This window comes from Pseudomonas sp. MF6394, from assembly GCF_002018845.1.
In the GTDB taxonomy this organism is placed as follows: domain Bacteria; phylum Pseudomonadota; class Gammaproteobacteria; order Pseudomonadales; family Pseudomonadaceae; genus Aquipseudomonas; species Aquipseudomonas lactis.
Genome location: NZ_MVOJ01000045.1, coordinates 1 through 42,563, shown reverse-complemented (window position 1 = coordinate 42,563; position 42,563 = coordinate 1). Strand labels below are relative to the sequence as shown.

Here is a 42,563-nt window from a genome sequence, read left to right as displayed (position 1 = left end):
TTCTTGACGACCATAGAGCATTGGAACCACCTGATCCCATCCCGAACTCAGCAGTGAAACGATGCATCGCCGATGGTAGTGTGGGGTTTCCCCATGTGAGAGTAGGTCATCGTCAAGATTAAATTCCGAAACCCCAATTGCGAAAGCAGTTGGGGTTTTGTTTTGGGCGCTCGAAAAGAACGCCAACTTCCAAAGCCTGCATAGCGTTCCATTGAAGCCTTTTGTACAGATACCTGAATACCAGTCGAACCTTGCGTGTGATCAAGGTTCACAGGTGGTGCGCCGTGTATTTATCTCCACGGTTATGTACCTCACAGACACTCACGTAGCGTCTGAGCTGTGAAACAAAATAATCCCCGTAAACAGGCCCTGCCGCCTGTCCGGATTCAACTGCCCCGGACTATCATGCTGATAGCCCTACCCCTTACCGCAAGGAGCCGCTCGGAACGCCGATGCGCCAGATCTGGAAATCTTTTCGAGCCCTTTATTTCGCCTCCTTGATGATGCTGATCGGCTCCGGCCTGCTTAGTACTTATCTGGCTTTGCGCCTGGCAGCAGACAATGTCGACAGCCTGTGGGTGGGTGCACTGATGGCTGCCAACTATTTTGGCTTGGTGTTGGGCGGCAAGCTCGGGCACCGCCTGATTGCCCGGGTCGGGCATATTCGTGCCTACGCCACCTGCGCGGGGATCGTCGGCGCAGCAGTGCTGGGTCACGGTTTGGTTGATTGGCTGCCAGCCTGGATTGTGCTGCGGATGATCGTGGGCCTGGGGATGATGTGCCAGTACATGGTTATCGAGAGTTGGCTCAATGAGCAGGCAGATGCCAAGCAGCGTGGCGTAGTGTTCAGTGGCTATATGATTGCGTCCTACCTTGGGCTGGTACTGGGCCAACTGATCCTGGTCATGCATCCCCATCTGGGGCTTGAGCTGTTAATGCTCGTGGCGTTGTGCTTCGCGCTGTGCCTAGTCCCGGTGGCCATGACCCGGCGCATTCACCCGGCCCCACTGCACCCTGCCCCGATGGAGCCGCGCTTTTTTATCAAGCGCGTGCCGCAGTCGCTCAGCACCGTGTTGGGTGCTGGGTTGATCGTCGGTTCGTTCTACGGCTTGGCACCGCTCTACGCCTCTCAGCAGGGACTGACGACCGAGCAAGTCGGCCTGTTCATGGGTAGCTGCATTTTTGCCGGATTGGTCGTGCAGTGGCCGCTGGGCTGGTTGTCGGACCGCTATGACCGCGCACTGCTGATTCGTTGCTTTGCCTTGTGCCTGGCGGTGACGGCCTTGCCGTTGGCAATCATGACGCAGGTTCCGCTGGAAGTGTTGTTCGTGGCCGGCTTCTTCTGTTCGCTGGTGCAGTTCTGCCTTTACCCTTTGGCAGTGGCCTTTTCCAATGACCACGTGGAAGGCGATCGCCGGGTGTCACTGACGGCCATGTTGCTGGTGACCTACGGGATCGGCGCCAGCGTGGGGCCGCTGTTGGCCGGCGTGGTGATGAAGCTATTCGGCAGCCAGATGCTCTACGCGTTTTTCAGCCTGTGTGCGTTGATCCTGGTGTGGCGCATTCGACCCAAGGCTGTGACCAACCTGCATCAGGTCGACGACGCACCGCTGCATCACGTGGCAATGCCCGACAGCATGTCCAGTTCGCCCTTGGTGGCTGCCCTTGACCCGCGGGTGGATGAGCAGGTGGTACAGGAGCAGATGCAAGTGACCGTGCCTGATCCAGAGGCTGCCCCTGAAACCGAGGAGCCGACGAGCGAAGAACCGCACGAGGCACCCGACCCGGACGAACATCCCCATGACTTGAGCAGGGCGCGCCCCTGAACGAAAAACGGGCAGATCCCATCAGGATCTGCCCGTTTTTTTATCTCAGCGTCTAACGCTTAAAGATCGTCGTCTTTATCGAAGCGCCGAGCTTCACGCTGTAATTGGTAGACAAAGCGCTCCACTTGACGCTGCACCAAACCACTCATGTTGTGAAAGCGCACGCCGGCAAAGGTGGTATTGATCTTGTCTTCAAAGTGCAGGTAGCGCAGTTCCACGGAGGTGGCCATGCTGCCGAAGGGCAGGGCAGCGATAAAGCGGTCATAGACCTGGCCCAACTGCAGACGCTCGGAGATATCGCCTTCAAAGCGCAATTTGCAGCCGGTTGCCGAGATATCCAGCAGCTTACCGCTGATAGGCGCCTTGAGCTTCTCGCCACCCAACTGAATGTCCACCAATTGCGCGAGCTTGAGAGCGGCGCGGAAGGCATTGCGTCGTTGATGGTAAACCACTTCGCCGGGCAGGCTGCCGCTGTAGATACGGTGGCCGCCTTTTTCGCTGATGGTCAAGGTGCCGTTGCTTTCCCAGGCAACCCGCACACCCTCATGGAAACCTTCGATACGGAAAGCTTCGCCATTCTCAAGATAGCGTTCACCGTCACGGGGAATCATTTCGTCCAGCACCAGCGTCTTGCTGTCCCGGTCGATGTCCACCAGGTAGCTCTGGAAGCGCTGGCTGCGTTCGTGGAAAGTAATGATCAGCGGGTCATGGCTTTCTTGCAGCATCCGCAACGTGCTGGCGATTTCCAGAGGCGTGGTGAGCACCTTGGGTGGCTGCGGTGCATCTTCCGCATTAAGGGCGTTGAACACGGTTCTTCCATCTCCAGGCAAAATACGACTACACGCAAGAACCGGCATTTTGCCAGTATGTAGCGCGCCTTGGATAGGTCACGCTGTAAACCGGCGTCAGGCTTGGCTGCGGGTGCTTGGCTTGACCAGGCGTGAGGTGGAGCCTTGGGCGTTATACAGGGCCGGAGGCTCTCCGCCGTGCAATATGCGCAGCTGATTGGCAGTGGTGGCTTGCTGGAGCTGGATCGACTGACCGTTGAGCAGGTTGGCTTCCTGGCACTGGGCAAGCAAATGATTGAGCTCTTTGCTTTGTGCCAGCAGTTGATCGCCAACTGAAGAGTGGCTGGCCAGTTGTGCCAGGCCGTCATGATCGGCAGGCAGGCCCAGGCTGATCAGAATCTCACTGCGCTTCTTGCCATGCTGTTCGAGCAAGACAATCAGCGACTGTTTGCGCGCCAGGATTTCTTCCAGCAAGGGCATATCCCGGCCGTACAAGGCCAGGGATTCTTCCTTGAGCAACTCGAGCAATTGTTGCGTCGGTGCCAGATCATCAATGATCAGTTGGAGCAAATGTTCGTCGTGGTGCATGGCTGGCCTTGGGTTTTAAGCGTCCAAAAGCCCTGCGCAGGCCTTTGCCTAGCGCTCGGCTTCGAAGTTGAGCAGCTTGCTGGCTACACGGTTGCTGTCGACTTTATAGCTGCCATCGGCGATCGCCTGTTTCAACTCGGCCACGCGGGCTTTGTTGACGACGGGTTGATCGCGCAGCGAGTCAGTGACCTTCTGCAACTGTTGAGCCTCATTGCTCAGGTGTACCGATTCCCCACTCTGGCTGGCGGCGGCCTGCTCTGCTTTGGCAGGCAAGGGCTGCGGCTTGGCTTCTACGCTGTCCTTGGCACCACCGGTGCGCGTATTGCCGGGCAAGGCCGGGGCGTTATTCAAACGACTGAAATCAATGACCATGTTGAAAAACCTCTGGGTATTTGGACGCTTGCCATGTTTTCGGCCATACCCGGGCAAACTTTAGGCTCGATTGACAATAAACCTGTTCGGCTCAATATCCAGCACACAGTGTAGGAAAAGCTGGCATTTGATTCCAGTCATCTATAGCGCCACCTCGACCTGGCCTGGCGCGGTGACTCTCGCCTTGATCACGCGATTGGAGTTGAGGTTCTTGACGCGGATCTGTTCGCTCATGCCGCCGTTGGACAACGCCTCGCCCGGCATTCTGACGTTCAGGCCGCCACTGCTGGCGGAAATCACCACCTGGTCACCTTTGCGAATCACCTCGGCCTGTTCCAGATGAACCAGCGTGAGGACTTGGTCGGTGACCACCGGTCGCGTGAGTTTCTGCCCGACGGCCTGGTCCAGCGACGTCAGGTAGCCCTGGTTGATCAGGCTGATGTCCCGCTCGCGCAACGCCACATCTTCGTAGCCGATGATGCCGGTGCGCTTCAACGGTCGCGCCACGACCACCACGTCGCGAAACAGCTTGACCTGAGCCGGTACAAAAACCGTCCAGGGCGAGGCGCCCTCACAGCGCACCTTTACGGTCACACGGCCGATGGGCTGGGCGGGGCTTTCCAGGGTGGCTGTCAATTCCTTGTCGCACAGTGGCATGCGCAAGCGTGGGTCCAACTGGTTGACCTGAATCTCATAACGCCCCGGCGTCTGGGTGGTCGCCAGATAATCTTCTACAGTGAACTCAAGAAAGCCTTGGGTGACGCCGATAAGTAGATCAGGCAGGGTAACGTTGTCGGCGCGGGCCGTGACGCCCAGGCCCGAGACAAGCAGCGCCAGCGCGGCGCAGAGCAGTCTGCGGTAGCGTGAGCGGCCAGGGTGTCGGGAAACTGTCGTTTTAATATCCATACTCAGTAAATAGCAAAGCTCGTGCCGTTTAGTGTTGGGTACGCGTCGTACCCCTAGGATTTAGGAGTCTGGGCATGGCAGGTGTAATGGATTCAGTAAACCAGCGCACACAGCTGGTAGGGCAGAATCGCCTGGAGTTGTTGCTTTTCCGCCTGGATGGCAATCAGTTGTATGGCATCAACGTGTTTAAAGTGCGTGAAGTGCTGCAATGTCCCAAGTTGACGATCATGCCCAAGTCCAGTCCGGTGGTGTGTGGCGTGGCCAACATTCGTGGCGCGACCATTCCGATTCTTGACCTGGCAATGGCCACAGGGGCCGCGGGTTTGCAAGACCGCCAGAACCCTTTCGTGATCATCACCGAATACAACACCAAGACCCAGGGTTTCCTGGTGCGCTCGGTGGAGCGCATCGTCAATATGAACTGGGAAGAGATCCATCCGCCGCCCAAGGGCACGGGGCGCGATCACTACCTGACGGCGGTGACGCGGGTCGATAACCAGTTGGTGGAAATTATCGACGTGGAGAAGATCCTCGCCGAAGTGGCCCCTACCTCGGAAACCATCTCCGTTGGCGTGGTGGATGCCGAAACGGCACACAAGGCGGTTTCGCTGCGCGTGTTGACCGTGGACGACTCTTCCGTGGCGCGCAAGCAGGTCACACGTTGCCTGCAAACCGTCGGGGTGGAGGTGGTAGCCCTCAATGACGGCCGACAAGCCCTGGATTACCTGCGCAAGCTGGCGGACGAAGGCAAGAAGCCCGAAGAAGAATTCTTGATGATGATCTCTGACATCGAGATGCCGGAAATGGATGGCTACACGCTCACGGCCGAGATACGTAATGATCCACGCATGCAAAAATTGCATATCATCCTGCATACTTCGTTGTCGGGGGTATTCAATCAGGCAATGGTCAAGAAGGTCGGTGCGGATGACTTTCTGGCCAAATTCCGTCCTGATGACCTCGCATCCCGGGTAGTCGACCGGATCAAGGCAGCAGATCACGGCTAGGGGATGTCCCCTGGCGGTCACACGATTTAAGAGGCGGCATCATTGTCTACGGGTAATTTGGATTTCGAACAGTTCCGGGTCTTCCTGGAAAAAGCCTGTGGCATATTGCTCGGTGAAAACAAGCAGTACCTGGTATCCAGCCGCCTCAACAAGCTGATGGAACAGCAGGGCATCAAATCCCTGGGTGAGTTGGTCCAGCGGATCCAGGGTCAGCCGCGCAGTGGGCTTAAAGAAATGGTGGTTGATGCCATGACCACCAACGAAACCTTATGGTTTCGCGATACCTATCCCTTTGAAGTGCTCAAGAACAAAGTGTTGCCGGAAGCCATCAAGGCCAGCCCGGGCCAGCGCCTGCGTATCTGGTCGGCGGCCTGTTCTTCGGGGCAGGAGCCGTACTCGATCTCAATGTCCATCGACGAGTTCGAGCGGACCAACATGGGCCAGTTGAAAGCCGGCGCGCAAATTGTGGCCACGGATTTGTCCGGCACCATGCTCACCAACTGCAAGACCGGTGAGTACGACAGCCTGGCGCTGGGCCGAGGCTTGTCCCAGGAACGCCTGCAACGCTACTTCGATCCCAAAGGGGCAGGGCGTTGGGCGATCAAGGCGCCGATCAAGAACCGCGTCGAATTTCGCTCGTTCAACCTGCTCGACAGCTACGCGAGCCTGGGCAAGTTCGACATGGTGTTCTGCCGCAACGTGCTGATCTATTTCTCGGCTGAAGTGAAGAAAGACATCCTGTTGCGCATCCACGGCACCCTCAAGCGCGGAGGTTATCTGTTCCTCGGTGCTTCCGAGGCGCTCAATGGGCTGCCGGATCACTTCCAGATGGTGCAATGCAGCCCGGGGATCATCTACCAGGCCAAGTAAGCCGCACCCGATCAAAAATGTGGGAGCGGGCTTGCTCGCGAATGCGTTCTGTCAGCCAGAGATAAATTGGCTGACCCACCGCATTCGCGAGCAAGCCCGCTCCCACATTTGTTATGCGCCAGCCCTACTGAAAGCGGCAACTGCCGATTGCCGCTTTACTGGCACTACGCGGAAATCGCTTGCCGCTTTTCTGGCAGAGTCGCCGGCAACTCCCCTGGAAACCCTTGATATACGGGCCACCGCAAGATTGGCATGCACCTTGCTATAACCCTGCTAACGAACAGCAGGTCAGCCTAAAGGTTTCCGCCATGAGCATCAGCTTCGATAAAGCGCTCGGTATCCACGAACAAGCCCTGGGCTTCCGCGCCCAGCGTGCCGAAGTCCTGGCCAACAACATTGCCAACGCCGACACCCCGAACTACAAGGCTCGGGACTTGGACTTCTCCGCTGTGCTCGCCGCACAACAGGACAAGACCAAGAACGGCACCTTCGCCTTGAATATGACCAACAGCCGTCACATTGAAGCGCAAGGCCTGAGCAAGGGTGACGAGTCGCTGCTGTATCGCACACCGATGCAGCCGTCGATCGACCAGAACACCGTCGACGCCCAGCTGGAGCAATCGAACTACGCCGAAAACTCGGTGAACTTCCAGGCCAGCTTCACCCTGCTCAACAGCAAATTCAAAGGGCTGATGTCAGCCCTGCGTGGAGAGTAAGCCATGTCCCTGTCCAGTGTTTTCAATATTGCCGGCAGTGGCATGAGCGCGCAGACCACGCGTTTGAACACCGTCGCCAGTAACATCGCCAACGCCGAAACCGTCTCCTCGAGCATTGACCAGACCTATCGCGCCCGCCACCCGGTGTTCGCCACCATGTTCCAGGGGGGGCAGGCAAGCGGCAGCGATTCGTTGTTCCAGAACCAGGACGCCGCCGGCTCCGGTGTGCAGGTGTTGGGCGTGGTCGAAGACCAGAGCAATCTGGAGGCCCGTTACGAGCCCAACCACCCGGCCGCGAACGAAAAGGGCTACGTCTACTACCCCAACGTCAACGTGGTTGAGGAAATGGCTGACATGATCTCCGCCAGTCGCTCGTTCCAGACCAACGCGGAAATGATGAACACCGCCAAAACCATGATGCAGAAGGTTCTGACCCTGGGTCAGTGATAAGGGGCGCCAAATAATGGCCATCGTTGATACGTCTAACAACACGGCGGTTCAGGACCTTTTCAATTCCAAGGTCAAGACCGCGACGAACAACAGCAGCGTCAGCGACGCTTCCAAGACGGCGACGGGCAATCAGTCGCTGGGCAAGGATGCGTTCCTGCAACTGCTCGTCACCCAACTGAAAAACCAGAACCCGCTGTCGCCCCAGGACAACGGCGCGTTCGTGGCGCAGCTTGCACAGTTCAGCAGCCTGGAAGGCATCAACACCCTGAACGACTCGGTGAACAACATCTCCAGCAACTTCAGCTCGTCGCAGGCGCTGCAGGCTTCGTCGCTGGTGGGGCGCTCGATCATCATCCAGACCGACAAGGCCATGGTGGATACCAGCAAGAGCATGACCGGTTCGGTGGCAGTAACCTCGGCGGTGGGCAATGTCTCCGTCAAGATCACCGACAAAGACGGCAATGTGGTGCGCACCGTTGACATGGGCGCCCAGAGTGCCGGTACCCAGAGCTTTATCTGGGATGGCAAGAACGACAAGGGCGAGGTTGCCCCAGCTGGCACCTACACCTTCAATGCCACCACCAAGAACGACAAAGGCGACGCAGTGGCCTTGACCACTTCGCTGCCCGCCACGGTCACCAGCGTGACCCTGAGCAAGACAGGCGGCGAAATGCTGCTCAACCTTGCAGGCGGCATGGGCAGCGTCAAGCTGTCGCAAATTCAGACTATCGGTACATAGAGCCGGCTAAATACGGCAGAGGGAGAGAAACATGTCTTTTAATATCGGCCTTAGCGGCCTCTATGCGGCCAACAAACAACTGGACGTGACCGGCAACAACATCGCCAACGTCGCGACCACTGGCTTCAAGTCATCCCGTGCGGAATTCGCCGATATCTACGCGGCTTCCAAGCTGGGCACCGGCCAGAACAGCATCGGCAACGGCGTGAACCTGGCGGCGGTGTCGCAGCAGTTCACCCAGGGCGACGTCAACGGCAGCGGCGGCATCCTCGACATGGCGATCCAGGGTGGTGGTTTCTTCGTACAGAAGGGCAGCGACGGTTCGCTGGAGTACACCCGTAGCGGTGCTTTCCGCGCGGACAAGGATGGCTACATCACCAACAACACCGGCACTTCCCGCCTGCAAGGGTATGCCGCAGACGATAATGGCAAGATCAGCAAGGGTGGCTTGGTCGACCTGCAACTGAATCTGGCGAACCTGCCGCCCAAGGCGTCCACCAAGGTCGACTCCACCAGCAACCTGAACTCCTCGGAGCCGGTGATCGACCAGACGGCCAAGCCGTTTGATCCAACCAAGACCGACACCTTCACTACCCAGTACAGCACCACCTTGTACGACTCCCAAGGTAACGCGCACCCGATGGTGCAGTACCTGGTGAAAACCGACGGCAACAAGTGGAATGCCTATACCCTGATTGACGGCCGCAACCCCGATGGTTCGGCTCCGACCGGCACCCCTTCGACGCCACCTGTGCCGTCGACATTGACCTTTGACGGCGCTGGCAATCTGACTACCGTCGTCACCAATGGTGTGTCCGACAAGACCCTGACCGTTGCCGGTTGGGTTCCCGGCAAGGTAACTGACGGCGTATGGAAGGCTAACGGTGCGGATGCCAACCCGGGTGGTATCGCCATCAACATGGCCAACATTACCCAGTACAACTCGGCCACCTACCGTAACCCTCCGGTCACCGATGGCTATGCCACCGGCCAGATCACCGGCCTGAAGATCGACGGCAGTGGCGTCCTGTTCGCCACCTTCAGCAACCAGCAGAGCAAGGCCATCGGCCAGATCTCCTTGGCCAGCTTCAACAACGAGCAGGGCCTGCAGCCAGCCGGTGCAACCACCTGGAAAGAGACCTTCGCCTCGGGCCAGCCGGGTTATGACAACCCGCAGGCCGGTACCCTGGGTTCGATCGTGGCCAACTCCCTGGAGAACTCCAACGTCAACCTGACCAGCGAGCTGGTTGACCTGATCAAGGCCCAGAGCAACTACCAGGCGAACGCCAAGACCATCTCCACCCAAAGCACCATCATGCAGACCATCATTCAGATGACCTGATGCCACCGCGCTAATACCCGCACACCAAAAGGCCCCTCGATCGAGGGGCCTTTTTGTGTGCGCGCGTTAATAGTTTACCGCCTGTTTCATCTCGCCTTGCTGCTGGAACGTCCAGCGTCCATTGCGCCACGTACGGGGCACGGGCGCCTGTCGCCCATCGACCAGCGGGAGAGAGGCATGGCGATGTACAAGCAGTGGGAAGGGGCACCAGCAGGCAGCCATTGGTTTGTCCCGAGTGATTTCAGCGCCGGTGTATACGGACGCAAAAGTCAGTCGGATGAACCCGGGGGAGGCAAGTCCTCTGATGCTGAGTCGGTCAGGCAACTGCTCGATCAACTGAGGGATGCCGAGAAAACATCCAAGAGCCAGACCGTCCAATACCTTCGTGACCAGTTGAACGCGAAGCGCGAAGAACTGGGTGACGAAAAATTCAAAGAGATCATGCAGGAGTTGATCGCGAAGGCGGACGTCTCGTGGCTGGAGATGCTGCGGCGTCTGATGAGGGAATGGTTTCCGGAAACCGACGATACATCACCCAAACCTTCGCCACCTTCTCCTGGCCCGTCGCCAGGTGGGGGAGGTGGCGGAGGCGGTGGTGGCAGGCCAAGCCCCGGCAATTTCGGGCCCAGTGAGCCCATGAGTAATCTGCCGATTACCGAAGGCTCCAAGCATTTCAACTACAAGCCTGATCAAAGTAACCCAGGAAAAAAGCCGGACAACATCTGGAGCGGATTCAGCCAGGGCCCCGATGGCAATTGCGTCACGGTTTCAGCAATAAAGGGCGCAATGATGAAGTTTGGCCAGAAACCCACCGACGTTTTCAAGGAGGTAAAAGAGACGGCAGACGGTTACCACGTGAAGATGCGCGACGGCTTCGAACTTGATCTATCCAAGGATGAATTAAAGCAGGCGGCCAGGTATGCGCAGTTCAAGGGGGACAATCCGAGCATGCTGACCGATGCCAACTTCATGTTCACAGCGAGCGCCAAGCGGGCACAGATGGAAGGGAATGGCCTGGACGACAACCCGAGTCAATCCAAAAGAAGCTTCGCCCATGCGATGCAAAGTTTGAACAACGGCGAAATGCCCCACGAAGCATTGGATCGCCTGGGTTTGAAAGGGCTTTACCGGCAGTCTTCAAGCGGTGAGCTGGCGAGCGGCAAGCTCGGTGTCGTGGCCTACGATCGCCATTCGATGGCGGTCATCGACGGGCGCGTGGAGTTGTGGGGGCGCCGAGGTGGCGCGCCCAAGCAGGGCATTGCGTACGCGTTTCTCTAGGAGTAAGCAAAAAGCCCGATAAACCCTATGCAGTCGGGGTCTATCGGGCTTTTTCAATCCAGGGGGACAATACCCCTGAACTGGCTCAGCTTATTGGCAAGCTTCGCAATCCGGCTCGTCAATCGCGCAGGCCTTTGGCACCGGTGCCGGGCCGGCTGGCGCTGCGAGTACAGAGTCATCACCGTGGTTGCCGCTGGACACTGCGTTCAGCTTGCCGGTGTTGATGGTCGACTTCTCGGTGCTGGTGGCGGCCAGGGCACGGAGGTAGTAAGTGGTTTTCAGGCCACGGTACCACGCCATGCGGTAGGTCACGTCCAGCTTCTTGCCCGAAGCGCCGGCGATGTACAGGTTCAGGGACTGGGCCTGGTCGATCCACTTCTGACGACGGCTGGCGGCGTCAACGATCCACTTGGTGTCCACTTCGAACGCGGTCGCGTAGAGCTCTTTGAGTTCTTGCGGGATGCGCTCGATCTGCTGCACGGAACCGTCGTAGTACTTCAGGTCGTTGATCATGACCGAGTCCCACAGGCCGCGGGCCTTGAGGTCGCGAACCAGGTACGGGTTGATCACGGTGAATTCGCCCGACAGGTTCGATTTCACATACAGGTTCTGGTAGGTCGGTTCGATCGACTGCGACACGCCAGTGATGTTGGCGATGGTGGCGGTCGGTGCGATGGCCATGATGTTGGAGTTACGAATACCTTTCTGCACACGGGCACGTACCGGCGCCCAGTCCAGGGTTTCGTTCAGGTCAACGTCGATGTACTTCTGGCCACGTGCTTCGATCAGGATCTGTTGCGAATCCAGCGGCAGGATGCCCTTGGACCACAGCGAACCCTGGAACGTCTCGTAGGCGCCACGCTCGTCGGCCAGGTCGCAGGAAGCCTGGATCGCGTAGTAGCTGACCGCTTCCATGGACTTGTCGGCGAACTCGACGGCTGCGTCCGAACCGTAAGGAATGTGCTGCAGGTACAAAGCGTCCTGGAAGCCCATGATGCCCAAGCCAACCGGACGGTGCTTGAAGTTGGAGTTCTGCGCCTGTGGCACCGAGTAGTAGTTGATGTCGATCACGTTATCGAGCATGCGTACAGCGGTGTTGACGGTGCGTTCCAGCTTGGCGGTGTCCAGCTTGCCGTTGACGATGTGGTTCGGCAGGTTGATCGAGCCCAGGTTGCAAACGGCGATCTCGTCCTTGTTGGTGTTCAAGGTGATCTCGGTGCACAGGTTCGAGCTGTGGACCACGCCCACGTGCTGCTGCGGGCTGCGCAGGTTGCATGGGTCCTTGAAGGTCAACCATGGGTGGCCGGTTTCGAACAGCATGGACAGCATTTTGCGCCACAGGTCTTTGGCCTGGATGGTCTTGAACAGCTTGACCTTGCCTGGGTACTCGGTGAGGGCTTCGTAGTACTCGTAGCGCTCTTCGAAGGCCTTGCCGGTCAGGTCGTGCAGGTCCGGCACTTCGGATGGCGAGAACAGAGTCCACTTGCCGTCATCGAAGACGCGCTTCATGAACAGGTCAGGGATCCAGTTGGCGGTGTTCATGTCGTGGGTACGACGACGGTCATCACCGGTGTTCTTGCGCAGCTCGATGAACTCTTCAATGTCCATGTGCCAGGTTTCCAGGTAGGCACACACAGCGCCTTTGCGCTTGCCACCCTGGTTCACGGCAACGGCGGTGTCGTTCACCACTTTCAGGAACGGTACGACGCCCTGGGACTTGCCGTTGGTGCCCTTGATGTACGAACCCAGTGCGCGCACCGGTGTCCAGTCGTTACCCAGGCCGCCGGCGAATTTGGACAGCATGGCGTTGTCGTGGATCGCGTGGTAGATGCCCGACAGGTCATCCGGCACGGTGGTCAGGTAGCAGCTCGACAGCTGTGGACGCAGGGTACCGGCGTTGAACAGGGTCGGGGTCGACGACATGTAGTCGAAGGACGACAGCAGGTTGTAGAACTCGATAGCGCGGTCTTCTTTGTTCTTCTCTTCGATCGCCAGGCCCATGGCCACGCGCATGAAGAACACTTGCGGCAGTTCGAAGCGGATACCGTCCTTGTGAATGAAGTAACGGTCGTACAGGGTTTGCAGGCCCAGGTAGGTGAACTGCTGGTCGCGCTCGTGGTTGATCGCCTTGCCGAGTTTTTCCAGGTCGAAGGTGGCCAGGACCGGGTTCAGCAATTCGAATTCGATACCTTTGGCGATGTAGGCCGGCAGGGCCTTGGCGTACAGGTCGGCCATCTCGTGGTGAGTGGCACTGTCGGCGACTTTCAGGAAGCCCAGGCCTTCGGCGCGCAGGGTGTCCATCAGCAGGCGCGCGGTCACGAACGAGTAGTTCGGCTCACGCTCGACCAGGGTACGGGCGGTCATCACCAGGGCGGTGTTGACGTCGGTCAGGGCCACGCCGTCGTACAGGTTCTTCAGGGTTTCGCGCTGGATCAGGTCACCGTCGACTTCTTCCAGGCCTTCGCAGGCCTCGGTGATGATGGTGTTCAGGCGGCCCAGGTCCAGCGGTGCGAAGCTGCCGTCGGCCAGGGTGATGCGGATCGACGGGTGCGCTTGAACGGCGGCTTCTTCGGCCGGGGAACGTACGGCACGTTCCTTGGCGCGCGAGTCACGGTAGATCACGTAGTCGCGGGCCACTTTCTGCTCGCCGGCACGCATCAGGGCCAGTTCAACCTGGTCCTGGATTTCTTCGATGTGGATGGTGCCGCCCGATGGCATGCGACGCTTGAAGGTCGCGGTGACCTGTTCGGTCAGGCGGGCAACGGTATCGTGGATGCGCGACGAAGCGGCAGCGGTGCCGCCTTCAACTGCAAGAAACGCTTTGGTGATGGCGACGGTGATTTTGTCATCGGTATAAGGAACGACAGTGCCGTTACGCTTGATCACGCGCAGTTGGCCAGGTGCGGTGGCGGACAGATCCAGGTTCGAATCAGCGGCCTGCGGCACGGAGCCTTGCGGGTTCTCGCGAGTTGTGTCGGTTTGCATGAGGGGGTGTCTCCACATTCTATATTTATTTGGGCACCATCACGGTGCCCACCGTTCCGTCCTGAAGCACTTACAGCAGGCCTGGGCCTGGCATAACAACTTCGGGACAGGAGGAAGGGAGCTCATCGCGCCGCTTCCATGCCGAAGTCTTTGGTTCGGGGCCGGGGAGCCCTTCGCCGTATTCCTGGTGGGTGACAGTGGCCCCATTCAAGCCCTGCAACACCCGTACCGTTTTCTGCCAATCGGGCTGGAAAACGGTTGCCATCCGCGTGCGCGGTTTGGGCTTTCAAAAAATGCTTTGGTTCAACCAGACGCGAGCAAGAAAGCGCTTGAGTTTCTTGCCGGATATGTGTTTGGTCTTTTCGCTGAAAACCCTACATGTAGGGTTTTTTTAGCGCCGAGGTACAAGATAATGCGTTTTGGGGGGCTTAGCAACGCACTACCTGTGGATAACGCTGTGGGTAAAATGTGTATGAATCATGGAACACCCGTGTAGGCCGCATTACTACTGGATTACACCGTTTGTCACCGAATATTCCCGGGTAGAAACTGCCGGCGGGAATTTTGAGGGCGCGAACCCTACCACAAAAAATCGCCATGACCGAATGGATTTCCCGGCTTGTGTTCAAGGGCCTGTGCATGGCTACAATCGGCCTTTGTTATGCCCTCAAAACATGACAACCAGGCTATGCCTGCGGAAGATCAATAGGTGGGAGCTGGCTTGCCTGCGATGGCGGGGTATCGGCCACCAACAGGCGCGCTGACCCACCGTCATCGCAGGCAAGCCAGCTCCCACACCGACCGTATTTCACATTCGATTGTGTCGGCCAGAAGAACTTCTTATAAAAACGAGGACAATGCATGGAGCAAGAAGCCTGGCAGATACTGATCGTCGAGGACGACGAGCGACTCGCCGAGTTGACCCGTGAGTACCTGGAAAGCAACGGCCTGCGCGTGTCGGTAGAAGGCGATGGTGCCAAGGCCGTGGCGCGCATCATCGCCGAGCAGCCGGACCTGGTGATCCTCGACCTGATGCTGCCCGGCGAAGACGGCCTGAGCATCTGCCGCAAGGTGCGCGAGCGCTATGACGGCGTGATCCTGATGCTCACCGCGCGCACCGACGACATGGATCAGGTGCTGGGCCTGGACATGGGCGCCGACGACTATGTGTGCAAACCCGTGCGCCCGCGCTTGTTGCTGGCGCGTATCCAGGCGCTGCTGCGCCGCAGCGAACCGGTGTTGCCCGTTGCAGTGGAAACCCAGCGCCGCCTGCAGTTTGGCCCGCTGGTGGTGGACAATGCCTTGCGCGAAGCCTGGCTGCAGGAAGGCAGCATCGAACTGACTAGCGCTGAATTCGACCTGCTGTGGCTGCTGGTTGCGAACGCCGGGCGCATCCTGTCCCGCGAAGAAATTTTCATCGCCCTGCGCGGCATTGGTTATGACGGCCAGGATCGCTCGATTGACGTGCGTATCTCGCGCATTCGACCGAAGATCGGCGACGATCCGATCCACCCACGCCTGATCAAGACCATCCGCAGCAAAGGCTACCTGTTCGTCCCCGAAGCCGCTGCCGATATGCCGCTGTGAACTCGATCTTCCTGCGCATCTACGGCGGCATGTGCGCCGCGCTGATCCTGGTGGCGCTGCTCGGCGCCCTGGCGCTGCACCTGCTCAACGACGTGCGCAGCGGCCAGTACCGTGAGCGCCTGGCCCACGGCACCTTTGCGTTGATGGGCGATAACCTGCAACCCATGAGCGCCATTGAACGCCAGCGCGCCTTGGCGGTGTGGGAGCGTTTGCTCGGTATTCCGCTGGAGCTGCGCACGTTCACCGACGCGCAATTGGACCTGGGCCAGCGCAACCGCCTGCAACGCGGCCAGGTCCTGGTGGAACAGACCGGCCCCCACGCGGCGCGGGTGCTGCGGTTGGTCAGCGAGCAAGAGCAACTGGTGCTTACCGGCGAGGTGCAGCAGATCAGCGAGCAATTGGCCCGTGCGACTATTTACCTGCTGGCCGACGAACTGGTGCGTTTTCCGGTGGCCGAACAACCTCAGCGCCTGGCCGACATCAAGCACGCCAAGGGCTTTGGTTTTGAAATGCACTTGACGGCCCTTGACCAGGCCGACATGGACGACGACCAGCGCCGTCGTGTGGCGGAGGGCGATACGGTGATGGCGCTGGGCAAGGGCGGCGATTCGATTCGCGTGTTTGCCGGCATGGTCGGTACCCCGTGGGTTCTAGAGATCGGCCCGCTGTACCAGATGAACCCGTACCCGGCGCAATGGCTGATCCTGATCACCTTGATTGGCCTGACCCTGATCGGCTTGATCGTCTATCTGCTGGTGCGACAACTTGAGCGCCGGCTCAAAGGCCTGGAGGCGGCGGCCACGCGTATCGCCAAGGGCAACCTGGAAGTGCGCGTGCCGGCTCGCGGTGCCGACTCGGTCGGGCGCCTGGCGTCAGCTTTCAATGGCATGGCTGAGCACTTGCAGCAATTGCTGGCGATTCAGCGTGAGTTGGTGCGCGCGGTGTCTCACGAGCTGCGCACACCGGTCGCGCGCCTGCGCTTTGGCCTGGAGATGATCGGTGACGCTGCCACGCCCGAAGCCCGGCGCAAATACCTGGAAGGCATGGATGGCGATATCCAGGACCTCGATGGCCTGGTGGACGAGATGCTCACTTATGCCCGCTTGGAGCAGGGCGCGCCGGAGCTGAATTTCCAGCGCGTGGACCTTAATGCATTGCTCGACCAGGTGATTGGCGAATTATCGCCATTGCGCCCGCAGGTCACCGTCACCCGGGGTATTTGCCTGTCCTCGGCGCATTGGGATGACGCCTGGGTCGACGCTGAACCGCGCTACTTGCACCGCGCCCTGCAAAACCTGGTGAGTAACGCCATGCGCCATGCCAAGGGCCAGGTGCTGATCAGTTATCAGGTAGGGCAGGTGCGTTGTCGCATCGATGTGGAAGACGACGGCCCCGGCGTGCCGGAAAGCGCCTGGGAGCGGATCTTCACGCCGTTCCTGCGCTTGGATGACAGCCGTACCCGCGCTTCTGGCGGGCATGGCCTGGGCTTGTCGATCGTGCGGCGGATTATCTATTGGCACGGCGGGCGGGCGTTGATCAGCAAGAGCAACAACCTGGGCGGGGCGTGCTTTAGCCTGAGCTGGCCCAGGGATCAGGATAAACCCTGAAACCCAACTGTAGGAGCGAGCTTGCTCGCGAAAAACTCACAGGCGCCGCGTTTATTCAGGCAGCACGCGTTATCGTTGAGGTTTTTCGCGAGCAAGCTCGCTCCTACATTGCGACAGCCACCAGGCTCAACAACTGCTCCCCTTGCACCACAAACTGCCCTTCCAGCTCTTTGCCATGCTTCCATTCTTGCGAAAGATCGGTCAGCAACCGCAACCGCACCCTCCCAGCCGCTGACCACTCCAACACCTCGGCATGCTCGAAATAAAAGCGCTTGTGCACGATCGGATAGAGCGCCTTGAACAGGCTTTCCTTCACCGAAAACGTCAGCGTCACCAGCAAGGCGTGTTGCTCGCGGGGCAGGGCAGCCATGCGCTGCAGCTCATCGGCCGTCAAAATTTCCCCGGCCAGGCGTTCGGCCCGTTCCAGTGACAGCAGGTGCTCCAAGTCCATGCCCAGCCCGCGCCATTGCGCCTTGTGCCCGACAATCGCCGCGGCGTGCCCGGTGCTGTGGGTGATGGAACCACTGATATGCCCTGGCCAGACCGGGGCGCGGTCTTCGCCGATGGCCGGGATGCAGTGCAGATGATCGAGTCGTTGCAGCGCTTCGCGTGCGCACAGGCGGCCGGCGAGAAATTCCGCCTGGCGCTTGGCGACCGAGCGCTGGATGCTCGCGGGCGGCGGCACATCGCAGCGCTGGAAATCGCCCGGGCTCAATAAAGCCGGGTCGAATCGCGTGCTCAAAAACACCGTGCCCGGCAAGGGAACCGGCAACGGCCAATGATCATCGAGTGGGGTGCAGCAAGCGGGTAGGGGCGTCATGCGCGGTATTTTGCCGAGTTGGCACGCCAGTGGATAGCCCGGTGCGGTTCAGCTGCGGTTCAGAGCCTGTTCAGGGGGAGTTCAGGGGCGCCTGCGTAGTCTGGACCCCACAGCCTAAACGCGTATGAGGTAACCACCATGACTGCGATCAAAAAGCTGATGTTGGCCTTGACCATGCTTGGCGCCACTGCCGGCGTGCAGGCGTCCGATGGCGCCTTTGCGGCCTTTGGCAGCGAGAAAACCAAGAAATCCAGCAACCTGATCCATCGTGTCAGCTTCGAAGACGCCGGCACCCAGGCCGCGCCTTGGGGCCAGGCCCTGGGCGCTACCCCTGCGCAACCCGACTATCGCAGCGGCTATGCGCACCTGACCGGCCACTACAATGGCATAAAACTGCGCCCCCAAGAGCTGCAGGGCCGCTATGATATCCCCCTGTCGGCTAGTTGAATTGCAGTGGAGAACCTTATGAAATTGCTGGTGGTGGAAGATGAGGCGCTGTTGCGTCATCACCTGTTTACCCGCCTGACCGACAGCGGGCATGTGGTCGAAGCCGTGGCCAACGCCGAAGAAGCCCTGTACCAGACCGGCCAATTCAACCATGACCTGGCGATCATCGACCTTGGCCTGCCCGGTATGGGCGGCCTGGACCTGATTCGCCAGTTGCGCACCCAGACCAAGACCTTCCCGATCCTGATCCTCACCGCCCGCGGCAACTGGCAGGACAAGGTGGAAGGCCTGGCGGCCGGGGCCGACGACTACGTGGTCAAACCGTTCCAGTTCGAAGAGCTGGAGGCGCGCATGAACGCTTTGCTGCGCCGCTCCAGCGGTTTTACCCAATCGACTATTGTTGCCGGGCCGCTGCTGCTAGACCTCAACCGCAAGCAAGCCTCCCTGGACGAGCAACCCCTGGCGCTGACCGCCTACGAGTATCGGATCCTCGAATACTTGATGCGTCATCATCAGCAAGTGGTCGCCAAGGACCGCTTGATGGAGCAACTGTACCCGGATGACGACGAGCGCGATCCAAACGTGATCGAAGTGTTGGTCGGCCGTCTGCGCCGCAAGCTGGAAGGTCCGGCCGGGTTCAAGCCGATCGATACCGTGCGTGGCCTGGGCTACCTGTTCAATGAGCGCTGCCGTTGATTCGTTCGCTACGTGTGCGCCTGATGCTGGCGGCCGCCACCCTGGCCGTGCTGTTTATGCTCGGCTTGTTGCCGGCCATGCAAGGCGCATTCAGCCTGGCGCTGCAGGATTCCATCGAACAGCGCCTGGCGTCGGATGTGACCACCCTGATTTCCGCGGCGCGGGTCGACAATAACCGTCTGCTGATGCCGGCGCAGTTGCCCGATGAGCGTTTCAACCTCACCGACAGTCGGCTGTTGGGCTATATCTACGACCGTGAAGGCCATCTGGTATGGCGCTCGCGGGCGACCCAGGAAGAAAACATCAACTACAAACCGCGCTACGACGGGCGCGGCAACGAGTTTGCGCGCATTCGCGAGGCCAATGGCCAGGAATTCTTCGTGTATGACGTCGAGGTCCGGCTGCTGGGAGGCAAGAGCGCGGCGTTCAGCATTGTCGCCTTGCAGCCGGTACGCGAATACCAACTGACCCTGGAAGGCCTGCGCGAGAACCTCTACCTCGGGTTCGGCGCGGCCTTGCTGGTGCTGTTGACGCTGTTGTGGCTGGGCCTGACCTGGGGCCTGCAGGCCCTGCGACGCCTGAGCCATGAACTCGACCAGATCGAAGGCGGCACCCGCGAAAGCCTCAGCGAAGAACACCCCCGCGAACTGCTGCGCCTGACCGGTTCCCTCAACCGCTTGCTGCACAGCGAGCGCGAACAGCGTGCGCGCTACCGCGACTCCCTGGATGACTTGGCCCACAGCCTGAAAACGCCGTTGGCGGTGTTGCAGGGCGTGAGCGAAGACATGGCCCAGCGCCCCGAAGAACGTAGCCAGGCGTGGGTGCTGCAATCGCAGATCGAACGTATGAGCCAGCAGATCGGTTACCAGTTGCAGCGTGCCAGCCTGCGAAAAAGTGGCCTGGTGCGTCACCAGGTACGCCTGGAACCGGTGGTGCAAAGCCTGTGCGATACGCTGGAAAAGGTTTATCGCGACAAGCGGGTCACCGTGACGTTTGATCTGCCGCAGGCCTGCGAGGTGCCTATCGAAAAGGGCGCGTTGCTTGAAATGCTCGGCAACCTGCTGGAAAACGCCTACCGCCTGTGCCTCAAGCAAGTGCGTATCAGCCTGGTGGAAAACTTCGACGGCATCGAGCTGTGTATCGAAGACGACGGCCCTGGTGTGCCACCGGACCAGCGTGCACGGATTCTGCAGCGCGGCGAACGGCTCGACCGCCAGCACCCGGGGCAGGGGATAGGGCTGGCGGTGGTCAAGGACATCATTGAAAGCTATCACGCGCGGTTGACGTTGGGGGATTCAGCGTTGGGTGGGGCGGCGTTCAGGATTCACTTTCCTGCCTTGTGATCTGCACTGCCCTCATCGCAGCATGGGTATCTACACAACTTCGGTACGACGCTAAACCTGTGGCGAGGGAGCTTGCTCCCGTGACGACCGGACAGCCGATGCTTATCTACCTGACGCCCCGCGATCCAAATGTGGGAGCTGGCTTGCCTGCGAAGGCGGCCTAACAGTCAACACAGTTGGACCGGGTACATATCCGTTATTTAGGCAACGGCCACTTAGGGTTCCGCCCTGACGGCGGCTCACTTTCGAAAAGCGCGAAAGTAAGCAAAACGCTCTTGCCCCACCACTCGGCACCTCGCCCAGGCTCGGTGTGCCCGAACGCAGGCAAGCCACACGTTGGATGTATGCTTGCCGCCAGTGTGCTTTAGGCCTCGATGCCGAGCATATCCCGCGCCAGCGCCTCGGCGATCCGGATCCCGTCGACACCCGCCGACAGAATCCCACCGGCATACCCTGCGCCTTCACCGGCCGGGAACAAGCCTTTGACGTTCAGGCTCTGCATCGACTCATTGCGGGTAATGCGCAACGGGGACGAGGTGCGGGTCTCGATGCCGGTCAGCACCGCATCGTGCAGCGAGTAGCCTTTGATCTGTTTCTCGAACGCCGGCAAGGCTTCGCGGATGGCTTCGATGGCGAAGTCCGGCAAGGCCAGGGCCAGGTCGCCCAACGACACGCCAGGTTTGTAGGACGGCTCCACACTGCCTAGGGCGGTGGAGGGCTTGCCGGCGATGAAGTCGCCCACCAGTTGCGCGGGGGCCTCGTAGTTACTGCCGCCGAGGATGTAGGCGTGGGATTCCAGGCGTTCCTGCAACTCGATACCGGCCAGCGGGCCGCCCGGGTAATCCACCTCGGGGGTGATGCCTACCACGATGCCCGAGTTGGCATTGCGCTCGTTACGCGAGTACTGGCTCATACCGTTGGTCACGACGCGATGGGGTTCCGAGGTCGCGGCCACAACGGTGCCGCCCGGGCACATGCAGAAGCTGTAGACCGAACGGCCATTCTTGGCGTGGTGCACCAGCTTGTAGTCCGCTGCGCCCAGCTTGGGGTGGCCAGCGTATTTGCCCAGGCGTGCGGCGTCGATCAGCGACTGCGGGTGCTCGATACGGAAACCCACCGAGAACGGCTTGGCTTCCATGTACACGCCGCGGTCGTGGAGCATGCGGAAGGTGTCACGGGCGCTGTGGCCCAGGGCAAGAATCACGTGCTTGGAGAGGATCTGCTCGCCGCCGTCGATGACCACGCCGTTCAATTGGCCGTCTTCGATCAGCACGTCGGTGACCCGCTGTTCGAAGCGCACTTCACCGCCCAGGGCGATGATCTGCTCGCGCATGTTTTCCACCACGCCGGTCAGGCGGAAGGTGCCGATGTGCGGCTTGCTGACGTAGAGGATTTCTTCCGGCGCGCCGGCCTTGACGAACTCGTGCAGCACTTTGCGACCGTGGAATTTAGGGTCCTTGATCTGGCTGTACAGCTTGCCGTCGGAAAAGGTACCGGCGCCGCCTTCACCGAATTGCACGTTGGACTCGGGGTTGAGCACGCTTTTGCGCCACAGGCCCCAGGTGTCCTTGGTGCGTTGGCGTACTTCCTTGCCGCGCTCGAGGATGATCGGCTTGAAGCCCATCTGTGCCAGCAGCAGCCCGGCGAAAATCCCGCAGGGGCCAAAGCCCACCACGATTGGCCGCTCAGCCAGGCCTTCCGGCGCCTGGCCCACCACCTTGTAGCTGACGTCCGGTGCCGGATTGACGTTGCGATCATCGGCAAACTTGAGCAGCAGAGGGGCTTCACCCTTCACGTTCAGGTCAACGGTGTAGATGAAGCACAGCTCAGAGGTCTTTTTACGCGCATCGTAGCTGCGCTTGAACAGGGTGAAATCGAGCAGGTCATCACTGGCGATGCCCAGGCGCTGCACGATGGCAGTGCGCAGGTCTTCTTCGGGATGGTCGATGGGCAGCTTGAGTTCAGTGATTCGTAACATGACAGGATCCGGTAGGCGGCGGGCAAGAAGGCCGGCTGTTTTGCAAACCGGCGATTATAAGCCCCAATGGCGACTTTCCGTCAGGTTAATCGTCCCGCGAGCCGCCGAACGCCGCGCAACCGCGCTGCACCTGGCCGTTCACGCGCAACTCGGCGCTCATGTGTTGCAGGCTGCCGCTCACACTGTCGACGCAGCGCTGGGGCGCCACCCACAGTTCGATGTGCTGGTTATTGGCTTCGGTCATCAGGTTGAAACGGCCGTCGCCCAGTTGTTCCTCGACGTACGGCACTGCCAAAGGTGGCTGGCCTTCGCGTTCCAGCACCATGCCCTTGGCCGTGACATTCATTGCCCAAGCGGGTTTATGGCCATTGGCCCGCAGGATCATGCGCTTGAAGTCCGGGTCGGAGCAGGCTGAGGTCGAGCGTTCGACGCGATACAACTGTTGCAGGTCCACTGAGCCCTGGGTGCCGCTGGCGACCCCGGAAAACTTGCCACGCAGGTCGGCAAACAGCATGCCCTGCTGGCCAGCCAGCGAGGCCGCTTCCTGCAGGACGCTGGTGCCGCCGGTGTCGTTGACCACGTAGCTACGCTGGTCGCCACATGGCTGGAACAGCAGTTTGCCGTCCACCGCCGTCAACTCACCCTGCATACGGGTCAGCCCGACAGTCGATGGCTTGGCCGGCTCGCTTTCAAACAATTGGCAGGCGGCGAACAGAGGAAGCAAGGCAAACAGGGCGAGGGTACGGGCGGCGCGCATTATCGGGTCTCCAGGCAAGTGCCGCCACGTTACGCAGGCTGGCCGTGCATCACAAGCCCGCTTGCCAGCTTCAGGCGTTTCTTACAGATATCACCTTCAACCTACGATAAAGGTCTGACCGGTTTGCAGGCCTTCGACGCTTTTCGCGTAAGCCAGCGCCACATCGGCGGCGGGGGCAGGTTTATAGCCGCGGAAATAAGGGGCATAGCTGCCCATGGCTTCCAGCAACACCGTCGGGCTGACCGAGTTGATGCGCAGGCCGCGTGGCAACTCAATGGCCGCCGCTTTGACGAAGGCGTCCAATGCACCGTTGACCAAAGCCGCCGAAGCGCCGGTGCGGATCGGATCACGGTTCAGAATGCCGCTGGTGAACGTGAACGAAGCGCCATCGTTGGCGTACTCACGACCGATCAACAGCAGGTTGACCTGGCCCATCAGCTTGTCACGCAGGCCCAGTTCGAAATCGCTGTCGTTCATGTCTGCCAGGGGCACGAAGTTGACGTTGCCTGCCGCGCAGATCAGGGCGTCGAACTTGCCGGTCTGCTCGAACAGACTGCGGATCGAGGCGCTATCGCTGATATCCACCTGAAAGTCGCCGCTGGTGCGGCCGATGCTGATCACTTCGTGGCGCTGGGCCAGTTCCGCCTTGACCGCTGAACCGATGGTGCCGCTGGCACCGATCAATAGGATTTTCATCGTGCTGTTCCTCTGGGCTGATTCCCTGTAGGAGCGAGCTTGCTCGCGAAGAACGTCAACGATCACGCGGTAAAACTGACTACACGGCGGCGATCTTGAGTTTTTCGCGAGCAAGCTCGCTCCTACAGTGGTATGGGGTTGCATTCAGTCTAGTGTGGCTTTTTAGTCGGATAAACGCGCTAATAGGCAACCTTTGGTTTTCAAATGGAAACAATCCATGAGCGAAATGGATGACCTGGCGGCGTTCGCCGTGCTGATCGAAGCCGGCAGTTTCACCGTGGCGGCTGCACAATTGGGCTGCAGCAAAGGGCAGTTATCCAAGCGCATCAGCCAGTTGGAAGCGCAGTTCGCCGTGGTACTGCTGCACCGCACCACGCGCAAGCTGAGCCTCACCGCTGCCGGCGCGGCGTTGCTGCCCCAGGCACAAGCGTTGGTGGTGCAGGTGGAACGCGCCCGCCAGGCCTTGGCGCGACTCAAAGATGATTTGGCCGGCCCTGTGCGTATGACCGTTCCGGTGTCGTTGGGCGAAACCTTCTTCGATGGTTTGTTACTGGAATTCTCCAAGCAATATCCCCAGGTGCAGATCGAGCTGGAGCTCAATAACAGCTACCGAGACTTGGCACGCGATGGCTTTGACTTGGGCGTACGCTCCGGCGCCATCGAACATGAACGCCTGGTGGCCAAACCCTTGCTGGCCTGGCATGAAATGACCTGCGCCAGCCCGGCTTATCTGGAACAGCATGGCGAACCACTGACCCCGGCGGACCTGGCGGCGCACAGCTGTCTGCTCAACAGCCATTACAGCGGCCGCGAGGAATGGTTGTACCACCAGCAACACGAACTGCTGCGGGTAAAGGTGAGCGGCACCTTCGCCTCCAACCACTACAACCTGCTGAAAAAAGCCGCGTTGGTCGGCGCCGGTATTGCCCGCCTGCCGTCCTACGTTCTACCTGCGGAACTGGCTGACGGCCGATTGCGCTGGCTGCTGCGCGACTATCAGACACGCAGCATGCCGATGTACCTGGTGCATCCCTATCAGGGCGGCCTGCCACGGCGTACCCAGGTGTTGGCCGACTACCTGGTGGACGGGTTCAAGCGCAGCGGCGAGGCACTGGACCGACTTCAGCGATAACGACGGGCAATCAGGTGGTCGACGGACAGCCAACCCGGCCCTTTGGCAAGCAACAGCAATAACAGCGCCAGCCAGGTGCCGTGAGTGGGATAGGCGTCCGGGTAGACGAACAGCTGGATGGTCAGGGTCATACCGATCAAGGCCAGGGCCGAAAACCGCGTGGCGAACCCCAGCAGGATCAATACCGGAAAAAAGTGCTCGGCAAAGGTTGCCAGGTGCGCGGCCACCTGCGGCGACAGCAGAGGCAGTTGGTATTCGCTGCGAAACAAAAACAGGGTCGAGGCGGCAAGTTTGGGCTCGCCCCATTGGAAGGTGCCGCTGATCAGGTCGATGGCAAAGCCCTCGACCTTGGTCTGCCCGGACTTCCAGAACACCGCCGCAATGGAGAAGCGCGCGATAAAGGCGATCAGGCTGTAGGGGATTTTTTCAAACAGTGCGACGGTTCGCTTTACCAGGCAGGGAGCGGGAATGTTCATGGCAATACCTCGGGTGGCAGGTGCAAATGGGTGATGGCGTCGTGGCTGATCAACAGCGTGAGACATTGGTGCAAATCGAATTCGGTGGAGGCTTCCAGAGCATCAGCTATGGCCATCTCCAACCCAGCGCCTTGGTTGAGGCGGTTGATAAAGGTCACTGATCCGCTGTCGACAGCGAATACCTTGACCGCCAACCCTTGGCGCAAGACCAGCGCGCCTTGGGCATACCAGGGGTTCAAGCTGGCGACGGCCCCGTCGGTCTGGTGCGCCGCCCAAACCGATACCACCGCGTAGGAAGATTCCAGCGTGGCGAGTGACGGATGCAGTCGTACACGCAGTTGCCCCAGTTGCACGCAACCTTGCAGTTGCTCAAGTACGCTGTGCTGATCCAGGACCTGGCAATCCGACGCGTGATAAGCGCGAACCCGTACGCGTTCCAGCCGGGCGACATCGGCCAGGTAGGGCACGCTTGAGGCCGGTTCGAAAGCCTGGATAAAGTCAGCGAACGTGCCGCCGTACTCACTGATCAACGGGCTGATAGGCGGGTGGGCCTGGACATACAGGCCGGCCATGGTGCGGAAAAACTCATCGCCGACCAGTTGCCGCGCCACCGGGTAGGCGGCTACCAAGGCATTGATCAACGCGCTATGCACATTGTTGCGATACACCGCAAAGCGGCTCGCCGGCTCGGCACCGTTGCTGCTGAACACGCCCTCGGGGCAGGTTGCTTGCGGGGCCAGTAAAGCCTGGGCAAATGCCTGCTGAATACTCATCGGGCCACCTGCGACAAATACCCTTCGGCCTGTCGAGCCTCTACTTGCAAAACGCTGAACGCGGGCACCTGGTTATCCCGCTCGATCAGCGTGGCCACAGCTCCCGTCCGCGCCAATACCTGTGCGTACAGCTGCCACACGGCGTTATCGATCGGCGCGCCGTGGTCATCGATCAGCAGGCGGTCGCCCAGGCTGTCAGTGTCTTCGGCAAAGCCGGCCAGATGAATCTCACCCACTGCGTGCAATGGCAGGGCATCGATGTAGGCCAGCGGGTCGCGCTGATGATTGATGCAGGACACGTAGACGTTGTTGACGTCGAGCAGCAGGCCGCAACCGGTACGGCGGATGATCTCGCTGATAAAGTCGGTTTCGTCCAGGGTAGAGCGCTGGAACTGCAGATAAGTGGACGGGTTTTCCAGCAGCATCGGACGCTTGAGCGTGCTTTGTACTTGGTCGACGTGTGCGCATACCCGCTCCAGGGTGCTGGCGTCGTAGGCCAGGGGCAGCAGGTCGTTGAGAAACACCGGGCCGTGGCTGGACCAGGCCAGGTGTTCGGAAAAAGACTGGGGTTGGTAGCGTTCGATCAGCGTGGCCAGGCGAGCCAAGTGCTCGCGGTCCAGAGGGCCTTCGCCGCCAATGGACAGGCCGACGCCATGCAGTGACAGGGGGTACTGCGCACGAATCAACCCCAGATAGTGGTGAAACGGGCCGCCGGCCACCATGTAGTTTTCGGCGTGTACTTCGAAAAAACCGATGTCGGGGCGGGTCTCGAGCACCTCGGTGAAGTGCTCGGTCTTGAGCCCCAGCCCGGCCCGATAGGGCAGGCCGGGCGCCTGAGCCGGTGAGACCGCGTGTTGGGCTGTAAGCGTCATCATCAGTACTCAGGCTGCGCGGGGGTCAGGATTGGGCGGTGAAGGCCGCTTCCTGGCCAAAACCGGTCGGCGAGGTGGTGCTTGGGGTCTGGGTGCACGTGCCGGCAGGGACCAGTTTCCAGGCATTGGCCTGGTCTTTGGTTTTGGAGGTGCCAGCGCAGGAAGTACCGGCGCCCGCGGCGCAGTCATTCTTGCCGGCTTCAGCCACGCCGAAGCATTTCTGCATGTCGTCGGCCGCGTGGGCGGTGGTGGTCAGGGCGGACAGGCTCAGGGCAGAACCAAGGGCCAGAACGAGGGTGGCAGCGGACAGTTTGGTGGTCATGGTGTGTCTCCAGCAGTGGTTGAATGCGCAGGTTTGATTGCCTGCATGCACCACTAGAGAGAGCTCGACGAATTGCGTTACACAAACCTCGAAAATAAATTAAATATTAGGGTTCACACCAAACAAATGTGGGAGCGGGCTTGCTCGCGAATGCAGTGTGTCAGCCAACAGTTTCCTGGCTGATTCACCGCATTCGCGAGCAAGCCCGCTCCCACATTTTTGATCCGGTTTCTATGGCCGCCTGTGTTTAGCCGCCCAGGTACGCCTCCCGCACTTTCGGATCGGTCAGCAATTGCTCACCGGTGCCCTGCATCACCACTCGGCCATTCTCCAGCACATAGGCGCGGTCAGCGATTTTCAGCGCCTGGTTGGCGTTCTGCTCTACCAAAAACACCGTCACACCGTCCTTGCGCAGCTGTTCGATGATGTCGAAGATCTGCTGGATGATGATCGGTGCCAGGCCCAGGGAAGGCTCGTCCAGCAGCAACAGCTTTGGCTTGCTCATCAGCGCCCGGCCAATGGCGAGCATTTGCTGTTCGCCGCCGGACATGGTGCCGCCGCGCTGGCTGAAGCGTTCCTTGAGACGGGGGAACAGGTGCAGCACCTTGTCCATCTGCTCTTGGTAATCGCCCTTGTCGGTAAAGAACCCACCCATGGCCAGGTTCTCTTCGACGGTCAGGCGCGAGAACACCCGACGGCCTTCCGGCACCACCGCAATGCTCTTGCGCATGATCTCGGCGGAGTGCTTGCCCACCAGTTCTTCACCCATGTAGCGGATGCTGCCACTGTAGGCTTGCGGCGAACCGCACAAGGTCATCAGCAAGGTCGATTTGCCGGCGCCGTTGGCGCCGATCAGGGTGACGATCTCACCCTGGCGCACTTCCACATTGACGCTGTGCAGGGCCTGGATCTTGCCGTAGAAAGTGGAAACGTTTTCGAATTGCAGCATTTTACGCTTCCCCCAAATAGGCTTTGATCACTTCAGGATTGTCGCGGATCTGCTCCGGCGTCCCGTTGGCCAGCGGCGTGCCCTGGTTGATCACCACGATGTGGTCGGAGATGCTCATGACCAGTTTCATGTCGTGTTCGATCAACAGTACCGTGGCGTTGTTTTCCTCACGCAGCACACTGATCAGCGCCTTGAGGTCTTCGGTTTCCTTGGGGTTCAGGCCGGCGGCAGGTTCGTCGAGCATCAGGATGCGCGGGCGGGTCATCATGCAACGGGCGATTTCCAGGCGACGTTGCTGGCCGTAGGCGAGGGTCCCGGCGGGGCGGTTGGCGAACTCGGTCAGGTTGACCTTGTCCAGCCAGTACGCCGCGTATTCCATGGCCTCGCGCTCGCTCTTGCGGAACGCCGGGGTCTTGAACAGGCCGGCGAAGAAGTTGGTGTTCAAGTGACGGTGTTGGGCGATCAACAGGTTCTCGACCGCCGTCATGTCCTTGAACAACCGCACGTTCTGGAAGGTACGCACCACGCCTTTGCGCGCGATTTCGTGGCCGGCCAGGCCCTGGATCGGCTGGCCGTCCAGCAGGATGCTGCCACCGCTCGGCTTGTAGAAACCGGTGAGGCAGTTGAACACCGTGGTCTTGCCGGCGCCGTTGGGGCCGATCAGGGCTACCACTTGCTTTTCTTTGACGGTCAGGGCCACGCCGTTGACCGCCAGCAAACCGCCGAAGCGCATGCTCAAATTTTCGACTTTCAGGATCTCGCGGCTCATTTGCGCAGCTCCATGTGTGGACGTTGCATGGGCAGCAGGCCTTGAGGGCGCCAGATCATCATCAGCACCATCATGGCGCCGAACATCAACATGCGGTATTCGCTGAACTCACGCATCATTTCCGGCAGCAGGATCATCACGATGGCCGCGAGGATCACGCCCAGTTGCGAGCCCATGCCACCCAATACCACGATGGCGAGAATGATCGCCGACTCGATAAAGGTGAACGATTCCGGCGTCACCAGGCCTTGGCGAGCGGCGAAGAAGCTGCCGGCAAAACCTGCAAACGCAGCGCCCAGGGTGAATGCGGAAAGTTTGATGATGGTCGGGTTCAGGCCCAGGGCGCGACAGGCGATTTCATCTTCGCGCAACGCTTCCCAGGCGCGCCCGATGGGCATACGCAGCAGGCGGTTGATCACGAACAGGGCCGCCAATGCCAGCAACAGCGCGACCAGGTACAGGAACACCACTTTGCTCACCGGGTTGTAGGCAATCCCGAAGTACTCGTGGAAGGTCTGCATGCCTTCGGCGGCGCTGCGGTCGAACGACAGCCCGAAGAATGTCGGCTTGGGGATGCTGCTGATGCCGTTGGGGCCACCGGTGATGTCGGTAAGGTTACGCAGGAACAGGCGAATGATTTCGCCGAAGCCCAGGGTCACGATGGCCAGGTAGTCACCGCGCAGGCGCAGCACCGGGAAGCCCAGCAGGAAGCCGAACGTGGCCGCTGCCATACCGGCCAGCGGCAGGCAGATCCAGAAGCTCCAGCCCAGGTAATGCGAGAGCAGCGCGTAGGTGTAGGCACCCACGGCGTAGAAGCCCACATAACCCAGGTCGAGCAGGCCGGCCAGGCCCACCACGATGTTCAGGCCCAGGCCCAGCAATACGTAGATCAGGATCAGGGTGGCAATGTCGACCGCGCCGCGCGAGCCAAAGAACGGCCAGATCAGCGCCGCGATGATCAACCCGATGATGATGTAGCGCTGGGTGCGCGGCAGGGTCAGAAATTGGCTGACCTTGGGCGACACCAACGGGCCACGGTTGCCCTTGAACAAGGCTCCGACCTGCTGGGTGAACAGTACACGCAGGAACATCAGCACCGAACACAGCGCGATGACAGTCAGGGTGACAGGCCCGGTGCCATGCACTTCCAGGTTGATGCCGACAATGCTCAGTTTGAGACCGAGTACCGGAAAGGCCACGGCCCAGACCAGCAAGGCGCTGAAAAACGCCGATTTAAGATATCTGCTCATACTTTCTCAACCTCCGGACGGCCCAGGATGCCGGTCGGACGGAACAACAACACCAGAACCAACAGGCCGAACGCGACGACGTCCTTGTACTGGTCACCGAAGATATCGGCGCCAAAGGCTTCGGCCACACCCAGCACCAGCCCGCCGAGCATGGCGCCCGGAATACTGCCGATGCCGCCCAATACCGCTGCGGTAAAGGCCTTGAGGCCCACCAGGAAACCGGCGTTGGGGTTGATCACGCCGTATTGCATGCTCAGCAACACGGCCGCCACGGCCGCCAGCGCAGCACCAATGACGAAGGTCAGGGCGATGATGTTGTTGGTGTTGATGCCCAGCAGGTTGGCCATCTTGATGTCTTCGGCACAGGCCCGGCAGGCGCGCCCCAGACGGGAGCGGGAGATGAACAGCGTCAGGCCCAACATGGCCACCAGGGTGACCACGAAAACCAGAATCTGCATGTACGAAATCAGCACTTCCTGTGCGCCACCCGGGCCGAAGGAGATGCTCCCCGGAATCAGGTTGGGAATGGACTTGTCCTTGGAGTCCTGGGACAGCAATACGGTGTTCTGCAGGAAAATCGACATGCCGATGGCAGAAATCAGCGGGATCAAACGGTTGCTGCCCCGCAGGGGACGGTAGGCAACCCGCTCGATGCTGTAGCCATAGGCACTGGTCACGATGATCGACGCCAAAAACGCAGCGGTCATCAACAGCGGCAGGGAGTGGATCCCCATCATGGCCAGCCCGGCAAGGGCGATGAAGGCCACGTAGGAACCAATCATGTACACCTCGCCATGGGCGAAGTTGATCATTCCAATGATGCCGTAAACCATTGTGTAGCCAATGGCTATCAAGGCATAGGTGCTGCCAATGGTCAGGCCATTAACCAGCTGTTGGAAAAAATGATAGATCTCAGGCATTACAGCGCTCCTAAAAACCCGATACGCATTTCACTGGTGGAGTCATTTCCGGCTCGGTGCCCTGTTCTGTGACCAGGTTGCACAAAGCGTTTGCCAGCGAACCGCTGGTGACGGTTTTAAGATTTTCAGGTGAGCCAGCGCCCGGATCGCGGGTGACATGGCCCATAAACCTCGTAAAACAAAGCCCACTGCTTGCACAGTGGGCTTGTTGACCAGTAACGCCTGGCTTACTGAGGGGAAACTTCGGTTTTTGGTTTACCGAAGTGCCATTCGTAGACCACGAACTTGAAGTCCTTCAGGTCGCCCTTGGCGTCGAAGCTCAGGTCGCCCGTAGGGGTCTTGAAGGTACCGGCGTGGATGGCCTCGGCCACTTTGGCGGTGTCTTCGCTTTTGGCCGCAGCAATACCACCGGCAATCACTTCAACTGCCGAGTAGGCCGGGAACACGAACGGACCGGTTGGGTCCTGCTTGTTCTTGGCGAACTCTTCAACGATGGCTTTGTTGGCTGGGTCGGTGTCGAAGGATTTCGGCAGGGTTACCAGCAGCCCTTCGGAAGCGCCCTGGGCGATTTGCGAGATCGAGTCGTTACCCACGCCCTCTGGGCCCATGAACTTGGCGTTCAGGCCTTTTTCCTTGGCTTGGCGCAGGATCAGGCCCAGCTCAGGGTGGTAGCCGCCGTAGTAGACGAAGTCGACGTTGGCTTGCTTGAGTTTCTGGATGATCGAGGAGAAGTCTTTGTCACCGGCGTTCAGGCCTTCGAAGACGGCAACCTTGGTGCCTTTTTCTTCAAGGGTCTTCTTCACGGCGCTGGCGATGCCTTCACCGTATTGCTGCTTGTCGTGCAGTACGGCAACGATTTTCGGCTTCACGTGGTCGGCGATGTAGTTGCCGGCCGCTGGGCCTTGCGCGCTGTCCAGGCCGATGGTGCGGAAGATCAGCTTGTAACCACGGGACGTGATTTCAGGGCTGGTGGCAGCCGGGGTAATCATGATGACGCCTTCGTCTTCATAAATATCCGACGCTGGCTGAGTGGAGCTGGAGCAGAGGTGGCCGACGACGAACTTGACGCCATCATTGACCACTTTGTTGGCAACGGCCACGGCTTGTTTTGGATCGCAAGCGTCGTCGTATTCCTTGGCTTCAAGCATCTTGCCGTCTACGCCGCCCTTGGCGTTGATGTCTTTGATGGCTTGCTTGGCACCCATGAATTGCATGTCGCCGTATTGCGTCACCGGACCGGTCTTGGGACCGGCGATGCCGATCTTGATGGTGTCGGCTGCGAACGAATGGCCGGCAACCCCAGCCAGGACCATAGCGGCAAACAGTTTGGAAATCTGCTTAGTAGCCTTATTCATAGTGCTCCACTCTTACTGTTGTATTTTTTATAGTTCTAGCGGCCTTGTGAGCTGCAGAACCGGATCAGATATCGCGGATATCCCCCGGTATTGCCCTGGCAACTGTACCGGTACAGTGTAGAGCGCTGGCTGATCGCTTGAAAAGCTGGCAGCTGGGGGCAAAACCTGGGTATGTCGCTTAAATGAAAGAAAAAGACAGAATCGCGGCGGGTTGCTAACAGCTTTCGAGGCATTCCTTGGCTTTCCTGGCACTTTCAATCGCTACTTCATTTGCTACTGGGTTTTTCTGCCTGAGCGACGGGGCTATGATTGCGCCGATTTTTTACTCAGGTGAATTCCCATGACGCAAGAACCAAGCACCCTCTATGCCAAGCTGCTCGGTGAAACCGCCGAAATTTCCTGGAAGGAGCTTGAGCCGTTCTTTGCCAAGGGTGCCCTATTGTGGGTCGATGCCAGCCTGGATTTGATCGAGGCTGCCGAGGGAATGGCCGAAGACAACCGGGACAAAGTCGCCGCCTGGCTAGCCGCCGGGAGCCTTGGCGAAGTGTCTGCGACGCGGGCATTGGACCTGGTTGAACGGGATCCGAGTTTATGGGCGGTGGTGGTCTCGCCCTGGATTCTGATCCAGGAAAGGGCACGACTCTGAGGCGCTGCACTTATTTGGCGCGAACTTACGGAGGGTTAAAGTGTGTAATCGAGTAGCGTGATGGCTCTTTGCCGTGAAGAAACGTCACACGCAAGGGTGACGTTAACGTCACGGGCACAGTTGTATGCCTTCTGCCACGCCGTTTTAATTGTTATAGGGTATGTCAGGATCTTCCCGGTAAGTATGTAACGCTGTTTCCAGCGACACATCCGTAATTCTCAGCCCTGAAATCATTGACTCAGGGCTCGACCATGCAACCGACTTACCGATTGTCCTCCACGCCTGCCGCAAGCCTTGCGGCGACGCAGGACAACGAATACAAGACCCATTACCGCGACCAGCTCCAGGGCATCGACACCACACTGCAGTTCCTGCGGTCTCGCCCCACCTTCTCGGCCTTTATCAATGAACGGGTAAATGCGACGTTCACATCGCCCGCAAACCTGGACGCGTCTCGGGTATTTATCAAAAGCGATCCGAGCGACGTTGTGGTTGCGCAGGACGCCGTTCAGGCGACTCGGCTGCTTCCAAGCGTGATGGATGCTGTCATCAGACGAATCGTTGACCAGCAACCCGCGTCTTTTGCCAGCCGCAGCACTACTTTTACCTTTGACCGCGACAAGGACGCCGACGAGCAGTTGCCCTCATCGCTGACACCGGCTGCATTTGACACGTTTCTCGATGAACTGTCGGCTTCGCTGCAGACGGCCTACCGGGCGTGCCTGGATACTTTCTGGAAACAGGCAGTCAGTACGACCGACCCGCGCTTGCCCCAGGATTCTGTGATCTCGGCACGTAGCAAACAGATCAGCGTAGAGGCTTCGTTGCTCAGGGCCGATGGGACGCTTAACACCAACGGCTTGCGCCTGGTCGAGACGTTCGTGGCATATCCCGATGCGGTCGCACGGCAAGCACGGCCCAACAGGCCAGCGGCTTACGCCGTGGTGTTGAAGGGCGCAGGTACTGGCGCTGATATGCCTTTGCAGGGTGCGGTGATGCTGACCGCTAGGGACCCTTTCGATTCGTCCTCCAACAGGAGTAAGCCGCTTGCACCGCTCGTGGCTCGCCCGGTAACAACCAGCGTCAATGTGGGTATCGTCGTTTTGTTTACACCTAATCGCGGCCTCGAGGCGTTCCAGTCCTTGGCGCTTCTGGATCAGGAACTGCATCGGCGATTAAACACCGACTACGAGTTCGATGGCCTCTTCTCCCTGCTTGCGGACAAACACTACGAACCCGCGACGGCCCTGCGTGACAAGGCACAGACCACCGGTTGCTTTGACTACAAAGAAATCCTTGAATCAGTCTTCAGCGCCAGCGTGGCGGCGCAGTATGAAAAGCTGGTCGATGATTTTGCGTTCATGGTGAGTCGGTATCAGCGCCGGGGCACGGATGAAGACTTCAGCCAGCTGCCAGTCAGCCTGGATCGAACCATGGACATGCAAAAGTGCTTCAGCGTCAGCGAGGTGTTGCGCGCTCGTGAAACCAAACGCTCCAAAGCCGAACTCGAGCAGTTTTTAAGCGCGGCCTCAGAGGCCGATAAACAGGCCTGGGCAGCGGCCGCGCGTGACTACCTGGGCGAACTTGAACGTGCTTATACCGGGGAGGGGCTGCCCTCGGTTTTACAGTATGGTGACCAGCAGGCGCTATTGGCCTACAGCAGTGAGCAACTGGCGCAGGCGCTGGAAAACCAGTACGGCATCGAGACGGACCCGTGCGATATTCAGGTCACTGTTCGTCGGCCCAACCCCGCGCCAGGTCTTTATTTTCCCGGCGCCAGGCCCAATCCGCAGAGTGGCCAGCCGCACTATTCCACTGAAACTAAAAGCCTGGCGGCGCTGGCCCTGGAAAATGTCGACTATCTGGACGAGGTGTTTGTGGCCAAGTCCCAATTGAGCCTGTACGGGGAACCCTACACGGCGTTGACCACACAACAGGTCAAGGACCTAGTACGTGACGTGGATATAGGCGGCTCCTACATTGAGTTTCTTAATAAACGTCTTCTGACATCGGCCGAAGCCAAGCAGCTCAAGCAGAGTTTCGTCGACGTCATGTGCAAGCAGCTCAGGGTCGATGGGATTGAAGCCAAGATTGCCAAGGACTTTACGAGCGACAGTTATGCACGGGTCAAAAGCGTGCTTGACCACCCCACCGAGACTGCGGAGCGGGCCAAGGTGGGGGGCTATAAAGTCAGCGTTTCGGCGCTTTATATACGTGATATTCACGTGCGCGGTGTCCTGGCGGTTACCTGCGCCAACCCGAAAAACAATGTGATCGCCTTGTATACCCCACGGTCCCCGGATGGGCGCGCCTTTCGCGAATACACCGGTATGACGCAACTGCTGGATCAATTCGTCAATAACAATGCGTGGCAGGATTATTTATTTGAGCGCATGGATGGTTCTGCGCTGCCACGACTGCGAACCACATTCAGAAGAGGGATTTTTCGAAGCGAGATCTCTCTGTGGGGCATCAAGGGCAATTTTCTGGAGCGGGCCTACGATTTCGAGGCCCGCGCTGCCATCGCTCAGGCTGACCGCAAGACCACCAGTACCCATGAGTCAAATGTGCGCAGCACCTGGACGGTAATCGAAGGGTTGGTAGAAGTGGCGTTAGCGGTTTTCCCGGTCAAGGTGACGTTTGTCATTGGCTTGGTGCGCAGCGCAATGGCGTTGAGTGCCGCCCTGGATGCTTTGCAAAATGATGACAGCGTGGGGGCGACTCATGAGTTTGTCAGGGCATTCGGCTATATGGTGGGGGCGCTGATTGACGGTGCGGTGGGGTTCGCGCCTGTGCGCCTTCCTTCGGCGCGGCCAGGCTTGCCGCACCAGATGGCGCTCAACGCGGCGCCCAAAGACGTCACACCATTGGCCGGCTGGGAAAGCCAAGGGTTTTATACCCGCGCGGGAAAAGGCTCGGCGCCCGGACAGCATTTCCTCAAGGAAAAGGACCAGTGGTTCAAGGTCATCTATGACGAGACGACGGCAATCGGAACCTGGCGTTTGCAGAACCCACGTCGAGACGGTCGGCATCACTATCACCTGCCGCCTATTACTCGCAACACGGCTAACGAATGGATCATACGCTCGCCCGAGATTGGCCTGAGGGGCGGTTATCACTCGCGTATGGCACGTGATGACCTGATGCGGCTCTACCCAGACCTGGGTGATGTGCAAGCGGCGCGGGTCCTGGATTCGTTCGAGTTTCCTGCCGGGCGGGAGCGGGCCATGGAGCTTCGTCTGGTGCGGCGCCTGGGGGATGGCCCGCTGGAATTGCAAGCCATTGGGCTGCGCGATATTCCTGTCGAATTTCGTCAATACCTCAATGCGACCACGACGCTCGATCAGGCCAGGCTGCGGCTACAGGGTATAGACCCCGGGCGTACCGCCCCTGTTGCCCTGCCGGCGGCGCGCGCGAGTGTCATCGTGACTCAGCAATGGAAGTCCTGGGGCACGAAGATTGATCCTGCCTTGCTGCAACGTAAGTCTGATATGTTCAGTATCTGGGAGTACAAACCGGTTTACAGCCAGCAATCGGGTTGGTCTCAGCTCGAAGGCAACTTTATTAAAATCGATGATCTTTACTATCGCACCCATGAGAATCCGCTGTGGTTTGCCGACAATGTAAGTATCTACAAGCCGGGTACCACCTATGACGACTTTGACAGCTTTGAACTGATGTTGCGCAACAACCCCACCGAACAACCGATGATCGCCACCTATGATCGGGCCGCCTACTTACGGGGAGCACAAAGCTGGCAGGTCATCGAAAGAAGACCGTTTGAGAAAACCATCACGGCCTATGTTCAAGAGGCGTTTCCAGACTTGACTTCAGTGAGCCACACGCAGATCGCTCGGGCTGTATTCAATAAGTATCGCAAGGACTACAAGTATGTGGACATGCTGCGGGTGTGGCGCACTGGGCAGACAGCCTCGGATACCCCTTTGTCACTGCTCGAACCGACGCGGCACACGATAGGATCGAACCCGAGGATTCCTCTGGGGCGCGCGCACGAAGGTACGCAGCCAGCAGCCTGGCGGCGTGTGGATTTTGCTTCGGATCGCTTTGAACCGCACTTCAATCACGCCGTCACGCGTCCGGGGCCGGTGACGCTGCGGTCATTGATGACCGAAGTAATGGCCAAGGTTGCCCATGGAGAGCTTCTGGAGGTGTCAGGCACCAAACTGCTGTTCAGGCGAGCAGGGGACGATAGGTTGTATTGTTTGCACCTGGTCGATACGTCGGGGGCGTTTATCGCTGACCGGGCGTTCCGAAGAACCTTACATCGATCCCGGGACTATCGGGGGGTGAATAGGGGGCAATTTGGGCTGCAGTACACCAGTTTCACAAATACGGACTTCGGTACGGCGCTGCATCACCAAAAGGTCATTAATCTGATTGGCGGACTCCAACACAACAGGCGTAGCGTCCAGCCCTCTCAGCTGTTCATTATCAGGTTGGATACCTAGCGCTTGGTTCTACGTGTATCCCCTGCACACGGCTTGTTTTGGGCAGCAGACGCTATCAGCGAATCGGCCTGACAATAGACTGCGAACCCATTCGTTCCGTAGCGGGATCCTTGGGGGCAGGGGTTTCGCTGTTGGTTTCCACGCTGAGCGGGTACAGCGGATTGCGCATGGCAATCCCCTGCATCACGCCGATGATGGCGTCGAAGGGCACCGCCGGGCTGAGCAGGTAGCCCTGGATGTAGTCACAGCCATGCTTGAGCAACAGCTCGAACTGCGCCTGGGTTTCCACCCCTTCGGTGACCACCTGCAAGTGCAGGGTGTGGGCCATGCCAATAATCGCCTGGACAATTTCACTGTCTGCGGTGGATTTGGGGATGTCCTGGATAAACGAGCGATCGATCTTCAAGGTGTTGAGCGGCAAGCGCTTGAGGTAAGCCAGCGACGAATAGCCAGTGCCGAAGTCATCGATGGCCAGTGAAACACCCAGGGCGCGAATCTGCCGCAACAGGGCCAGGGTGCTGCTGATATTGCCCATCAACGCGTTTTCAGTGACTTCCAGTTCCAGGCGGTTGGTGCCGATGCCGGCGAAGCGCAGGGCGTCTTCGATTTCATCGGCCAGTTCGTCACGCGCCAGGTTCAACGCCGAGCAGTTCACCGCCATGATCAACTCGGTGTAGCCCCGGTCAGACAACAGGCTCAGGTCGTGACAGGCCTGGCGCAGTACCCAGTGGTCCAGTTCGGCGATCAACCCGTTGTTCTCGGCAATGCCGATAAAGCGGTCCGGGGCCAGCAGCCCGTGTTGGGGGTGTTGCCAGCGCACCAGGGCTTCCAGGCGCGTGACCTTGCCCAGCTTCATGTCGAATATCGGTTGATAAAACAGCACCAACTGGCTGCGCGTACGCAAGGCGGCGCGCAGTTCTTCTTCCAGTTGCAGCTCAAGAAAGGCACGGGTTTTAAGGTTGGAACTGAAGAAGTTCAGACAATTGCGCCCGGCATCCTTGGATTGGTACAGCGCCAGGTCGGCGGTTTTAAGCAGTTCTTCGCAGGTGTGGCCGTCTTCGGGAAACAGGCTGATGCCGATGCTGGTGGTCATCACCATGCGCCGGCCGGCCAGTTCGATGGGTTCTTTCATCTTCTGCATGATGCGCTGGGCCATGTTCCGGGCTTCGTCGCGGTGATGAATATTGACCAGGATGCAAAACTCATCGCCGCCAAAGCGTGCCACCACATCTTCATGGCTGCGTATCGAGCCCTTGATATGCCCGGCCAGCACCGTGAGCAACTGGTCGCCGGCATCATGGCCCAGGCTGTCATTGATACGCTTGAAGTGGTCGATATCGAGGAAGATCACCGCCATCATGCCCTGAGTGCGGGTTTTTTCCGCGACTTTCTCCGCGAAGATCTGATTGAAACCACGGCGGTTGAGCAGGCTGGTCAACGCGTCGAAATGGGCCACTTGTTGCAGCGAGGCGCGGGCCTGGTCGAGTTCGCTGAGCAGCGCGTTGACCCGGCGCAGGTCGCGCTCCTTGTGTTGCAGCTTCTTGTCGGCCAGGGCTGCGCTGACGCTGCTGCCGATCACCAGCAAGGTGATCATCGCGACTGAAAGGCCCAGTTGAATCGGGTTGTCATCGGCCCGCAACGACAGGTCCGTGCCGCTGGGCACCAGCATTTGCATGGCCGCCATGCCGGTGAAGTGCATGCTCAGGATCCCGGCACCCAGCACCAGGCTGGCGGCGTATTTGAGCAGTTGGTGAAACACGCCGGCCCCATTGCGCAGGTAACTGGACAGCAACAACGCCGCCAGGCTGGCGCCCATGGCAATCGCCACCGAGGCCAAAAACAGCCGTGTTTCGAAGTACACCTGGGCCTGGGAACGCATGGCCGACATGCCCACGTAGTGCATCAACGCGATACCCAGCCCCATCCACACTGAAGCCACCAGGTACTGATGAAAACGCAGGTGGGTATGACTGAGGGTCTGCATGGCGAGCAACGAAGCGATCAGAGCGATCAGCAGCGAGGCGAAGGTCAAGATCAATTCGTAGTGAATGGCAATGGGCGCTTGGAAGGCCAGCATGCTGATGAAATGGGTCGACCAGATGCCACCTGCCAGGCATCCCGCACCCAGCCAGCGCCAATGGCGGCGGGCGGTGGGGTTTTCGACATGGCCGACACGTTCGGCCATGTCCAGGGTACCGAAACCCGCCGCGCAGGCGACCAGGTACGCCAGCAACACCAGAAACGGGTTATGACTGCAATTGAGCAATAAGTGCCCGCTGTCGGGAAGGTCGGTAAAAAAATGCTGCCCCAGCCATTCCATAGCTTATCCCGTCACAGAGCCCTGTCACTGCCAGCGGCGATGACCTATGAGCTCGAGTATAGGAGTCTCTCGAGCTTTGCCATCAGTAATGGCGTTTTGATCTCAAATTATTTTGATATGCCTTCCATAGCGTTTGGTGCTAAGCGCTGATCGGCAGGTCGAGTTCGAAGTGTGGAGCCTCCAGCGGGGCCAGGCCAAATGCGGCACGGGCGGCGTCGCAATCGACATTTTGCACGCCCTGGCTCCAGGACGCCTCGAACTCGCGGCACACGCTGGAGCGTTGCTCATAAATTGAGCAGCTTGTGGCTTGTCCGACTTCACCTTCAAGGCTGGCGCACCGTGCCGGCTTGCGGTCGGTGCCGATCATCGCCACGCGGCTGGGGTTGATCTGCACCACCAGCTCATCGGGCACCGTGCCCCCGGACGAGGCGCACTCACCCCAAAAGAAAGACACGCGAAAGTGTGAACAGCAGGCACCGCAATTCAGACACGGACTGGCTTCGGACATGGGCGTCATCAATAAGAAAAGTAGGAGGAGGGTGCTGCGAAAGGCTCGCCATTCTATCCGTGCCATAGCCGTTGGGAAGAGGGGCACGCACTTATATTTTCGTGGGCAAAATCCCCGGTTGCCTGGGTGAAATCATGCCCTATCAGCTTTACGAATCATTACAGACAATCACCGCCAGCCTGACTATGTTGCAGTGACCTGAGCAGGATGCATCGGGCATCGCAGCTCTCATAACAATAAAAGAGACGGACCCATGCAGAACTCGACCCAAGCGGCGAATGCCTGGCGCATTCTGTTCCTGCTGTTCCTCGCCAACCTGTTCAATTTCTTTGACCGTACCATTCCCGCGATCATCATCGAGCCCATCCGCATGGAATGGCACTTGAGCGACTTCCAGCTCGGTATCATCGGCACCGCCTTTACCATCGTCTACGCCATTGCCGGGCTGCCGCTCGGGCGCCTGGCCGACACCGGTTCACGCAGCAAGTTGATGGGCTGGGGCTTGTTCGCCTGGAGCGGGCTGACGGCGGTCAATGGCATGGTCGGCAGTTTCTGGACCTTCCTGTTGGTGCGCATGGGCATTGGCATCGGCGAAGCCAGTTATGCACCGGCGGCCAATTCGCTGATTGGCGACCTGTTTCCCGCCCACCGCCGCGCCCGGGCCATGGGGATTTTCATGCTCGGCCTGCCGTTGGGCCTGTTGCTGGCGTTCTTCACCATCGGTGCGATGGTCAAGGCGTTCGACAGCTGGCGCGTGCCCTTCTTTATCGCGGCGGTGCCGGGGCTGATCCTGGCGGTGTTCATGTTCTACATAAAAGAACCCAAGCGGGGGGCAGCGGAAACCGTGCAAGTTTCCCAGGAGCGCGTCGACCGCCCCATCCGCCGCGTGCTGGCCGTGCCGACCTTTCTGTGGCTGGTGCTGGCCGGGCTGTGTTTTAACTTTGCCACCTATGCGTGCAACTCATTCCTGGTGCCGATGTTGCAACGCTATTTCCTCATGCCGTTGCAGGACGCGGCCGTCGCAACCGGCGTCATCGTCGGCCTGACCGGCCTGGTGGGCTTGACGCTGGGTGGGTGGATTGCCGACAAGATTCATCAACGGGTCGCCAATGGTCGATTGTTGTTTGCTGCGTTCAGCTTGATCATCTCCACGGTCACCACCGCCTGGGCATTGCACGCCGGGCGTGTTGAGATCGGGGTGTTTGTTGCGCTGTTCAGTGTGGGTTGGTTGTTTGCCTACAACTTCTACACCTGCGTGTATACCGCGATCCAGGACGTGGTCGAACCGCGTTTGCGCGCGACAGCGATGGCGCTGTTTTTTGCCGGGCTGTATTTGCTCGGCGGTGGCATGGGGCCGGTGGTGGTTGGGGCATTGTCCGATCACTTTGCTCATTCGGCGATGTATGCGGACGGGGCGCAGCAGATGACCGAGGCTTATAAAGCCGTGGGCTTGCATGACGCCATGTACCTGATTCCGGTGGCGCTGTTCTTGACCATGCTGTTTCTGTTCCAGGCCTCGCGCAGTTTTGTGCGCGATGCCAAGCGGATGAAGGAAGGGTTGAGTGCGGTTGAGGTGCCGGCGGCTGCGGCTACAGCTTGAGATCGAGGTGACCCTTTCGCAGGCAAGCCAGCTCCCACCTTTGACCGAGTTGACTGAACCTTGTGTGGTCAATTGTGGGAGCTGGGCTTGCCCGTGACGGCCGGATAGCCGACGCTGTTCTAACTGACGCGCCGCGATCTAAAAAATGTGGGAGCTGGCTTGCCTGCGATGACGACCGGATAGCTGACATCCATCTACCTGGCACCCCGCGATCAACCTGTGGGAGCGGGCTTGCTCGCGAAGGCGGCCTGACAGTCAACACAGTTGGATCGGGTACATATCCGTTATTTAGGTAACGGCCACTTAGGGTTCCGCCCTGACGGCGGCTCACTTTTGAACAGCGCAAAAGTAAGCAAAACGCTCTTGCCCCACCACTCGGCACCTCGCTTAGGCTCGGTGTGCCC

General features: G+C 59.4%; 37 protein-coding genes and 1 rRNA gene. 18 read left to right on the top strand and 20 right to left on the bottom strand.

The genetic code is table 11. The features are described 5' to 3' along the window. Window positions 1-2 precede the first annotated feature (2 nt). A 5S ribosomal RNA gene (gene rrf / locus MF6394_RS30370) occupies window positions 3-118 on the top strand. A 334-nt stretch (window positions 119-452) separates the two neighbouring features. Then, window positions 453-1,826 carry an MFS transporter gene (locus MF6394_RS30365; protein WP_078468146.1) on the top strand — a complete coding sequence of 458 codons (1,374 nt, stop codon included), beginning with the start codon at window positions 453-455 and terminating at the stop codon, window positions 1,824-1,826. Window positions 1,827-1,885: 59 nt separating this feature from the next. On the opposite strand, the gene MF6394_RS30360 is transcribed toward MF6394_RS30365, so the two are convergent. From MF6394_RS30360 to flgA, 4 genes are all read right to left on the bottom strand, one after another. Next, on the bottom strand, window positions 1,886-2,635 hold the full coding sequence (locus MF6394_RS30360) for a flagellar brake protein (RefSeq protein ID WP_078468145.1): 750 nt from the start codon (window positions 2,633-2,635) through the stop codon (window positions 1,886-1,888). Between the two features lie 96 nt (window positions 2,636-2,731). Next, window positions 2,732-3,202 (bottom strand): flagella synthesis protein FlgN, encoded by a 471-nt coding sequence (locus MF6394_RS30355; RefSeq protein WP_014719584.1) that lies wholly within the window; start codon window positions 3,200-3,202, stop codon window positions 2,732-2,734. A gap of 48 nt (window positions 3,203-3,250) precedes the next feature. Next, a complete protein-coding gene (gene flgM, locus MF6394_RS30350) occupies window positions 3,251-3,574 on the bottom strand; it encodes a flagellar biosynthesis anti-sigma factor FlgM (RefSeq protein ID WP_003193581.1) in 324 nt (107 codons plus the stop codon). A 141-nt stretch (window positions 3,575-3,715) separates the two neighbouring features. Continuing rightward, complete coding sequence (flgA, locus tag MF6394_RS30345) at window positions 3,716-4,480, bottom strand: flagellar basal body P-ring formation chaperone FlgA (RefSeq protein ID WP_044267596.1); 765 nt, start codon at window positions 4,478-4,480, stop codon at window positions 3,716-3,718. A gap of 74 nt (window positions 4,481-4,554) precedes the next feature. Here flgA and MF6394_RS30340 point away from each other — a divergent pair, with 74 nt between their 5' ends. The 7 genes from MF6394_RS30340 to MF6394_RS30310 all read left to right on the top strand — a co-directional run bounded on the left by MF6394_RS30340 (window position 4,555) and on the right by MF6394_RS30310 (window position 10,882). Next, entirely contained in the window at window positions 4,555-5,487 is a 933-nt protein-coding gene (locus MF6394_RS30340; RefSeq protein ID WP_003193578.1) for a chemotaxis protein CheV, read from the top strand. A gap of 42 nt (window positions 5,488-5,529) precedes the next feature. After that, the gene (gene cheR / locus MF6394_RS30335; protein WP_014719581.1) at window positions 5,530-6,357 is read left to right on the top strand and encodes a protein-glutamate O-methyltransferase CheR; all 828 of its coding nucleotides are present in this window, start codon (window positions 5,530-5,532) and stop codon (window positions 6,355-6,357) included. Window positions 6,358-6,665: 308 nt separating this feature from the next. Then, on the top strand, window positions 6,666-7,073 hold the full coding sequence (gene flgB / locus MF6394_RS30330) for a flagellar basal body rod protein FlgB (RefSeq protein WP_003193573.1): 408 nt from the start codon (window positions 6,666-6,668) through the stop codon (window positions 7,071-7,073). A 3-nt stretch (window positions 7,074-7,076) separates the two neighbouring features. Then, complete coding sequence (flgC, locus tag MF6394_RS30325; protein ID WP_044267590.1) at window positions 7,077-7,520, top strand: flagellar basal body rod protein FlgC; 444 nt, start codon at window positions 7,077-7,079, stop codon at window positions 7,518-7,520. Window positions 7,521-7,536: 16 nt separating this feature from the next. Further along, window positions 7,537-8,262 (top strand): flagellar hook assembly protein FlgD, encoded by a 726-nt coding sequence (gene flgD, locus MF6394_RS30320; RefSeq protein ID WP_003193570.1) that lies wholly within the window; start codon window positions 7,537-7,539, stop codon window positions 8,260-8,262. A 31-nt stretch (window positions 8,263-8,293) separates the two neighbouring features. Next, window positions 8,294-9,604, top strand: coding sequence for a flagellar hook protein FlgE (flgE, locus tag MF6394_RS30315; RefSeq protein ID WP_047711608.1), 1,311 nt, complete (start codon window positions 8,294-8,296; stop codon window positions 9,602-9,604). A gap of 177 nt (window positions 9,605-9,781) precedes the next feature. After that, entirely contained in the window at window positions 9,782-10,882 is a 1,101-nt protein-coding gene (locus MF6394_RS30310; RefSeq protein ID WP_177345162.1) for a hypothetical protein, read from the top strand. A gap of 90 nt (window positions 10,883-10,972) precedes the next feature. On the opposite strand, the gene MF6394_RS30305 is transcribed toward MF6394_RS30310, so the two are convergent. After that, the gene (locus MF6394_RS30305; protein ID WP_032895655.1) at window positions 10,973-13,867 is read right to left on the bottom strand and encodes a ribonucleoside-diphosphate reductase subunit alpha; all 2,895 of its coding nucleotides are present in this window, start codon (window positions 13,865-13,867) and stop codon (window positions 10,973-10,975) included. 861 nt (window positions 13,868-14,728) lie between these two features. Here MF6394_RS30305 and MF6394_RS30295 point away from each other — a divergent pair. Next, entirely contained in the window at window positions 14,729-15,454 is a 726-nt protein-coding gene (locus MF6394_RS30295; RefSeq protein ID WP_032895658.1) for a response regulator, read from the top strand. Beyond that, window positions 15,451-17,061, top strand: a complete 1,611-nt coding sequence (locus MF6394_RS30290) for an ATP-binding protein (RefSeq protein ID WP_044267581.1) — start codon at window positions 15,451-15,453, stop codon at window positions 17,059-17,061. The genes MF6394_RS30295 and MF6394_RS30290 overlap by 4 nt, the downstream gene beginning before the upstream one ends. Before the next feature lie 103 nt (window positions 17,062-17,164). Here the strand turns inward: MF6394_RS30290 and MF6394_RS30285 are convergent, their stop codons facing one another. After that, a complete protein-coding gene (locus tag MF6394_RS30285) occupies window positions 17,165-17,881 on the bottom strand; it encodes a 4'-phosphopantetheinyl transferase family protein (RefSeq protein WP_078468144.1) in 717 nt (238 codons plus the stop codon). Window positions 17,882-18,019: 138 nt separating this feature from the next. On the opposite strand from MF6394_RS30285, the gene MF6394_RS30280 reads away from it, so the two are divergent. The 3 genes from MF6394_RS30280 to MF6394_RS30270 are packed head-to-tail and all read left to right on the top strand — an operon-like array spanning window position 18,020 to window position 20,367. After that, complete coding sequence (locus MF6394_RS30280; protein ID WP_003193560.1) at window positions 18,020-18,328, top strand: hypothetical protein; 309 nt, start codon at window positions 18,020-18,022, stop codon at window positions 18,326-18,328. Window positions 18,329-18,346: 18 nt separating this feature from the next. Continuing rightward, window positions 18,347-19,024, top strand: a complete 678-nt coding sequence (locus MF6394_RS30275; protein ID WP_003193559.1) for a response regulator — start codon at window positions 18,347-18,349, stop codon at window positions 19,022-19,024. Then, on the top strand, window positions 19,021-20,367 hold the full coding sequence (locus tag MF6394_RS30270; RefSeq protein WP_044267577.1) for an ATP-binding protein: 1,347 nt from the start codon (window positions 19,021-19,023) through the stop codon (window positions 20,365-20,367). Before MF6394_RS30275 ends, MF6394_RS30270 begins: the two co-directional genes overlap by 4 nt. Before the next feature lie 364 nt (window positions 20,368-20,731). Here the strand turns inward: MF6394_RS30270 and MF6394_RS30265 are convergent, their stop codons facing one another. The 3 genes from MF6394_RS30265 to MF6394_RS30255 all read right to left on the bottom strand — a co-directional run bounded on the left by MF6394_RS30265 (window position 20,732) and on the right by MF6394_RS30255 (window position 23,798). Beyond that, entirely contained in the window at window positions 20,732-22,345 is a 1,614-nt protein-coding gene (locus tag MF6394_RS30265; protein ID WP_003193556.1) for an NAD(P)/FAD-dependent oxidoreductase, read from the bottom strand. 85 nt (window positions 22,346-22,430) lie between these two features. Next, window positions 22,431-23,102: a COG3650 family protein gene (locus tag MF6394_RS30260; protein ID WP_032895666.1), complete on the bottom strand. Its 672-nt coding sequence runs from the start codon at window positions 23,100-23,102 to the stop codon at window positions 22,431-22,433. 96 nt (window positions 23,103-23,198) lie between these two features. Next, window positions 23,199-23,798: a short chain dehydrogenase gene (locus MF6394_RS30255; RefSeq protein ID WP_069558413.1), complete on the bottom strand. Its 600-nt coding sequence runs from the start codon at window positions 23,796-23,798 to the stop codon at window positions 23,199-23,201. A gap of 217 nt (window positions 23,799-24,015) precedes the next feature. On the opposite strand from MF6394_RS30255, the gene MF6394_RS30250 reads away from it, so the two are divergent. Continuing rightward, complete coding sequence (locus MF6394_RS30250) at window positions 24,016-24,930, top strand: LysR family transcriptional regulator (protein ID WP_069558412.1); 915 nt, start codon at window positions 24,016-24,018, stop codon at window positions 24,928-24,930. Here MF6394_RS30250 and MF6394_RS30245 read toward each other — a convergent pair. The 9 genes from MF6394_RS30245 to MF6394_RS30205 all read right to left on the bottom strand — a co-directional run bounded on the left by MF6394_RS30245 (window position 24,921) and on the right by MF6394_RS30205 (window position 32,616). Next, window positions 24,921-25,406, bottom strand: coding sequence for a DoxX family protein (locus MF6394_RS30245; RefSeq protein ID WP_044267569.1), 486 nt, complete (start codon window positions 25,404-25,406; stop codon window positions 24,921-24,923). The two genes, MF6394_RS30250 and MF6394_RS30245, sit on opposite strands and share 10 nt — an antisense overlap. Then, window positions 25,403-26,179 (bottom strand): HvfC/BufC N-terminal domain-containing protein, encoded by a 777-nt coding sequence (locus MF6394_RS30240; RefSeq protein ID WP_078468143.1) that lies wholly within the window; start codon window positions 26,177-26,179, stop codon window positions 25,403-25,405. Before MF6394_RS30240 ends, MF6394_RS30245 begins: the two co-directional genes overlap by 4 nt. Next, on the bottom strand, window positions 26,176-27,054 hold the full coding sequence (bufB, locus tag MF6394_RS30235) for an MNIO family bufferin maturase (RefSeq protein ID WP_078468142.1): 879 nt from the start codon (window positions 27,052-27,054) through the stop codon (window positions 26,176-26,178). The genes MF6394_RS30240 and bufB overlap by 4 nt, the downstream gene beginning before the upstream one ends. A gap of 22 nt (window positions 27,055-27,076) precedes the next feature. Beyond that, the gene (locus MF6394_RS30230; protein WP_044267561.1) at window positions 27,077-27,373 is read right to left on the bottom strand and encodes a BufA1 family periplasmic bufferin-type metallophore; all 297 of its coding nucleotides are present in this window, start codon (window positions 27,371-27,373) and stop codon (window positions 27,077-27,079) included. A 247-nt stretch (window positions 27,374-27,620) separates the two neighbouring features. Further along, window positions 27,621-28,322, bottom strand: coding sequence for an ABC transporter ATP-binding protein (locus tag MF6394_RS30225; RefSeq protein WP_003193540.1), 702 nt, complete (start codon window positions 28,320-28,322; stop codon window positions 27,621-27,623). 1 nt (window position 28,323) lies between these two features. Next, complete coding sequence (livG, locus tag MF6394_RS30220; RefSeq protein ID WP_003193538.1) at window positions 28,324-29,091, bottom strand: high-affinity branched-chain amino acid ABC transporter ATP-binding protein LivG; 768 nt, start codon at window positions 29,089-29,091, stop codon at window positions 28,324-28,326. Then, complete coding sequence (locus MF6394_RS30215) at window positions 29,088-30,341, bottom strand: high-affinity branched-chain amino acid ABC transporter permease LivM (RefSeq protein ID WP_003193536.1); 1,254 nt, start codon at window positions 30,339-30,341, stop codon at window positions 29,088-29,090. The genes livG and MF6394_RS30215 overlap by 4 nt, the downstream gene beginning before the upstream one ends. Then, on the bottom strand, window positions 30,338-31,261 hold the full coding sequence (gene livH / locus MF6394_RS30210; protein ID WP_003193535.1) for a high-affinity branched-chain amino acid ABC transporter permease LivH: 924 nt from the start codon (window positions 31,259-31,261) through the stop codon (window positions 30,338-30,340). The genes MF6394_RS30215 and livH overlap by 4 nt, the downstream gene beginning before the upstream one ends. Window positions 31,262-31,488: 227 nt before the next feature. Further along, window positions 31,489-32,616, bottom strand: a complete 1,128-nt coding sequence (locus tag MF6394_RS30205; RefSeq protein WP_003193533.1) for a branched-chain amino acid ABC transporter substrate-binding protein — start codon at window positions 32,614-32,616, stop codon at window positions 31,489-31,491. A 340-nt stretch (window positions 32,617-32,956) separates the two neighbouring features. Here MF6394_RS30205 and MF6394_RS30200 point away from each other — a divergent pair, with 340 nt between their 5' ends. After that, window positions 32,957-33,262, top strand: coding sequence for a DUF2288 domain-containing protein (locus MF6394_RS30200; protein ID WP_032895676.1), 306 nt, complete (start codon window positions 32,957-32,959; stop codon window positions 33,260-33,262). Between the two features lie 251 nt (window positions 33,263-33,513). Next, on the top strand, window positions 33,514-37,731 hold the full coding sequence (locus MF6394_RS30195; protein ID WP_078468141.1) for a dermonecrotic toxin domain-containing protein: 4,218 nt from the start codon (window positions 33,514-33,516) through the stop codon (window positions 37,729-37,731). A gap of 55 nt (window positions 37,732-37,786) precedes the next feature. Here MF6394_RS30195 and MF6394_RS30190 read toward each other — a convergent pair whose 3' ends face one another. Then, window positions 37,787-40,051, bottom strand: a complete 2,265-nt coding sequence (locus tag MF6394_RS30190; RefSeq protein ID WP_069558408.1) for a putative bifunctional diguanylate cyclase/phosphodiesterase — start codon at window positions 40,049-40,051, stop codon at window positions 37,787-37,789. A gap of 139 nt (window positions 40,052-40,190) precedes the next feature. Next, on the bottom strand, window positions 40,191-40,559 hold the full coding sequence (locus MF6394_RS30185; RefSeq protein ID WP_032895678.1) for a YkgJ family cysteine cluster protein: 369 nt from the start codon (window positions 40,557-40,559) through the stop codon (window positions 40,191-40,193). Between the two features lie 253 nt (window positions 40,560-40,812). Here MF6394_RS30185 and MF6394_RS30180 point away from each other — a divergent pair, with 253 nt between their 5' ends. After that, window positions 40,813-42,159, top strand: coding sequence for a spinster family MFS transporter (locus MF6394_RS30180; protein ID WP_078468140.1), 1,347 nt, complete (start codon window positions 40,813-40,815; stop codon window positions 42,157-42,159). Window positions 42,160-42,563 lie beyond the last annotated feature (404 nt).

Bases quoted from the DNA above. Each gene is read 5' to 3' on its own strand.
- MF6394_RS30365 (WP_078468146.1), top strand. From the start codon at position 453: ATGCGCCAGATCTGGAAATCTTTTCGAGCCCTTTATTTCGCCTCCTTG.
- MF6394_RS30260 (WP_032895666.1), bottom strand. From the start codon at position 23,102: ATGCGCGCCGCCCGTACCCTCGCCCTGTTTGCCTTGCTTCCTCTGTTC.
- MF6394_RS30195 (WP_078468141.1), top strand. From the start codon at position 33,514: ATGCAACCGACTTACCGATTGTCCTCCACGCCTGCCGCAAGCCTTGCG.
- MF6394_RS30265 (WP_003193556.1), bottom strand. From the start codon at position 22,345: ATGTTACGAATCACTGAACTCAAGCTGCCCATCGACCATCCCGAAGAA.
- MF6394_RS30215 (WP_003193536.1), bottom strand. From the start codon at position 30,341: ATGAGCAGATATCTTAAATCGGCGTTTTTCAGCGCCTTGCTGGTCTGG.
- MF6394_RS30185 (WP_032895678.1), bottom strand. From the start codon at position 40,559: ATGTCCGAAGCCAGTCCGTGTCTGAATTGCGGTGCCTGCTGTTCACAC.
- flgE (WP_047711608.1), top strand. From the start codon at position 8,294: ATGTCTTTTAATATCGGCCTTAGCGGCCTCTATGCGGCCAACAAACAA.
- MF6394_RS30285 (WP_078468144.1), bottom strand. From the start codon at position 17,881: ATGACGCCCCTACCCGCTTGCTGCACCCCACTCGATGATCATTGGCCG.
- MF6394_RS30190 (WP_069558408.1), bottom strand. From the start codon at position 40,051: ATGGAATGGCTGGGGCAGCATTTTTTTACCGACCTTCCCGACAGCGGG.
- MF6394_RS30205 (WP_003193533.1), bottom strand. From the start codon at position 32,616: ATGAATAAGGCTACTAAGCAGATTTCCAAACTGTTTGCCGCTATGGTC.
- MF6394_RS30280 (WP_003193560.1), top strand. From the start codon at position 18,020: ATGACTGCGATCAAAAAGCTGATGTTGGCCTTGACCATGCTTGGCGCC.
- flgB (WP_003193573.1), top strand. From the start codon at position 6,666: ATGAGCATCAGCTTCGATAAAGCGCTCGGTATCCACGAACAAGCCCTG.
- flgD (WP_003193570.1), top strand. From the start codon at position 7,537: ATGGCCATCGTTGATACGTCTAACAACACGGCGGTTCAGGACCTTTTC.
- flgA (WP_044267596.1), bottom strand. From the start codon at position 4,480: ATGGATATTAAAACGACAGTTTCCCGACACCCTGGCCGCTCACGCTAC.
- MF6394_RS30225 (WP_003193540.1), bottom strand. From the start codon at position 28,322: ATGCTGCAATTCGAAAACGTTTCCACTTTCTACGGCAAGATCCAGGCC.
- flgC (WP_044267590.1), top strand. From the start codon at position 7,077: ATGTCCCTGTCCAGTGTTTTCAATATTGCCGGCAGTGGCATGAGCGCG.
- MF6394_RS30305 (WP_032895655.1), bottom strand. From the start codon at position 13,867: ATGCAAACCGACACAACTCGCGAGAACCCGCAAGGCTCCGTGCCGCAG.
- MF6394_RS30180 (WP_078468140.1), top strand. From the start codon at position 40,813: ATGCAGAACTCGACCCAAGCGGCGAATGCCTGGCGCATTCTGTTCCTG.
- flgM (WP_003193581.1), bottom strand. From the start codon at position 3,574: ATGGTCATTGATTTCAGTCGTTTGAATAACGCCCCGGCCTTGCCCGGC.
- MF6394_RS30230 (WP_044267561.1), bottom strand. From the start codon at position 27,373: ATGACCACCAAACTGTCCGCTGCCACCCTCGTTCTGGCCCTTGGTTCT.
- MF6394_RS30250 (WP_069558412.1), top strand. From the start codon at position 24,016: ATGAGCGAAATGGATGACCTGGCGGCGTTCGCCGTGCTGATCGAAGCC.
- MF6394_RS30275 (WP_003193559.1), top strand. From the start codon at position 18,347: ATGAAATTGCTGGTGGTGGAAGATGAGGCGCTGTTGCGTCATCACCTG.
- MF6394_RS30245 (WP_044267569.1), bottom strand. From the start codon at position 25,406: ATGAACATTCCCGCTCCCTGCCTGGTAAAGCGAACCGTCGCACTGTTT.
- MF6394_RS30200 (WP_032895676.1), top strand. From the start codon at position 32,957: ATGACGCAAGAACCAAGCACCCTCTATGCCAAGCTGCTCGGTGAAACC.
- bufB (WP_078468142.1), bottom strand. From the start codon at position 27,054: ATGATGACGCTTACAGCCCAACACGCGGTCTCACCGGCTCAGGCGCCC.
- MF6394_RS30295 (WP_032895658.1), top strand. From the start codon at position 14,729: ATGGAGCAAGAAGCCTGGCAGATACTGATCGTCGAGGACGACGAGCGA.
- MF6394_RS30355 (WP_014719584.1), bottom strand. From the start codon at position 3,202: ATGCACCACGACGAACATTTGCTCCAACTGATCATTGATGATCTGGCA.
- livH (WP_003193535.1), bottom strand. From the start codon at position 31,261: ATGCCTGAGATCTATCATTTTTTCCAACAGCTGGTTAATGGCCTGACC.
- livG (WP_003193538.1), bottom strand. From the start codon at position 29,091: ATGAGCCGCGAGATCCTGAAAGTCGAAAATTTGAGCATGCGCTTCGGC.
- MF6394_RS30240 (WP_078468143.1), bottom strand. From the start codon at position 26,179: ATGAGTATTCAGCAGGCATTTGCCCAGGCTTTACTGGCCCCGCAAGCA.
- MF6394_RS30255 (WP_069558413.1), bottom strand. From the start codon at position 23,798: ATGAAAATCCTATTGATCGGTGCCAGCGGCACCATCGGTTCAGCGGTC.
- MF6394_RS30340 (WP_003193578.1), top strand. From the start codon at position 4,555: ATGGCAGGTGTAATGGATTCAGTAAACCAGCGCACACAGCTGGTAGGG.
- MF6394_RS30310 (WP_177345162.1), top strand. From the start codon at position 9,782: ATGGCGATGTACAAGCAGTGGGAAGGGGCACCAGCAGGCAGCCATTGG.